The sequence below is a fragment of the Pseudomonas sp. Irchel s3f19 genome (genome assembly GCF_900187555.1).
Lineage (GTDB): Bacteria > Pseudomonadota > Gammaproteobacteria > Pseudomonadales > Pseudomonadaceae > Aquipseudomonas > Aquipseudomonas capeferrum.
The window spans coordinates 114,493-172,163 of the sequence record NZ_FYDW01000011.1 but is presented as its reverse complement, the minus strand read 5'-3'; the positions used below and the strand labels follow the sequence as shown (position 1 = coordinate 172,163).

The window sequence follows — 57,671 nt, the reverse complement described above, 5'->3', positions numbered from 1 at the left end:
GAAACGCGCATGCAACTGCTCGATCCGTGGCCTGCCATCCTCATCAGCCAGGTCATCGATTTCACTGACCACCAGTTCGGCCTTGCGCCAGACCACCTGCAGCGGCTGCGCCAGCCCTTGCCAGAGCACTGCAGTGCGCAGGATGTCATGGCGGTCGATAACCTGTTGCAGGGCACCGGCCCAGGCCAGCAGGCGTTCGACACTGTCGAAGGCCAGGCGGGTCTGCAGCAGGTAGGGGTCGCCCTGCTCGGCGCTCAGGTGATGGTAGAGAATGCCCTCCTGCAGGGGTGCCAGCGGGTAGATTTCCTGCACGTTGGCAGCGCCACCCGGCACGCTGGCGACGATGTCGTCGAGGGTCGCCTGCTCCAGGGTGACCAGGCTCAGCATCTGCGGGGTAATCCGTTCAGCGTGCAGCGGCACCCGGTTGGCGGGCACCGTCACTTCGCGGCCGATAGCCGCTGCGCTGGCCAGCGCAGCCAGGGTCGGCTGGGCGAACAGCACCCGCACATCGATGAGCAGGCCAGCCTTGCGCAGGCGCTCGACCAGCGTCACCGCCAGCAGCGAGTGGCCGCCCAGTTCGAAGAAGTTGTCGTGCCGCCCTACCCGTTCCACGCCCAGCACATCGGCCCAGATGGCCGCCATCGTGGTTTCGGTCTCACCTTCAGGCGCCTCGAATGCCTGGCCGAACAACTGCGAGGTAGCCGGGTCGGGCAGTGCGCGGCGGTCCAGCTTGCCGTGGCTGGTCAGCGGCAGCTCAGCCAGGCGCAGCAACGCCAGCGGTACCATGTGCGCCGGCAAGCGGGCCTGCAGGGCCTGGCGCAAAGTTTCGATATCCACCGGGGCGGTCTCGGTGAACCAGGCCAGCAGACGCTCGCCCCGCACCAGCACCACGGCCGTGTCGATGCCGGGCTGCGCTGCGAGGGTGGCTTCGATTTCGCCCAGCTCTACCCGCACGCCGCGAATCTTCACCTGGTCGTCGTTGCGGCCGAGGTAATCGAGGGTGCCATCGGCATTCCAGCGCACCCGGTCACCGCTGCGGTACATCCGTGCGTTGGGCTGCGCGCTGAACGGATCGACGAGAAACGCCTGCTCGGTCAACGCTGGGCGGTTGAAGTAGCCACGCGCCACTTGCGCCCCGCCGATGAACAGCTCACCGGTGACGCCGACCGGTACCGGCTGCAGGCCTTCGTCCAGCACATAGACGCGGGTATTGGCGATCGGCCGGCCGATGTGCAGAGGCCCGCCAGGCACCACCTGCCCGGAGGTAGCGACCACGGTGGTTTCGGTCGGCCCGTAGTTGTTGACCAAGGCAAACCCTGGGTCACGCTCGAACTGGCGCAGGCGGTCGCCGCCTACCAGCAAGGTGCGCAGGGTCGGGTGCTGACGTTCGCGGCGCAGGGCCTGCTCGGCCACCGGTGTAGGCAGGAAACTGACCGTCAACGGCTGCGCCAGCCACCAGTCGAGCAGTTCATCGACATGCTCGTTGGCGATGTGCGCAGGCGGCAGGTGCAACGTGGCCCCGGCGCACAGAGCGGGCCAGACTTCCCAGGCCATGGCGTCGAAGCCGAAACCGGCCACGCTGGACGCCTGTGCAGTGGCGTCCAGCGCGAAGGCCTGGCAGTGCCAGTGCACCAGGTTGGCGAGGGTGTGATGCTCGATCATCACACCCTTCGGCTGGCCGGTGGAGCCGGAGGTGTAGACCAGATACGCCAGGTGCTGCGCGTGCAACTCAGGCAACTGAGGGTTGCTGTCGTGCACAGCGATGCTTTGTGCAAGATCCAGGTCGAGGCGCGGCACCCCGGCCGGCAACCCGGTAATAGCAGCCTCGCTCACCACCAGTGCCGGTTCGCTGTCGGCCAGCAGATAGGCAATGCGCTCTGCCGGGTAGGCGGGGTCTACCGGTACATAGGCCGCGCCCGCCTTGAGCACACCCAGCAACGCGACCACGCGCCCGCTGTTGCGCGGCAGGCATAGGGCAACACGGTCGCCCACCTTGACGCCACGCGCGATCAGCTGATGCGCAAGCTGGTTGGCGTGGCGGTTGAGTGCGTCGTAACTCAAAGCCTGGTCACCCTGCAGCAGCGCCACCGCAGCAGGTGCGCGGGCCGCGCGGGCCTCGACCAGGGCGTGGACGGTCTGCCCCTGTGGGTACGCCCCAGCCGTGTGGTTGAACTGTTGCAGCAACTGTTCGCGCTCTGCCAGGGGCAGTGCCTGCAGCCCTTGCATGGGTGCAGTGGGCGCATGTTCCAACGCCTCGACCAGGCTGGCCAGGACCTGCTCGAATTGCGCGCACAAGCGCGCCGCGCCCCATTCGGGCAGGCTTTGTACGGTCAGGCGCAGATCGTCGCCCAAATCATCGACGCTGACGGTCAACGGGTAATCGGTACGTTCCTCGGCGCCGACGATATCGATGCCGTCGGCCACCGGGATGACCTCGGCAGCATCGCCCGCATCGCTGTGGCGGTAATTGAGCAGGGTGTTGAACAGCGGCGCCGGTGCAGCCACGCCGCTGCAGCGCTGGGCCAGGGCCAGGGACGCCTGTTCGTGGCCAAGCAAGGCGCTGAGCCGTCGGTGGGTGGCCAGCAACGCATCACGCACGCCGGTTGCGCCAAGGTCAATACGCAGCGGCAGGCTGTTGATGAACATGCCCAGCGCCTGCTCGCTGCCGTCGCCGGTGGTCATGCGGCCCAGCAGCACACTGCCGAACACCACCTGCTGACGCGCCGAAAGCTGCCCCACCAGCCGGCCGAAGCCCAGGTGCAGCACGCTCGCCGGGCTTACCCCGAGTTGCCGGGCCTGGCTGCGCAGGCGCTGGCTGAGCGCCGGGGCCAGAGTCAGGCGTGCCTGCTCCAGCAGCGCATCGCCTTTGGCTTGCAGGCCGAAGGCCAGTGTCGGCTCATCGATGTGACCCAGCATCTCGCGGAAGAACCCTTCATGGGCCTGCTCATCCAGTGCCTGGCGGGCGGCGGCCAGCACGTTGCGAAACGGCATGGGCGCGGCCAAGTGTTCGGCCTGGCCGGCAAGGTGCGCCTGGATTTCCCGGCGCACGATATCCAGCGCGGTATGGTCCATGACCACATGGTGGAACATCAGCAGTGCCACCCACGTCTCACCTTCGCCCTGCGCGTGCATCAACTGCATCAGCGGCGCCTGGCGCAGGTCGAGGCAGTATTGGCGCGGGTCGAAGCGCGCGCACAACTCGGCCAGCGCCGCGCTACCGGCAACCGGGACGGCTTCGCGAACCAGCGTCGCCTGCTGCCAGACCACTTGCACCGGTTGGTCAAGGTACTCCCAGTGCAGCGCGGTGCGCAGGATGTCATGGCGCTGGATCACCCACTGCAGTGCCTCGGCGAAGGCTTCGAGGTGGGCTTTGCTGGCAAAGCGCAGTTGCACCTGCGACAGGTACGGGTCGCCGTCGCTGGCGGACAGGTGGTGGTACAGCATGCCCTGCTGCAGCGGCGCCAGCGGGTAGATGTCCTGAACGTTGGCGGCGCCGCCGGGCACGCTGGCGACGATGCGGTCGATGGCCTGTTGCTCCAGGGCTACCAGCGGCAACATATCGGGGGTGATGCAAAAGGCCGGGCTCAGCCAGTCGTCATCGCGTTCGGCGAGCATCTCCAGCAACGCCGGCTTGTGCCGCGACAGCGCCTCCCACAAGCTATCGTCCAAGGTGTCGTCATCGCCGAGGACGATCAGGTCCTGGTCTTCACGCTGGAGTCGGATTGCACGGGTGGAAAGAGCAGCCATCAGTTCGCTGAAGTGCATCGGTAAGCATCCTGCTTTGCCTGGAAATAGGGATCGTGGACACGCTAAAGGATCGTGACCGGTCGGTCTGACATGGGAAGCGGGGACAATTGCGGATAGCTCCGGGGCCGCTATGCGGCCCCGGTGCTTTCAGATGCGCCTGCGTTTGCCCAGGCTGGGAATGGTGGTCTGCGGTATCACCACCTCGACCTGTTCGAGGCGGGTGCTGGCCGCAAGCCCCGCCAGCGTCGGCTGGCTGAACAAGGTGCGGGCATCCACATGTAGGCCGGCCTGGCGCATGCGTGCCACCAGGCCGACGGCCAGCAGTGAATGGCCACCCAGCTCGAAGAAGTTGTCATCCCGCCCGACTTGCCCGATTTTCAGCACATCGGTCCAGATCTCGGCCAGCGCGGTTTCCAGCTCGCCGCGCGGGGCCTGGTAGGCGCGGCTGATCACCGACTCTGCACCCGGCGCCGGCAGGGCCTGGCGGTCGATCTTGCCGTTGTTGCTCAAAGGCAACTGGGCCAAAGCAACGAACGCCTGCGGCACCATGTACTCGGGCATGCGCGCCAACAGGTGACTGCGCAGTACTTCAAGCGCCGGCGCGCTGCTGCCCTCGCGGCAGGTGAAGTAGGCCACCAGGCGCTCTTCGCGCATCAGCACCACGGCCTGGCCGATTGCCGGGTGTGCGGTCAGCGACGCTTCGATCTCGCCAAGCTCCACCCGCAAACCGCGCAGCTTGACCTGGAAGTCGTTGCGGCCGACGAAGTCCAATTCGCCGTCCAGGCGGTAGCGCACCAGGTCGCCGGTGCGATACAGCCGGTCGCCCTCGACAAATGGGCTGGCGATGAAACGCTCGGCCTGCAACGCCGGCAGCCCAAGGTAGCCACGGGCCACGCCGACACCGCCAATGTGCAACTGGCCCACCGCACCCAGCGGCACCGGCCGGTCGTGCGCATCGAGCACATACAGGCGGGTATTGGCGATCGGCCGGCCAATCGGCGGCGCCAGCAGCGGCAGGGGCTCATGGGGCTGCAAGGTCCAGGCGGTGCTGTCTACCGTGGCTTCCGTGGGGCCATAGACGTTGTGTAGGCGCACCTTGGGCAGGCGCTCGCGCACACGCTGCAGCAACGCCAGTGTCAGTTCGCCGCCGCCGCAGAAGATGTCCGTCAGGCTGGTGCAACCCTGGACACCAGGTTCTTCGAGAAACTGATGCAGCAACGCCGGCACGAACTTGATCGTGGTCACCTGGCTGGCCTGGACCCGTTGCACCAGGTACGCAGGGTCACGATGCCCGTCAGGGCGTGCCAGGACCAGGCGCAGGCCGGCGGTCAGCGGCCAGAACAGCTCCCAGACCGAACCGTCGAAACTGAACGGCGCCCGCTGCAGCAAGGCATCGCCCGGGCGTGGCGGGCAGATTCGCGAACCCCAGTGCATCAGGTTGCACAGGCCACGGTGCTCGATCATCACCCCCTTCGGGGTGCCGGTTGAGCCCGAGGTGTACATCACATAGGCCAGTTGCGACGGGCCCAGGCCAGCTACCTGCGGGTCAGTTGTCGGGCAGGCGTGCCAGTCGCCACGGTCGAGGTCGAGCACAGGGCCTGGCAGTTGGTCGAACAGGCCCTGGGTAGCGCCGTGTACCAGCACCACCGTCGGGGTACTGTCATCAAGCATGAAGCGCAGGCGCTCGGCCGGGTAGCCAGGGTCCAGTGGTACGTAGGCACCGCCCGCCTTGAGCACGCCGAGCAACGCCACCATGAGTGCAGCGCCGCGCTCGACGCACACCGCCACCCGCGCATCCGGGCGTACGCCCAGGCCGATCAGGTGGTGGGCCAGGCGGTTGGCCTGGGCGTTGAGGGCCTGGTAATCGAGGAAACTGTCGTCGGTCTGCAGCGCGATGGCCTGGGGCGTACGCCGCACCTGGGCCTGGAACAGCGCAGGCAAGGTCTGCGTGACCGGGCTTTGCAGGTCTTGCGTGGCGTTGAAACCATGCAGCAAGCGGTGTAGCTCACCTTCAGGCACCGCGCACAACGCCGTCAGGCTCACGCTGCGGCGTTCGGCAAGGGCGCTGCCCAGCTGGCGCAAGGTCGCCAGCAAGTAGTTCAGTACCCGCTGCGCGCCAATCGCTCGCGGCGCACGCACGGCAAGCTGCAGCCCGTCGGCGTGGTCGTCGACCGTCAACACCAGGCCATGGCTCAGGACTTCACTGGCCTCGACCAGTTCCACACCCGGCAGCACCTGCCCGTGCAACACGGCCCCTTGGCGGTAGTTGATCAGGCTGTCGAACAGCGCGGTGCCCGCCGGCAGGCCGCTGCACCGCTGAGCGAGCATCAGCGGTGCGTCCTCGTGGCCGAGCAATGCGGCCAGGCCCGCGTGGGTCTCGCCCAGCGCCTGTTCGACCGAACGATGCTCCAGCTGCACCCGCAACGGCAAACTGTTGATGAACATGCCCAAGGCACGATCAGCGCCTTTGCCCGCCATGCTGCGGCCCAGCAGCACTGTGCCAAGGGTGACTTCATCACGCCCGCCGAGGGTCCCTAGCACCTGGGCCCAGGCCAGGTGCAGCAAGCTGGCGAGGCTCGCCCCCTGATGCCGGGCCTGGGTACGCAACAACCCCGCCAGCGGCGCTTCGACGGCCTGGCTATGGCTGTGCAGATCAAACGCATCCACCGGCTCGCCGCCGAGCCCGGCAATAGGCGCAGGCGGCTCAATGCCGGCCAGTTGCTCGCGAAAGAACGCCTCGTGCCGTGCCTGGCGCTCGGCAGCCGCACTCAGCGCCACATACTCGCGATAGGGCACAGGCGCCGGCAGCTGTTCGCCACGCCCGGCCATGAAGGCTTCGAGCTCGCCCAACAGCACCTGCAGCGAGACGGCATCGTTGACCAGGTGGTGGAAGCGCAGCAAACCCAGCCAGCGCCCGTGCAGGGCATCCTCGGTGCAGGCCAGCGCCATCATCGGTGCCTGGCGCAGGTCCAAGGGCCGATGCTGGGGGTCGTAGTGGCTGCGCAGTTGCCCGGCGATGTTGCCGTCGGGCGCTGTCGTCAGCCAGTTATCGACCGGCAGGCGCGCCTGGCGCCAGACCACCTGTTGGGGCTGTTCGAGCCCCTCCCAGGCCAGGCTGGTACGCAGGATGTCGTGCCGGTCGATCACCTGCTGCAACGCCTCGCCGAAGGCATGCAACTGCTGGGCGCTGGCAAAGGCGAACAACGCCTGCTGCTGGTAAGGGTCGCGTACATCGGTGACATGGTGGTACAGCAGGCCCTGTTGCAGGGGGGCCAGCGGATAGATTTCCTGCACGTTGCCAGCACCGCCCGGTACCGAGGCGACGATACGGTCGATGGCGGTTTGCGTCAGCACGCTGAGCGTGAGCATGTCAGGCGTGATGCGCTGGCACTGCGGCGCTACCCGGTTGGCCGGTATGCGAACGGCTTCCCCGACCATCACGGATGCGGCGAGGCTGGCCAGGGTCGATTGGCCGAACAGCACCTGCACATCGGCTTGCAGGCCTTGCTGACGCATTCGCTCGATCAGTTGCACGGCCAGCAGCGAATGGCCGCCCAGCTCGAAAAAGTGATCCTGGCGCCCTACCCGCTCGACCTGCAGCAATTCAGCCCAAAGCACGGCCAGGCGTTGCTCGACTTCACCAATGGGCACCTCATGTTCGCGGCGCACCTTGGCGGCTTCGTCCGCAGTCGGCAAGGCGCGGCGGTCGAGCTTGCCATTGGCGGTCAGCGGCCAGGCCGCCAGGTTGACATAGGCCACCGGCAGCAAAGCCGCTGGCAGGCGTTCGCGCAGGTGTTCATGCAGTGCCCGCGGTGTTACCGCCAACTGGCCGATGTACCACGCTTGCAGTTGGCCTTCGCGCAGCATCACCACGCACTCGCGTACCGCCGCATGGCTGGCCAGGGCGGCCTCGATTTCAGCCAGCTCAACCCGGACACCGCGGATTTTCACCTGGTCGTCGTTACGCCCGAGGTATTCCAGGGTGCCGTCGGGCAGCCAGCGCACGAGGTCGCCGGTGCGGTACATCCGCGCCCGTGGCAGCGTGCTGAACGGGTCGTCGAGAAAGCGCTCGGCGCTCATCTGCGGCCGCTTGAGGTAACCCCGGGCAACCCCCTTGCCGCCCACATACAGCTCGCCCGGGGCCCCGATGGGCAACAGGCGGCGCTGCTCGTCGAGCACGTACAACTGCGTGTTGGCCACCGGCCCGCCGATATGCAGCGGGCCACCTGCCGTCACCTCGCCCGAGGTCGCCACCACCGTGGCTTCGGTGGGGCCGTAGTTGTTGATGACCCGGTAGCGCCGCTCGCGGGCCATGCGCCGCAGGCGGTCGCCGCCAATCAGCAGGGTCTGCAAGGTGGGGTGTAGCTCACCTTGGGCGAAGGCATGCTCGGCCACCGGCGTGGGCAGGAAGCTGACATCCAGCGGCTGGGCGCGCCACCAGCGGAGCAAGGCATCGATGTCTTCGGCACCGTCACGCACGGGTGCCAGGTGCAGGGTCGCGCCGCTGCACAGGGCCGGCCACACCTCCCAGGCCATGGCGTCGAAGCCGAAGCCGGCCAGGCTCGACTGATGGCGGCCTGGGCCCAGCTCGAACGCACTGCAGTGCCAGTCGATCAGGTTGGCCAGCATGTGGTGCTCGACCATCACGCCTTTAGGCTGCCCTGTGGAGCCGGAGGTATAGATGACGTAAGCCAGATCGCTGGGCAGCGGCTGCGCAGGCCGGGCCAGGGCGGCGGGCGGCGCGTTCCAGTCCCAGCGATCCAGTTCGATCTGCGCCAGACCATGCGCGGGAAGGCGATCACACAGCCATGACTGGGTCAACACGATGTCTGGCTCGCTGTCGCCCAGCAGGTAGGCCAGGCGTTCCTGCGGGTGGGCCGGGTCGATCGGCACGTAGGCGGCACCGGCCTTGAGCACGGCCAACAGGCCGACCAGGGTGTCCAGGCCGCGTTGGGCGACCACCGCCACGCGCCGGTCAGGCTTGGCACCCAGGCTCGCCAAGTGCTGGGCCAGCGCGTCGGCGCGGCGGTCGAGCTCGCCGTAGCTCAGGCTCTGGCCATCCTGAAGCGCTGCCAAGGCCTGCGGCGTGGCCTTGGCCTGGGCCTCGATACGACGATGAATCAACGCCTCGCCATTGTCGGGCCCTCGTTGCGCCGTGGCATTCCACTGCCGCAGGCGGGCGTGCTCGCTGGCGGTCAGCAGGTCAAAGGACGCGATACTTTGCTCCGGTTGTTCCAGGCCTTGCTCGAGGACGTGCAGCAGGCGCTCGGCCAGCGCCGTAGCGTCCTGTTCACTGAACCAGGCGCGGTTGTGCACCAGGTGCAGGCGAGCGCTGTCACGTTGGCTGTTGCAGCGCAGGTGAATGCTCAACGGGGTGGGTTCATGGCCATTGCAAACCATCACGGTGTGGCCAGGCACGTCACCGAAACGCAGGTCGTTGCCATCCTCTTCGAACGACACCATCAGTTCGAACAGCTGTGGCCGTTCTTCACGCAATGCGCCGAGGCTGCGGTTGAGTTCGCTGAGGGCGAAACGCTGGTGGCGGAAGTCCTGCTTGAGCGCATCGCGTATCCCCTGCACCAGCGCCGCGAAGGTGCGCTCGCGGCCAAAGTCCATGCGCAACGCGCTGACTTGGGTAAACAGCCCCAGGGTCGACTTGAACTGCGCGTTGCCGCGGTTGCGCACCGGCAAACCGACCACCCACTCGTCACGCTGCCAGGTGCGTGCGCTGCACACATGCAGGGCGGCCAGCAGTACATGAAATGGCGAGGCCTGCAGCGTGCTTCCCAGCGCTCGCATACGTGCCAGCAAACGGGTATCGAATGGCTGTTCGAGCACTGCGCTGGGCGGCGAAAGGTGTACCGCGTTACGCTCGCGCGGCGCCAGCAAGGCGTCCGGCAATTGCTGGTATTTAGCCAGCCAATAATCGCGGTCGCGGTCGTGCCGTGGCGAACCCTGGTACTGGGCATCGTCCTCGATGAACGCCCGATAGGACGGTGCGCCGCTCGGCAGGGGCAGCCCCTGTTCGAGCAGGTTGTAGTATTCGGCGATCTGCTTGAACCACTGGTCCACCCCCCAACCGTCGAGGACCAGGTGGTGGGCCTGTACGGCAAACAGGTAGCGCTGCTCGCCCAGGCGAATCAGTGTGGTGCCCCAAAGCGGGCTGGCATCCAGGCGATAGGGCGTCTGCATCCGGGCTTGCAGCAGGGCCTGGGCTGCCGCCCACGGCGCCTCTGCATCGCGCACATCGTGCCGCACCAGTTCCACTTCCAGGGTGGGGGCAAAGTACTGCCGCGCCATCCCCCCCTGTGTCACCAGCACAGTACGCAGGCCGTCATGCTGGGCAACCAGGTGCGCCAGTGCCTGGCGCAGCCGCGCGGCATCCACCCCGCCGTTCATTTCGACATAGGCGCCGATGTTGTACAGCGGCGAGTCGCCGTGGCTGATCTGGTCCAACCAGATGTCGCGCTGGGCAACGCTCAGGGCAAAGGTTTCGGCGGCAGGCATGAGTCGGCAGGTCCTTCTGATTGATCATCCGCGGATTCAAGCACCCCGCCCCCAGGCTGTATGGCCCCCGAAACCCGGACACACGCTGGACCTGTAGAAGCCTGCTGAAAAACATGTAGGAGATTTGCTACAGAATCTACCCGGTATTGCCTACACCCGAAACTATCGGCATGGAACAGGCCTGGATCGCCACGCTTCTGGCGTCAATTGGCTGGCCAAGCCCTCATTCGCCAGTACCGACACCGTCCGTGCCCCTGCCCACCTGATCCGCAATCGGTGGCACTTTCTGTCCCTGTTTTCCACTACAGACGCAGCACCCCGGCCGGGCTTGAATACCGCCACTCCCACCTACCCCCCAGAGGACTCGACCGCGAGACCACCCGCCGCAAAGCTTAGAATCAAGGAAGACAATGATATGAAGCTGACCGACAGCCTCGAACACCGCCCCGACCCGCAGTTGTATCTGCAACTGGGCGAACTGATCGCCAGTACCGGCGCCGAGCGCTTCGCCGACCAGATGTTGCATCTGGTAAATGCCCAGGTGCCGGTCCACAGGCTCGACCTCAGTGAATGGACCCTTGACCCACGCCAGGCCAGCGTCAGCCGCATCAGGGTACTGGGCAGTGCCGGCCCTGCCCCTGAACTGCCCAACGTCAACAACCTGCGCCACCCGCTGCTGCAAAGCATCATGCAGATGAAGGACCCGCTGCTGATCGAATTCAAAGCCCCACAAGACGCTGGGCAGCCTCGCCAGAGTGCCCACCAGTGCAACCTGGTGTCCTGCAGCGGTGTGCAGCGCTGGGTCATCTGCTTTCATCGCTTGCCCAGCCAGCGTGGCTTTTCGCTGGCTGAACTGTCGCAACTGAAAAGCCTGTCTGACACCTTGCTGCCGCTGGTCGAGCACCACGGCCAGTTGCTGCGCCAAGGGGGGGCACGGCATGCCGGCTCGCCGCTGGCCGATTTGCCAGCGGGCTCGTTGCGCCATTCGTTTGGCGAGCGCCTGGTGCAGGAAGCCGTGAGGCTGTCGACCCGGGAACAGGAGGTCTGCCTGGGCCTGCTGACCGGCGGCACGGTGCCGGAAATGGCGCAGCGGCTGAACGTGAAAAACAGCTCGATCGAAACCTACCTCAAGCGCGCCACCGCCAAGCTGGGGGTCAGTGGCCGCCATGGCCTGACCAAATGGATGGCCGGCGCCTGACTCTGCGAGACACACCGATGCCCCGATCTAGCCTTATCCTGTGCGCTGCGCTGTTGTGTGGCTGTTCGCTGGCCCCTGACTACCAGCGCCCAGGCGCAGCGGTGGCCGCGCACTACCCACAAGGGCCTGCCTATCAAGGCGATGTGCAGGCGCACCCGGCCGTCGATGACTGGCGCCAAGTGTTCCAGGACCCGGTATTGCGCCAATTGATCGACAACGCCTTGGCCAATAACCGCGACCTGCGCAGTGCAGCGCTTAATGTCGAGGCCTACCGTGCCCAGTACCGCATTCAGCGCGCCGAGCTGTTGCCCAAGGTCTCCGCCAATGGGCAGGGGCAGCGTCAGTACCTGCCGCGGCGCATGACCGGCACCGATCAGGGCATGATCAGCTCCACCTATGCGGCGACCTTGGGCGTGAGCGCCTACGAGCTCGACCTGTTCGGCCGCCTGCGCAGCCTCAGTGACCAAGCGCTGCTGACCTACCTGGCCAGCGACCAGGCCCGGCGCAGCACCCAGTTGAGCCTGGTGGCCAGCGTCGCCAGCGTGTACCTGACCTGGCGTGCCGACCAGGAGCTGCTGGCCCTGGCCAACGACACCCTGGTAGCGGACGAGCGCAGCCTGCGCCTGACCGTCAACCAGCGCCGCGCGGGTACTGTTTCGGCTCTGGACCAGATCCAGGCACGTACCAGCGTCGACAGCACGCGCGCGGCCGTGGCCCGTTACAAACGCCAGGTGGCCCAGGACCTCAACCAACTGACGCTACTGGTGGGTGCCCCTGTGGCCGACGACCTCCGCGCCCTGCCCCTGGCCAATGAACAGATCGCCGGCTTGCAAGCCGGCCTGCCCTCCGACCTGCTGCAACGCCGCCCGGACATTGTCCAGGCCGAGTACCAGCTGCGCGCGGCCAATGCCGACATTGGCGCAGCACGTGCGGCGTTTTTCCCCAGTATCAGCCTGACCGCCAATGCCGGCAGCACCAGCCCCGCGCTCAGCGGGCTGTTCGATGCAGGCTCGGGTACCTGGCTGTTCCAGCCGCAGATCAACCTGCCGATCTTCACCGCCGGCAGCCTGCGAGCCAGCCTGGACTACGCCCGGCTGCAGAAGGAGATTCAGGTGGCGCAGTACCAGAAGGCGATCCAGGGCGCCTTCCAGGAAGTGGCGGACGGTTTGGCGGCGCGCGCGACCTACCAGCGGCAGTTGCAGGCCCAGCGCGACTTGGTGGCGTCGAACCAGCGCTACTACGACCTGGCCGAGCACCGTTACCGCATTGGCGTGGACAGCAGCCTGACGTTTCTCGATGCGCAGCGGTCGTTGTTCAGTGCCCAGCAGGGGCTGATCAATGACCGCTTGGCGCAGCTGGTGGCGGAGGTGAATCTGTATGCGGCGTTGGGTGGCGGCTGGCAGGAGGCTGCCGACGCTCACGCTCGCGATGGGGCGCCCGGCAGCGCGTTCGTGGGTCTAAACTGAACAGGGCCAGATCACCAGGCATGAACCGGGGGGCTTCCACACGCGGAGGTGTGAGATGAGCCAGTTCAAACGTTTGTTCGTCATGCTCGGCCCGCAGATGCGCCACACGCCCGCGCTGCAACGTGCGGCGGCTTTGGCCGAGTCTAGCGGTGCATTACTCGATATCAACGTATTCGTCGACGATGTCGACACGTTCGGCTTGATGAGCGACGGCCGGGAACGTGAACGGCTGCTCAGCGACAACCGCCAATGGCTGGCCGATGAAGCCGAGCAACTGGCCGATGCCGGCCTGGATGTGTCCACCGAATTGCTGCTGACCCGCGACCCGTTGGCCAGTGTGATCGAGCGCATCGAACGCCTGGGCTGCGACTTGCTGGTCAAAGACGTGCAGCACGAACCGGTGCTCAAGCGTTTGCTGGTAACCCCCCTGGACTGGCAGTTGCTCAAAGACAGCCCAGTCGCCGTGCACCTGGTCAGCGACATCCGCCTGCCCCTGCCCCGGCAGATCGCCGCCGCAGTAGACCTCAACAGCCATGGCGCAGGCGAGCACCTGGACGAGCAGGTGATTCACAGCGCCCATGCCCTGGCCTTGCAGTGCAACGCCGAGTTGCACCTGTTGCATGTGTGCGACGCAGCCAAAACCCATATCGCCGACTTCGGCGCCGGCACGGTCACCATGCCTGGGTTCGATGGCAGTGTGCGCACCGCGCAACGGGCGTCGTTCAACCGCCTGGGTGACCATCACCAGGTGCCATTGGAGCGCAGGCATTTCGTGGAGGGGCCGGCGATTCGTGCGATTGCCCAGTTCATCAGCCATAGCCGGGTCGATGTAATCGTCATGGGCAGCCATCGGCATGACGCCATGCAGACCTTCCTGGGCGGCACCACGGCGCATGTGCTGGAGCATCCGTTGTGCAATGTGCTGGCGATCAAGGCGGGGGCCTGAGGGTTTTCGTTACCTGCAGGTTGCGCGCCGTGTGTAGGAGCGGCCTTGCCGGGGCGGCGAGAGGTAAACTGGCACGGGCGCTCCACTTAAAAAGAATGCATTTGATAATGATTCGTAGTAATTTCGCGACGCTTTGTACCCCTTCCCCTAGCGCCCTACTCCAGGATCGTACCGTCGATGCGTCGCACGTTCGTTTCGCTTTGTGTGCTTCATGCTGTCTCCCCGCTGGCCTGGGCTGAACCCGACTCGCTCAGCGATTCCGCCCAGATTGAACTCCAGGCCTTGAACATCACCGGTACCGCCGACAGTGAACGTGCCGATGGCCCGGTCGTTGGTTACAAGGCGAGCCGTTCGGCTAGCGCCACGCGCACCGACACCGCCCTGCACGAGACCCCGCAGTCGGTCAGCGTGGTACCCAAGGACGTGCTCGAAGACACCGGCGCCACGCGGCTACAGGATGGCCTGGACTACGCCGGCGGTGTAGGCCGCGCCAACAACTTCGGTGGCCAGGGCCTGACCACCTTCACGGTACGTGGCTTTACCACGGGCGAGTTCTACCGCAATGGCTTCCCGATCAACCGCGGCTACCCCAATGCCCCCGACGCCAACACCGTCGAGCGCCTGGAAGTGATCCGCGGCCCGGCCACCAGCCTGTACGGCCGCGGCGACCCCGGTGGGACCTTCAACGTGGTCAGCAAGCAACCGCAGGCTGAACGCAAGGTCACCCTGGGCAGCCAGATCGACGACCAGGGCATGCACCGCGCCACCCTCGACGCCACCGGCGCGCTAAATGAGGAAGGCACCCTCGCCTACCGGCTGAACGTGCTCGGTGAAGGCGGCGAAAGCTTTCGCGATGATGTGCAGAGCGAGCGCTACGACGTGGCGCCCGTGCTCAGCTGGCAGGTCAACGACAGCACCCGGATCGTCTTCGAAGGCGACTTCATGCGCAACAACCACCCGCTCGACCGTGGCCTGACCCGCTATGCCACCCAGACCGGGAGCGCCTCGCGCGACACCTACATCTGGGAGAAAGGCAGCGACAATTTGCTGCACAACGACAACAACATGGCCCAGGTGCGCTTCGAGCACCTGCTCAATGACAACTGGACGCTGGCTGGCGGTTTCCAGTTTCTCGATGGCTCGCTCAAGGGCAACGCGGTTGAAGCCAATGGCGCGCCCACTGACGGGCGCACCCTGCAGCGCAACTTCAACTACCGCAAGCTGGAATGGACCGACCGTGACTGGCAACTGAACCTCACCGGCCACTTCGATACCGGTGGTTTCAGCCACACGCTGCTGACTGGCATCGAGTACGAGAACTACGACTACAACTCGATCATCCAGCGCTCCTCGGCGGCCTATCCGATCGATATCTACAACCCGGAGCTCGGCCAGCCAAGGCCCGCGCTGACGCCTACCACAACGTGGGACAAGGAAAACCTGCAGACCTGGGCGTTCTTCATCCAGGACCAGGTGGCCCTGACCGAGCGCCTCAAGGCCTTGGCCGGCGTGCGCTTCGAACGCTTCGAGCATGACTACGACGACAAGCTGGTCAACACCCGCGACTTCAGCAAGGGCGAGAATGGCGTGACCCCGCGCTTTGGCCTGATCTACGACCTGACCGACACCGTGGCGGTTTATGCCAACACGGCGCGCTCATTCAAGCCTAACAGTGGCACGCCCGCTGGCAGCGGTGGCTTCGATCCCGAGAAGGGCAAATCCTACGAGCTGGGCGTGAAGTGGGAAGCGCTCGATCGCCAACTGAGCATTGATGCGGCGGTGTACCACATCGTCAAGGAAAACGTGCTGGCACGCGACCCCAACGACCCCTTGGGTATTTACAGCATCGCAACGGGCGAGGTGCGCAGCCGCGGCCTGGACATCAACATCGCTGGCAATATCACCCCTGCGTGGCGTGTGATGGGTGGCTACGCCTATGTCGATGCCGAAGTGACCAAGGACACCACCGTGCCGACCGGCACCCGCCTGGCCAACATCCCGCGTAACAGCTTCAGCCTGCTGAACACCTACGAGTTCCAGGATGGCCTGGCCAAAGGCCTGGGGCTTGGGGTGGGGGTCAAGTACGTGGATGATCGCGCCGGCCAGACAGCCGCAACGACCTACACCATGGAACGCTACAGCGTGGTCGACCTGCTCAGCTTCTACAAGGTCAATGAACACGTGCGGCTGAACCTGGATATGAAGAACGTCTTCAACAAGGGGTATGACGAAGGGGCGTTCAATAGCTACGCCTACCCAGGCGCACCGCGCACGGTGCAGGCCGGGGTTTCCTACACGTTCTGACCGCAGCGCAAATGTAGGAGCGGCCTTGCGTCGCGAAAGGGGTGCGGAGCGGCCCCGGGTTTTCGGGTGCCAGCAAGAACGTAGGGGGCCGCTGCGCAGCCCTTTCGCGACGCAAGGCCGCTCCTACAAAGGTACCGGCACCGCGGTTAGAACGCCTTGCTGTAGAACAGCGAGTACGACTCGATCCCGTCGTTCGGCTGCTTGATGCCCGCATTCGAGTAGTGCATGGCACGGATGCCTACCTTCTGCGCCCCAGGCAGCTTCAGGCCAAAGCCGATGCGGTCCTCGAAGTTGACCGCAGAACCCAGCCGCTGGTTGCCCACATCCGTCTTGGAAAACGCTGCCAGGCCAATACCGGCCTCGATGTAGGGGGTGTAGGTGAAGCCGCTGAACTCGTAGGTGAACACCGGGCTGAACGACAGCGAGTGCGCGCCGCTGGCGTCGCCGCCCTCCCAATAGGTGTAAGCCGCATCCCAGTAACCGGTCACATAGCCAGTACTGCTTTCCAGCCATTTCTTGTCCCAATCGAACGACAGGCCGATTCGGTAGGTCATGTCGCCTTGGCCGGTGGCACCAACGGCACCGGAAATCTGCGCAGCCTGAGCCAGATTGGCCCCGGCGAAGGCCAGCACTGCAGCGGCCAGCGAAGCAGCGAGACGGGTTTTCATCAATGACATCTCCTGATGGTCTACACGGCAAGTGGGGGCTTGAGCCCCTCGATCTTGTGCGGTGGCCGGCGCATCCAGACCGGTCACACGAGGTAATACTTTTTCGATTATTGTCCAGATAATCAGAAAGTTGAAAGAGCTTTGCCACTATCGGCTAATGCTGATGGCCAACGCCCTGCCCCGTGGCCCGAGCGGGTTCAGTCGTATTCCCCCTCTTCATGCTCCCCTAACAGCCGCCGCTGCCTGGGCGTGGCTTCCTCCAGCACACGAGGGTTGAACTGCCAATGCAGGTACGGTGAAAACTTCTGCGCCACCATGCGCCGGCCGTAATGCACTTGCAGCATGTCGCGCTCGCGCGCCTGCGTGCAGTTGGCGCCGCCGCTGTGCCAGACATCACTGCGAAACAGCAAAGCATCCCCCGCCTTGCACAATACCGGAAGCGCTTCACGCCCTTGCCATTGCACTTCGCCGGCCTGCGGCGGGCGAGCGGCACGATGGCTGCCCGGTACGATCCAGGTCGGCCCGATGCTGTGATCGATATCGCTGAGGTACACCTGCGCAGTCAGAATCTGCATCGGCTGGGTAAAGGCCCCGCGCTCGCTGATCCAGGCCGGCAGTTGCAGGGGCAGATGGTCAAGGTGCAGCGCCATGCGGGGGTAACCGGGGTGGCTACGCCAGGCGGTCTGGCCGATCACGTGGCAGTCCTCGCCAAGCGCGGCCTCTGCCAGGTTGATCAGCGGTGGCAGATCAAGAAACGGCAACCACAGCGGGTTGCGGTTGAACACGCATTTGTAGTGTTCGAGCAGCCCCTGGTAGTCCCAGTGAATCGGCTGCAAGTCATCGATAGCGCAGCGCAGCAGCGCGATGCGCAGGGGTTCGAGCACACCGGGGATCAGCACGAAACCCTGCTCGTCCAACATCTCCAGCTGAAGCGCCAAGCTCATGGCGGTGTGCTCCATTACAGCAGGAGTACAAATGTACCCCTGCCCGCATTTTATCTGTCAACGCCAGTGCAAGTTCACCGTGGCAGGTCCTTTGCCATCCACTACCACCTGTTGCTGGACAGTCTCACCCTCGGCATTGCCGGTGACCTTGTAATGACCCGGTGGTAGCTGCACAAAGAGCAGCGGGCCGACATCGGTAACGCTGAGCACGGGCTGCCCTTGCGCACTTTGAATATCAACAGAGGCACCGCTTTGGAACTTGCCTTGCGCGCCAGTCGAGAGCTCGACGTGCAAGTCATAGCCTTTGGTCTTGCGCAGGGCATTGGCTTCATCCTGGCCGATACCGCCTTGCAGGTAACGCACGCCGTTCTGCTCTTGCGGTTGCAACTGCACGGCCTGCATGTCGATGGGCGCATTGAGGTCGGCGGCTGCCGCCAACGTCCAGGGCATCGCCAGGGTGAGCAGCAGCGCCGCGCCAAGGGCATAGTGATGATTACGCATGGTATGACCCTCCTTCTGAGGATGGTTTACCTATTATCCGATCCTTTGAAGGCACTGGCGTTTGCACTGATGCGTGGTCGTTGAGCCACGTCTACAGCCTCGCGGAGTGCTGCAGCGCGATTGTTCACGGGCTTGTTACTTGCGGTGTTTACGACAGCTATTTTCATAAACAGCCTGGATCAGAAATAACTTGCAAATCACACATTCGCTTACATCCAAACGCTCGACATGACACCAACTATCGGTACATGGTTATTTACCCTGCTTGCACAAACCAATATACGTTCAGTTTACAGCTGAGTGAGACAGTAGGGAATTTCCTACAAACATCTGGCTCAGCATCGCACCACCCAGAGAAACTACTTAGCACGTTGACCTCTATAAACAATGAACGCACGAACGCCACGGTAGGCATTTGATTAATTTTTGGAGCGCGCAGCACGCAATGGACAGGCCCGATGAAGACATACGTCGAAAACAAGCCGATATCGCGCTAAGCAGCGCACACCCGTACGCCTACTTCCAGCTACTGGGACTGATGCACCCGTTGTACGAGGATGTCTCGAACAGCGCCCCCCTGTCCCCAGAGGCCCGGCGCCGATTAAGCAGGCGAGTAGTAGCAGTTAGAAGTTATTCAACACATTATGAAAGAGTTCCTTTATGAAACGACGTCAATTTTTTATGGGTAGCGCGCTTGCATTGGCTTCAACAGCATCTCCTCTGTTCTTAAGAAAACTGGCAGATGCCTCACCACAGCAGAAGGCAGCGAGGCTACCAATAATGCCCACTTGCCCAACGGACGGCGAAGCGATCAAGCTGATCAATGCACAGATGAGTCGTATCGCCGGTGTCCATGCGTGTACCCGTCCATTCCGCCACGCGGGGCCGCGCATAGAAGCAGAGCTGCTGGGAAGCAAGCTTGTGGTACACAATTATGGGCATGGTGGTTCTGGTTGGTCACTCTCCTGGGGTTCAAGTATGCAAGCATTACGCATGGCACAGGCAGCGACGCCTGGGCTGCGTACCCTTGGTGTTATCGGGTGCGGCCCGCTTGGCCTTACTTCTGCGTTATTGGCACAACACGCGGGTCTGTCTGTACGTATATACGCAAAGGCCCTACCACCGAACGTGTCATCCATGGGAGCCACCGGATTATGGTCCCCGGATTCGCGCTTCTGCGACCTGCAACATGAGGCTGACTGGGCGGCACGCTGGAATGAGATGGCTAGAACTTCATTCGATAAGTATCAGCAAACGGCGGGTTTGCCAGGCAGACTAGTCGAATGGTTCAATGGTTATAAACTCTCCGATACACCATTCCCGGTTAAAGACCTCTACGGCTCGCCTCCACAAACAAAAGATGAAGACGAGCCTGAGTATGCTAGGTTTGCAAACGACTTCCTGCCGCCGCAGATAGATCTGCTTCCTGGCGGTCACCCGTTCCCAACCCGATACGCGCGGTGCTGGACCAGCTTGATGTTCAACATCACGCCCTATGCGAGTAAGCTGGTGGCTGATTTCTTGGCCGCTGGTGGAAAGGTTGATATCAGGGCATTCAACCATCCAAACGAGCTGCTGACATTGCCAGAATGCACCTTTATCAACGCTACCGGTTACGGTGCCAAGGCGTTGTTCAATGACGAGACCGTTATTCCTGTGCGCGGGCAAACAGTGCGTTTGATGCCGCAGCCGGAGGTCATCCACGGATTAAGAGCTGAACAGTTTCTCGTCATGCCGCGTCGTGACGGATTGATCGTGCAGAATATGGACGAAACAGGGAACTTCAACAATAGCAACGATGCGCCAGACCTTGTTGAGGCCAAGGCCATTCTTGAGCAAGCTGCAACGTTTATCGCACGCATTGGATAGTTGCATCGCATTGGGTACTGGTCAACTTGCCGCACGCTGCGTCACGTTGAACCGTGGAAGCCGAACCCGCTCGCGTTCTGCATCCCCTGAGCCAGGAGATCTATCAACGTCATGGTGATCCAGCCTGATCGCCAGCGCTTCCCCGGCAGCGTCCATCGTTGAGTCGATCAAACCCAAGGAGAGCGCCTTCGGGTCGTGACAGGCTTCGTATTTCTCGAAGCCCCACCCCCGAGGCCTCCCAAGCTTCCTGAACCCGGCGTGTGCTATACCCCCCCTTCGTTATGGCACCCGAAACATCAACTCAGGCGCCGCTCTTCAAGCAACTTCACAAACATGCTCAAACTCCGCGAAACCGCGCCCCGCCGCCACACCAGCCACGTCTTCAAATAGCGAAAATCCTCCGACATCGGCCAGGCGCTCACCGTGCTGCAACCCGGCATGTTGTCGAGCATGCTGCGCGGCATCATGGCCAGCCCCGCCCCGGCGCTCACGCAGGCCAGCATCCCGTGATAAGACTCCATCTCATGGATCTTGCCCGGCACAGCCTGGTCCTGCACAAACCAGTTCTCGAAATGATGGCGGTACGAGCAGTTGGCGCGAAACGCGTAGATGCTCTCGCCGTTGACGTCCTGGGCACGGGTTACCGGTGCATGGTTGAGGGGCGCGATGACCATCATCTCTTCCTCGAACACCGGCATGCCCTCCAGGGTTGGATGCAGCAGCGGCCCGTCGACGAACGCCGCGACCAGGCGCCCAGACAACACCCCTTCGAGCATGGTCCCGGAAGGCCCGGTCGAGAGGTCGAGGTCGACCTTGGGGTAGCGCTGGTTGTACGCCGCCAGCAGGGCCGGAATACGCACTGCCGCGGTGCTTTCCAGCGAGCCCAGGGCAAAGGTGCCCTGCGGGTCCTCGCCCGCCACGGTCAACCGCGCCTCGTGCACCAGGTCGAGAATGCGCCGGGTGTACTCGAGAAAGTTCCAACCCGCCGGCGACAGGCGCAGGCGGCTTTTCTCGCGGATGAACAGCTCTACGCCCAGGTCTTCTTCCAACTGCTTGATGCGCGTGGTCAGGTTCGAGGGCACCCGATGGATATGCTGCGCGGCAGCGCTGATGCTGCCCTGCTCGGCCACTGCCTTGAAGATTTCCAGTTGCACCAGGTCCACAGTCATTCTCCAAACGTGAATGTTTCGCTCATTATTATTCAGTTTTCATTAAAACCCTACACCACTAGTCTGGCGTCACTGATTAACAACAACGAGAGTGTCCGCCATGAGCGCGATCAGCAGCCTGACCCATGCCATCTCCCTCGACCCGCACAGCGGCGAGCAGATTGGCGCCTACCCCTTCGATACCGACGCCGCACTGGAAGCGGCGCTGCAACGTGCCAAGGTGGGCTATGGGCAATGGCGGCTGGTGTCGCTGGGTCAGCGCAGCGAGTACCTGCTTGCCCTGGCCAGCACCCTCGAAGCCAAGGCCGAAGCCTTTGCGCAGATGATCAGCCGTGAAATCGGCAAGCCGATCACGCAGGCCCGTGGCGAAGTGAGCAAGTGCGTGGGGCTGTGCCGCTGGTATGCCGAGCACGGCCCGGCCATGCTGGCAGCAGAGCCGACGCAAATCGAGAAAGCCCGCATCGAGTACCGCCCGCTGGGGCCGATCCTGGCCGTGATGCCGTGGAACTTCCCGGTCTGGCAGGTGCTGCGCGGCGCTGTGCCGGCGATCCTCGCCGGTAACACCTACGTGCTCAAGCATGCCCCGAACGTCATGGGCAGCGCTTACCTGTTGGGTGAACTGTTCAAGGATGCCGGCCTGCCGGAGGGCGTCTTCGAAGTGCTTAACGTGACGCCGGACGGTGTCACCCGCGCCATCAACGACCCACGCATTGCCGCCGTGACCCTGACCGGCAGCGTGCGCGCTGGCATGGCGATTGGTGCACAAGCCGGGGCCGCGCTGAAGAAGTGCGTGCTGGAGCTGGGCGGGTCCGACCCGTTCATCGTGCTGGCCGACGCCGACCTGGATGCCGCAGTCAAGGCGGCTGTCATTGGTCGCTACCAGAACACCGGCCAGGTCTGCGCCGCGGCCAAGCGCCTGATTGTCGAAGAGAGCATCGTTGAAGCCTTCACCCGCAAGTTCGTTGAAGCGACGCGCGCGCTGAAAGTCGGCAACCCGCTGGAAGAAGACACCTACATCGGCCCGATGGCCCGCTATGACCTGCGCGACGAACTCGATGGCCAGGTCCAGGCGACCCTTGCCGAAGGCGCTACCCTGCTGCTGGGTGGCAACAAGGTCGAAGGCGTGGGCAACTTCTACGCACCGACCGTGTTTGCCAACGTCACCCCTGAGATGACCGCGTTCAAGCAGGAGCTGTTCGGGCCCGTGGCCGCGATCATCACGGCGCAGGATGCCGACCATGCGGTGGCATTGGCCAACGACAGCGAGTTCGGCCTGGCCGCGACTATCTACACGGCTGACTATGCTCTGGCTGAACGCATGACCGCGGCACTGGATACCGGTGGCGTGTTCATCAACGGCTACTGCGCATCCGACCCGCGCGTCGCCTTTGGTGGCGTGAAGAAGAGTGGTTTTGGCCGTGAGCTGTCGCACTTTGGTGTACGCGAGTTCACCAACGCACAGACGGTGTGGCTGGACCGTAACTGACCGGTGCATTGGGGCCGCCTTGCGGCCCCAATCACTTCAATCCCTGACCTGGTCTTTCACCCAGTCCAGCATCCCACCTGGCACGATCAGCTCATGCCGTGCCCGCGAACAGGCGGTATACAGGCCCGCCAGCATCCGTGCACGTTCGTTGCGATTGCCCGCCACCACCGGCGTGACCATCAGCTCCGGTGACACCATCACCCGGGCGAACTCCATGTTCTTCACGTCGCTCACCCGCCCCAGGAACAGCTTGGGCGCCTTGTCCCAGCGATAACGGCTCTTGGCCTTGGCAAAATGCTCTGGCGTATAGCCCTTGCGCAGCATGTTGGCCACCGCCACGAAGGCCTTGTCATCGCCCTTGTCCTGCTCCAGCGCCTGCCAGCTGGCGTAGCGGAACAACATGGGGTGGCGCGGCCGGGTGCCAAACCGGTACAGCTCGATGCAGTCCTCGACGAACAGCTCGAAATCCTTGCGTGCGCTCTTCAGCAGCACGAAGGGCACGCCTTGGTGAGTGAGGCGCTGGAACCAGCCAAACAGCCCCCATTCATCATCGACGATCAACGCCGTGGGCTGTTCCGGCACCGTGACGGTGTCGAAGAAGCTGACCCGGGTGTAGTGTTCGGCACTGCCACTGAACGCGGCCTGTATCTTGGCCGGGTGCGCCTGGATCAACGGGTTGAGCACGTTGTCCATCGCCGGCCCGGCGCGCAGCGAATGGTCGATGTAGCGCTGACGGATAAAGCCGCCATGGTGCGGGCTCAGGCCGTTGAGGTTCTGCAGTTCGTCGCCCAGGGTGATGACCGATTGCGGGCTGCGGTCCAGCACCGCGAGCATCGGCGCCGAAAGCTCGTGGGCCTCGTCGACGATGATGTGGGTGTACCGGCTGTCGATCACGTCCTGCGTCAACGACAGCAGTTTGACCCGGTGGTAATCACGCACCGGCAGCTGAATTTCTCGGGTTGATGGGCGGATCAGCTCCTGCCAGTACAAGCGCGCCTTCTCCAGCAGCACTTCCTGGTCCAGCGGCGAGGTGCCGGGCCCAGCCCAGGGCAAATGGTGCAACTGCAACTGGGCATCACCGGTTCGGCAAAAACTGCGCACGGCCTTGATACACAAGGCCACGACATCGCGGGCGTCAAGCGGGCCGATATCGGGGATATTCAGCCACTTCACCACCTGCGCTTCCTGCGGGCGCCAGGACAGCTTGGTGCGATACGGGTCGCGCAGGCGCCAACCATTACTGGTGAGGTCACGGTTGAGGAGTTCGTCTGCCAACTGCCCGAAGGTCAGCGCGGTGTAGGCCTGGGCATCCTTGACGCGTGCCTGCAATGCGCGCAGTTGGCCCTCGGTCAAGGCCAGCAGCAGCGTGCGCTGGGGGTCGAGCAAGCGGGCGAACTGGTGGATCAGGAAGGTCTTGCCGGTGCCGGCGAAACCTTGCACCGCAACAGACTCGTCGACGCCGGAGAGAAACTCTCGCAGCAGGCGGTTTTGTTGATCACTCAACAAAAGGTCACTGGCCAATGAGGGCAGGTAGACCGGGTGCAGCGGCGTGACCTGCTGCCGGTAGCTGTCGGCAAAGCGGAAATTCCACTGGCCTTCGGCATCGAGCAACGTGTCGCTGTCGTACTCGACCTCGCTGGCCAGCAGGCCGATGCCATTCTCTCCCAACATGCCCAACCCCATGGCGAACGCCTCGCGGTCGAAGTGCTGCGCCACCTGGCCCTGAAAGCGGCCCGGTGCGGCGGTTTCGACTTCGCTGGCGATGCGCACGATTTCGGCAAAGCGCCGTTCCTGCGCGTCTGCCGTCGCGGTGGCCGGCTGGCGCGGCAGGTTCTGCACGAACAGCACTGCAGCCGCCTGCACAACACTGGCGGTTGAGAAAAAGTCGCTGGCAGCAGGCTCGCTGGCGAGACGGTCGGCTAGGTCACTGGGCAAAGGCAGGTAGAACATCGGGACCTCGGGTGGGAACAGCCCGGCACGATAGCAACTTTCCGAGGGGTGTGCTGGGTTCAGTGTTGCCCTCAGCCCCTGCCCCGCTTCAGCGTTTCACTCGGCAACTCGCGGAACAACTGCCGGTAGCTTTCGGAAAACCGCCCCAGGTGCCAGAACGACCAGCGCATCGCCACCTCGGCCACCGTGACATCGGCCTGGCGCAGCAGGTCTCGGCGCGCGCCGTTGAGCCGGCGCAAGCGCAGCCAGTGCGCCGGCGGCATACCGGTGAACGCCTTGAACGCCTGTTGCAACTGGCGCAGGGAAACACCGGCCACGTCGGCCAGCGCCATCAAATTGAGCGTTTCTTCGGGGCAGTCCGCCGCCCATTCACTGACCCGGCGCATGATCTCGCGCGCTTCACTTCGCCTGCCCAGCGCACCACCGTCCAGGCGCTGGCAGGCACTGTCGAGAATGAACAGGCAGTCTTCCAGCAGTTGCTCGGCCAGCGCCTGCCCCTGCAGCGGGCAATCGGCATGGCCCAGGCGGGTCAGGGTGGCGCTCAGCCAACTGCCGAACAACGCGTTCTGGCCACTGCCCAACGGCACCATGAACAGCCCGTCCAGGCGCTGGGTATCGAGACCATGACGGGCCAGGAACGCCTGGTCGAACACCACCGCCACCTCTTCGTAGTTTTCCGGGGTGATCCAGATATTGCGGCTCTGCTCGTTGAGCAGGTAAAGGCTGTTCTCCGTGCGGTCGAAGCAGAACGCCAGCGAACCGCTCGGGGGGCGGAAGAATTGCTCGACACGGGTGTTGAGACGCTCTTCATACACCTCCACGCCGTCCAGACCCAGGCAGCGCAGTTCGCCGCTGAAGTGCCCCGGCGACATTTGCCGGTACTGCTGTTGCCAGCCTGGGGTGGCACGCACCTGCTCGGTGACATCGGTGGTGTGGAAAGCCTGGACCTGCAAGGCATTGGGCGTTGTCACGCATCGTCCTGTTGCACTCTTTTGGTGCATTGATTGCCGGAGAAAGTGGATAGATTGCCCTGGGGGCTGCGACCAAGATAGCCCCCAGCGCGTCACCTGGGAAGCCACCGGCTCCCGCCGCGCACACAAAAACCCAACCAAGAGGTCTGTATGAACGCCCCCTTCGATCAGCTGTCCACCTGGCTGAAAGAACACCGGATCACCGAAGTCGAATGCGTGATCAGCGACCTGACCGGCATCGCCCGCGGCAAGATCGCGCCGACCGCCAAGTTTCTGCATGAGCGCGGCATGCGCCTGCCCGAAAGCGTGCTGCTGCAGACGGTCACCGGCGACTACGTTGACGACGACATCTACTACAGCCTGCTCGATGCCGCCGACATCGACATGATCTGCCGCCCTGACCCGGCTGCGGTGTACCAGATCCCCTGGGCGATCGAGCCGACCGCGATCGTCATTCACGACACCTTCGACAAGCAAGGCAACCCCATCGAGCTGTCACCGCGCAACGTGTTGAAGAAGGTGCTCAAGCTTTACGCCGACCAAGGCTGGCAGCCGATCGTCGCGCCGGAGATGGAGTTCTACCTGACCAAGCGCTGCGAAGACCCGGACCTGCCACTGCAGGTACCGTTGGGCCGCTCCGGGCGCGCTGAAAGCGGTCGCCAGTCGTTCTCGATCGACGCCGCCAACGAATTCGACCCGCTGTTCGAAGACGTTTATGACTGGTGCGAACTGCAGGGCCTGGACCTGGACACGCTGATCCACGAAGACGGCCCGGCGCAGATGGAGATCAACTTCCGCCACGGTGATGCCCTGGACCTGGCCGACCAGATCACCGTGTTCAAGCGCACCATGCGCGAGGCGGCGCTCAAGCACAACGTTGCGGCTACCTTCATGGCCAAGCCGATTACCGATGAACCTGGCAGCGCCATGCACCTGCACCAGAGCGTGGTCGACATCGCCACCGGCAAGCCGGTGTTCGCCAATGAAGACGGCAGCATGAGCGAGCTGTTCCTGCACCATATCGGCGGTTTGCAGAAGTACATCCCCAAGCTGCTGCCGATGTTCGCGCCAAACGTCAACTCGTTCCGCCGCTTCCTGCCGGACACCTCGGCACCGGTCAACGTCGAGTGGGGCGAAGAGAACCGCACGGCCGGGCTGCGGGTGCCAACCTCAAGCCCCGAGGCGATGCGCGTCGAGAACCGCCTGCCGGGCGCCGATGCCAACCCGTACCTGGCCATCGCCGCGAGCCTGCTGTGCGGCTACCTGGGCATGATCGAGAAGATCAACCCGAGCGCGCCGGTGCAGGGCCGGGCTTATGAGCGACGCAACCTGCGCCTGCCAATCACCATCGAAGATGCCCTGCAGCACATGGAAGACTGCGAGACCGTGCAGCAATACCTGGGCAAGCAATTCGTCCAGGGCTATGTCGCGGTCAAGCGTGCCGAGCACGAGAACTACAAACGGGTGATCAGCTCCTGGGAGCGTGAATTCCTGATGCTCAGCGTTTGATTTGCCCGGGGCGCGCGGCGCCCCACCTCCATCGAAACCAAGAACAAGACCAACGAGGTGTCGACATGCGTCATCTGCAATCCCTGGTTCCTGCTGCATTCACTTTGCTGTTCGGCGCTGCCGCCCAAGCTGCACCGACCGTCAGCGTGTACAACTGGACCGACTACATCGGTGACACCACACTGGCCGACTTCCAGGCCAGCAGTGGGGTCAAGGTGGTCTATGACGTGTTCGACTCCAATGAAACCCTGGAGGGCAAACTGTTGGCCGGTCGCACCGGCTACGACGTGGTCGTGCCTTCCAACCACTTCCTCGCTCGCCAGGCCCAGGCCGGGGCCTTTTTACCGCTGGACCGCAGCAAGCTGCCCAACTGGAAGCACCTTGACCCAAAGCTGCTCAAGCAGCTTGAGCAGAACGACCCCGGCAACCAGTACGCAGTGCCCTACCTGTGGGGCACCAACGGCATCGGCTACAACGTCGACAAGGTCAAGGCCGCACTGGGCATCGACCACATCGACTCCTGGGCGGTGCTGTTCGAGCCCGAGAACCTTAAAAAACTCAAGCAGTGTGGCGTGGCCTTCATGGACTCGCCCGACGAGTTGTTCCCGGCGATCCTCAACTACCTGGGCATGGACCCACGTAGCGAAAACCCTGCGGACTACACCAAGGCAGAAGCCCGCCTGCTCCAATTGCGCCCTTTCATCACCTACTTCCACTCCTCAAAATATGTCTCGGACCTGGCCAACGGCGATGTCTGCGTAGCCTTCGGTTACTCCGGCGACGTGTTCCAGGCCGCCAACCGCGCGGTGGAGGCGAACAACGGCGTCAAGGTTGCCTACAGCATTCCCAAGGAAGGCAGCAACCTGTGGTTCGACCTGCTGGCCATCCCCAAGGACGCCGCCAACCCGGACCAGGCCCTGGCGTTCATCAACTACCTGCTCGAGCCGCAGGTGATCGCCAAGGTCAGCACCACGGTCGGCTATGCCAATGCCAACCCCGACGCCCAGGCCTACATGGACAAAGCCCTGGTGCAAAACCCCGAGGTCTATCCGCCCCAGCACGTGCTGGACAAGCTGTACATCTCCAGCACGCCCAGCCCCAAGATCATGCGCGTGATGACCCGCTCCTGGAGCAAGATCAAGTCCAACCGCTGAGCCGAGAACACCCATGCCTTTCGATACCCTGCACACCGCTTCGTATTATGCCGCCACGGCACGCCACACGGCGCCCTACCCCAGCCTGGACGGCGAACTGACGGCCGATGTCTGCGTGGTCGGCGGCGGCCTCACTGGGGTCAATACCGCGCTCGAACTTGCCGAACGGGGGCTGTCGGTGATCTTGCTCGAAGCCCGGCGCATCGGTTGGGGCGCCAGCGGGCGTAACGGTGGCCAACTGATCCGCGGCATCGGCCATGACGTCAGTGGTTTTGCCCGTTATGTCGGCCAGGATGGCGTGCGTTACCTGCAACAGGCTGGCATCGATTCGGTGGCCTTGGTGGCCGGGCGCATCGCGCAATACGGTATTGCCTGTGACCTGCGCTGGGGCTTCTGCGAACTGGCCAACACTCCCGCCCAGTTTGCCGCCTTCAAGGCCGAACAGGACGACCTCGCCGCGCTGGGTTATCGGCACGAAACACGCCTGGTCAGCCCCGAGCACATGCACCAGGTCGTCGCCAGCGACCAGTACGCCGGTGGCCTGGTGGACATGGGTTCGGGCCATCTGCACCCACTGGACCTGGTGCAGGGCGAGGCGAGCGCGGCTGCAGGCCTTGGCGTGCGCATCTTCGAGCAGAGCCCGGTACTGCGCATCGAGCATGGCCCCACCGTGACCCTGCACACCGCCCACGGCAAGGTCAGGGCACACAGCCTGGTGCTGGGCTGCAACGCGCACCTCGATGAACTGGAGCCGCGCCTGAGTGGCAAGGTGCTGCCAGCCGGCAGCTATGTGGTGGCCACCCAGCCGTTGCCAGAGGCGCTCGCCAGTAGCCTGATCCCGCAGAACATGGCGCTGTGCGACCAGAAGGTCGGCCTGGACTACTACCGCCTCACCGCTGACCGCCGTCTGTTGTTCGGGGGTGCCTGCCATTATTCCGGGCGCGACCCCAAGGACATTGCCGCCTACATGCGGCCGAAGGTAATCAAGGTGTTCCCGCAGCTGGCCGAGGTACGCATCGATTACCAATGGGGCGGCATGATCGGCATTACGGCCAACCGCTTCCCCCAGGTCGGGCGGCTGAGCCAGCACCCGAACGTCTACTACGCCCAGGGCTATTCGGGGCATGGGTTGAACGTGACCCACTGGACGGCCAAACTGCTCGCCGAAGGCATTGCCGTGGGCCAAAGCCAAGGGCTGGATGTATTCAGTGCGGTACCGCACCTGACCTTCCCGGGCGGCAAGGCGCTGCGTTCACCGCTGCTGGCGTTGGGGATGTTGTGGTATCGGTTGCGCGAGGTGCTGGGGTAGGCGCTGCCTCTGCGCCCTCATCATGCAAGCCTGTGTGATGAGGGCACACCAATGTAGAACCTGAAGAATATTCGCTAACTTACTGATTTATAGGGCAAGCAAGGCAAGACCATTTAGTACAAAGCACTTAAAGAATCGCTTGTAAGCCTTTGCATTATATGATGTTTAGCAATTTAAGCGCCGGCCCTGCAGGGCGCGTCTCCCCCTGCTCCCATTTTCGAACTGTCGAAGCACTCGTGTGTAGATGCATGGCGAACACCGGCTGGCTGAAGTTGAGTGCCTCACGCAAATGGCGGATGTCCAGCGCACTGAATTCCCGCACGGGCGCGGGGCAGATCGCTTCGAAATCTCGTAGGGTCACCTTGCCGATAGCACCCGCCTCATGCAGTACGGCAAGGTCATCACGCAACGACTCAATCAGTTTGCTGCTCACAACAGACCTCCTACCGTAGCGTAGGAAGTTTCTGTGTTATGCGCCGAGTTGCCGGGATTCATGCCAGTTGAACGGCGGCCAAGCCCTGGCACAGCATACCGCCACCGCCTTTCGAGATTGCCCCTGACCACTGGCCAACTCGCCCGCACCTGCTAGCGTTGTTCTGGCCGACCCCTCATGGATGCATCACGATCATGAAATCACTGCCTCGCATCACCCTGTTATGCGCAGCTTTGCTTGCCGTCGCGGCCTGCTCCAGCAACCGCGTGGACCCCAGCGACTACTCCGGCTTCCTGAAGGACTACAGCCGCCTGCAACCCGCTGAAAGCCCTTCTGGCGCACCGGTGATGCGCTGGATGGACCCCAAGGTCAACGTCAATCAGTACAGCCAGGTGTTCATCGAGCCCAGTCAGTTCTACCCCAAACCGCAACCGACAGCGGTCATCTCGGCGCAGACGCTGCAGGAGATCACCCGTTACTTCAACGAAGCGATGCGCCGTGAACTGGGCAGTGTACTGACCCTGGCCAAGGCCCCCGGCCCGGGCACCATCGTCGTACGCCCGGCGATTACTGCGGTCTCCACCAGCAACGAGGGCTTAAAGGCCTACGAAGTGATCCCGATTGCGCTGATCTCGGCAGGCGTGAATACCGCCATGGGCGGCCGTGACCAAGACGTAGATGTCGGTGTCGAGGCAGCCTTCCTCGACGGCGCCAGCCAGAAGGTGCTCGCTCAGGTGGTGCGCAAGGGCGCAGGCAAGGAGCTAGAGAACGACACCCAGAAGCTGACCCTGGATGACGTCAAGCCCGTGCTGGATGGCTGGGCCAAGGACATGCGCGCAAGCTTTGTAGCGCTGAAACAGAAAAGCCGCTAACCAGACCCGGGGCCGCAAAGCGGCCCCGGGCAGGGTGAATCAGCACTCGACATAGGCGACAGCCAGGCCGCCGCGCGAGGTTTCCTTGTAGTTGGCATGCATGTCCGCACCGGTGTCGCGCAAGGTGCGGATAACCTGATCGAGCGAGATGAAGTGCTCGCCATCGCCGCGCAGGGCCATCTGCACCGCGTTGATTGCCTTGACCGCAGCAATCGCGTTGCGCTCGATGCATGGCACCTGCACCAGCCCGCCGACCGGGTCGCAGGTCAGGCCCAAGTTGTGCTCCAGGGCAATCTCGGCGGCATTTTCCAGTTGCGGTGGCGTGGCACCGAGCACTTCGGCAAGGCCAGCCGCCGCCATCGAGCACGCCGACCCCACTTCGCCCTGGCAACCGACTTCGGCACCGGAAATCGAAGCGTTGGTCTTGCACAGGATGCCGACTGCGGCCGCTGCAAGCAGGAACCTCACCACATCGTCATCGCAGGCATCCGGGTTGAACTTCATGTAGTAGTGCAGCACGGCCGGGATGATGCCTGCCGCACCGTTGGTGGGCGCCGTCACCATGCGCCCGCCGGCGGCGTTTTCTTCGTTTACCGCCAGGGCAAACAGGTTGACCCACTCCATGGCGCTGAGGGTCGAACCGATCACGTTCGGTTTGCCAAGCTCCTGCAGGCTGCGGTGCAGTCGTGCGGCGCGGCGCTTGACCTTCAGGCCACCCGGCAGGATGCCCTCATTGCGCAGGCCATTTTCGACGCACTCACCCATTGCTGCCCAAATGCGCAGCAGCCCTTCGCGCACCTCGGCTTCCGTGCGCCAGGCACATTCGTTGGCCATCATCAGTTGCGCGACACTCAATCGGTGCGCCTTGCACAGCGCCAGTAACTCAGCCGCGCTGGCAAACGGATACGGCTGATCGACCGAATTCGCTTCACTCTGCGGGGCATCGACCTCAGCCTGCTCGACGATGAAACCGCCACCCACCGAATAGTACGTCTGGCTGAACAGGCTGCTCTGCCCGCCCAGCGCTTCAAGGGTCATGGCGTTCGGGTGATATGGCAGGCTTTCGTCCAGCAGCCGCATGTCGCGGGTGTAGTTGAACGCCAGCGGGTGGCTACCATCGAGCATCAGGCAGTGCTCCTGCATCAGCTGGTCGATCCGCGGCTCGATGGTGGCGGGGTCGATCCGGTCCGGCCACTGGCCCATCAGCCCGAGCAGGCACGCACGGTCGGTGGCGTGGCCAACCCCGGTGGCCGACAGCGAGCCATACAGCCGCACCTCGACGCGCGTCACCTGGGCCAGCAAACCGCGCTCGCGCAGGGCCTGGGCAAAGGTCGCCGCTGCCCGCATCGGGCCCACGGTATGGGAGCTCGAAGGGCCGATGCCGATTTTGAAGAGGTCGAAAACACTGATAGCCATACTAATGCCTGACCGGGCTGGACAGAAACGCCCATGCACGGTTCACTGGGAAAATTGAACGCTACTGCGAAGTTGAGCGATACTGACCTGCTGCGGCAAGGATGACCAACGAAACCTCCTAAGCAAGGCTTTAGTGGTACTAAACGATGAGACGACAACTCAATGGCCAGATGTTCGTCTGGCTGTATGTGTTCTCCTGTGCGGCCCGGCATTTGTCATTTACCCGCTGCGCCGAAGAACTGCACATCACACCGGGCGCAGTCAGCCAGCAGATGCGCCAGCTGGAGGAACGGCTGGGCTATCGCCTGTTCCTGCGGCGCGCCCGCGGGGTCGAGCTGAGCGCCGAAGGGCAACGCCTGGCCCAGACAGTGGCCGAGGCCTATGGCAGCATCGAGGCCGAGCTGCTGCGCCTGGACGCCGGTGAGATCCGCGGCACCTTGCGCCTGCGTTCTATTCCGTCATTTCTGGCCAAATGGCTGACGCCGCGTTTGCCGCGCTTTCAGCAGCGCTACCCGGACATCGAGTTGCGGCTGGTGGCCGAAGACAGCGCACAGGCACTGCACCCGGGGGACTTCGACCTGGCCATCGACCTGAACGATGGCAGTTACCCGGGCATGCTGTCGACGCCGCTGCTGGACGAGCAGATCTTCCCGGTCTGCTCGCCCACGCTGCTGCGTGGCCGACCACCGCTGCACGGGCCGGCTGACCTTGCGCATTACCCCTTGCTGCATGACATCACCGCCTGGCGAGGGGCCTCGGAGTACGCTGAATGGGAGTTCTACCTGGAAGGTATCGGCGCGGGCGGCCTCGATGTACGGCGGGGGCATACCTTCAACCGCAACCACCTGACCATCGAGGCGGCGATTGCCGGGGTTGGCGTGGCAATCGCCCGGCGCACCCTGCTCAACGATGAACTGGAACGGGGGGCGCTGATCGTGCCGTTCGGGGTAGCGATCGCCAACCACAAACGCTATGTGGTGCATTACCCGCCCGGCGGGCTGACCCAGCCCGGCGCCCGCGCGGTGCATGATTGGCTGGTGGAAGAGGCTCGCGGGTTCAGGGAACTGCACCCGCTGGCGTGAGGGTCGACAGCGTCGGGCTAGTAGGCCTGCTTGCCGGTAAAGGCATTGAGCGTGCGGACCAAAATGACAAAGTCGAGCCACAACGACCAATTGTTGATGTACTCGATGTCCGAGTCGACCCGCTGGATCATCTGCTCAATGTCTTTGGTTTCACCCCGGAAGCCCCTGACCTGCGCCAGGCCGGTCATGCCGGGTTTGATATTGTGCCGCGCAAAGTAGTCGACAATGTCTTGCGAATACAGCGTATCGTGCTGAAGTGCATGGGGGCGCGGCCCCACCAACGACATTTCGCCGGTCAATACATTGAACAACTGCGGCAACTCGTCCAGGCTGGTCTTGCGAATAAAGGCGCCCACCCGGGTGAGCCTTGGGTCATTCTTCTGAGCCTGTTTGACAACGCCATTTTCCGGTTGATGAACATGCATGCTACGGAACTTCCAGATGCGGAAGGATTCCCCCGTCCAGCCCATCCGTTCTTGCCTGAAGAAGACCGGGCCGCGACTGTCGATCTTGATCGCGATAGCCACCGCCAGCAGCACCGGTGAGGCACACAGTAAAATCAATGCGGCCAGCACCCGGTCTTCGAGGTTCTTCAGAAACAAACTCATGCCGGTCAAGGGTGTTTCCGACAAGGTCAATACCGGAATACCGGCAATTTCCCGCACACTGTGGTTAATCAAGCGCAACGAGAAGATATCCGGCACCCAGTTGACCGCAATGCACTTGTCGAGCAACTTCAAATAGACATCGTTAATCACTTCGGAGCCACCCAGCGGGGTGACCAGGTACACCGTGCGAATGGCGTGCTTGGCGACAATCTCGTCAAGGTCGGTGACATGCCCGAGTACCGGCAGGCGCTGCTTTGCGTCGGCACTGCCCTGCTCAGCCGAATCATTGATCAGCACGCAACCCAGCACCCGTTCACCGAACCAGGGGTTGTTGCTGATCTTCTGGTGCAGGAAGTTGGCAAGGTCACCCGCTCCGATAATAAGCGCGTTGTCCAGGCGGGCGTGGGCGGTAAAGCGTTTTTGCAATTCACGCACCACCACATGTAAAAACAGCTGGGCAAAATAACCAAAGACAAACAACTGCACCACCAACAACCGCGAGTACGTCTCGCTTTGTTTGGTAAGAAATGCCATGACCACCAGAAAACAAAAGGTTGCCGACCACGCCTTGAACAACCTGAACGCCTTGATCGACAAGCCGACGTTGGTTCGATAAATTGCATAATGGTCGTAAATAACAGCCAGCGCACCAATTAACAACAGCAGCATGATCACATAGTCAGAGGTAATGTGACCGAATTGATCATAGATCAAGTACCAGGCAACACCGGTTACTGCAATTCCATCTAGACCCGCTTGAATGGCGTTACTTACGCTGCTTCTTCGCTGAAGTAAGGAACGACTGCTTCTGGGTTCGAGAACCATTTCAGACCTCATTAATTTGAGCGTAGCAAGTGCCTGGCAGCTTACTCAATCAATCCATAACAGCCTTTGAAGTAGAATCCTGTATTCTGAATAGTCTTCGCCGCCCCCCAAGGCCGCTTGTTATCACTGTAGCAGTCGCTCGCCCACCCGGCGGGCGGAATCCGCCCTGCCATGGATTTTGGCCATTTCAGACGGCTCGCCTGGCCGAATCGTCAGATACGCCTGGGCGTGTTACGGGCATCGAGCGTCTTCGCCTTGGTGCAGAACAGGGTTCGGATAAGGAACGCCGGGTTACCCACCACGTAACGCATGAACAGGCGTTTAGGCTCCTTCACCAAACGGAAGATCCACTCCCCGCCCAACCGGCGAAGCCAGGCCGGGGCCCGGCTGACCTTGCCGCCAAGAAAGTCCAGAATCGCCCCACCGCAGACGATCAGGCACGGCCCGCCACTGGCAACCAGCCATTGGGCAAGCGCTTCCTGCTTGGGCATCCCCATGCCCAGCACGATCAGTTCCGGCTGCGTTGCCCGGGCAAGTTCAAGGTAAGTGGCCACATCGGCAAAACCATCGTGGACCGACACCGGCACCAGACCGAAGCGGGCCTCGCAGCACTGCACCGCTTGGCCCAGAAACGGCTCTCGGGTACCCCAGAACGCAACTCGGCGCCCCTTGAACGCCGCCATCAGCTTGGGAATGAGGTCTGTACCATTCATGTTCAGCCCAGGGTCCAGCCCCAGGCGGCGATACAGGATGGCCATGCCGGCCCCATCACGCAGCAGCACATCGGCAGAACACAGCGCCTTGCAGTAATCCGCATTACCCGCCACCAGGTTCATGCCATGGGCATTGACGAAACCCAGTACCGTCGGCGCCTCGGGCCGGCACAGTGCCTCAAGCAGGTGTTGCGCTTGCGCAGGGTCACTGACTACCTGCAGTTTGCCGATAATCGTTTTCCAGCGGCTTTGCCATTCGCTCATCAGCTGTCATCCCGTTTCGAGCGCACCCATTCAACCTGGCGTTTGATCAAGAAACCCAGATACAAAGGGATCTTTCTCGCGGCGTAGAAAGGGGCGTAAAGCAACACCGAAAACGGGATCAGTTCCCGAGAGAAACGCCACCACGCCAGCAGCACCGCCACACCCAGCATTGCCAAGGCCGCCGTGGCGATCCACGCCGGTGCGGTGATACCGAACAGCAGCGCGGCCAGCCAGCACACGCCTACCACCACTATCAAGGCCAGTACCAGCAACGCCAACGGCGGGACCATCAGGTCCAGGGCCATGGCCAGCAGCGGCCAATTGCGCCGCGCGAGCGCGCCCACCAGCAAGCTAGGCACTTCGGCCACGATCACCCCCAGGTGGCCATGCTCCCAGCGGGTGCGCTGGCTGCTCAAGCCTTCCTGGCTGAGCGGGAACTGGCTGGTGACCTGCGCGAGAGGGCAAAACAGCGGTGGCTTGCCGCCCCGGCACAAATCCAGGCCCAGCTTCAAGTCTTCGACGAGGTGCCCATTGGCCAAATCGACCGCTGCCAGGTCCTGCCAGGAGAATGCCATGCCCGCCCCCATCAGCTGACAAGGCCAGCCCAGGCGTGCCCACCCTCGCGGGCGCACCAGGTTCTTCACCCGCCAGGCAAATTCGGCAATCTGCACTTTCAGGCCCGCGCCGGCGGGCGCATGCATCAGGTAGAGCGCCTGCACAGGCCGCGCAGCTTCAAGGCAGCGGCGTGCCAGCAGGTCAATGGCGCCCTCACCCACCTGGCAGTCGGCGTCGACGATGATCACCACCTCTGGCGGGTCCTGCGCCAGATGCCGCACACCGAAGTCCAGTGCATAGCCCTTGCCACGCAGTTGATCGTTGTGCCGCTCCATCACTTCAGCGCCCGCCCTGCGCGCCAATTGCGCGGTGTCGTCACTGCAATTGTCCGCCACCACCAGCAAACGGTCATGCGCCAGCATTTGCGGGCCGACGCTTGCCAGCGTCGACGCGATGATCGACGCCTCGTTGTGCGCAGGCACCAGCACCGCCACGCGCGGGCGCCTGGCACCGGCCGCGGGCGGTGATCGTGCAGGCAGGCAAGCCAGCAGCACCTGCGCGAACAACACCATCGATGGCAGCAGGATGGCAACCGCCACCAGGCCTATTAGCCACGCCAATAGGCTGATCATGCGCAGGCCTTGAAGTAGCTGGCCAACTTGGCGGCCTCGGTATCGATATCGTGGCGTTGCAGCACCCGCTCATACGCCGCCTCGCCCATGCGCTGCAACACATCGGCGGGTTGCGCCAGGCAATCGGCCATTGCCGCAACCAGCTCCTCCACCGTGCCCGCTGGGAACAACCAGCCATTCTCGCCCTGGCGAACCAGCTCGGGGATGCCCGCCACATAAGTCGTCAACACCGGCCGGCGCAACGCCATGGCCTCCATGATGACCACCGGCAAGCCCTCGGCGAAGCTGGGCAACACCAAGGCACGGGCCGCCAGAATTTCGTCCCGCACCTGGGCGCCGCTGATCCAGCCGGTTATCCGCACCTGTGCCTGCAAGCCATGGCGGGCGACCAGGGCTTCGATCTGCCCGCGCATCTCGCCATCCCCTGCCAATACCAGCTCGAATGCAACGCCTTGGGCGGCCAACAGGCGGGCCGCCTCGATCAGCAACAGCTGGCCCTTCTGTTCGCACAGGCGCCCCACGCACACCAGGCGTGGCGCCGAAGGTGCTGCAACAGCGGCGACGGCATGAAACTCGCGCTCCAGGCCACAATGCACCACCTTCACTTTCCCCCAGTGCTCATGGGCCACCCAGCGGAACAACTGGCTGCGCCCGTAAGAACTGACCGCCGCGACAAACGCTGCGCGGCGCACCTTTTCGCCCACGTGCAGAAATTGCGGTTTATCGAATTCTTCCGGGCCGTGCACGGTAAAGCTGTAGCCAGGCCCGCCGAGTGCATGGGCCAGCATCACCACCTCGGTGGAGTTGGTGCCAAAGTGCGCGTGCACGTGCTTGGCGCCAAAGGCCTGCAACCAGAGCAAGACCTTGCACGCCTCTGCCAGGTACACCAGGTGATAAGGCCAGGCCCGGTCTGCGCGCTGGCCCATGCGCAAGGCCAGCCACAGGGTGGCGAAGAAGCGCCGGGGCTCGGCGCGCAGTACCTGCAGCGTCGGTGCCAACAACCCCTTGACGCCGTCCTGCAGCACGTAGCGGGTCTTGTCCCGCTCGGCAATGTCCTCGGCGTCCTGCAGTTCGGCGTCCCAGCCCCGCAGGGCAATGCGCTGGATCTCCATGCCCTGGCGCTCCAGCGCCAGCATTTCGCGTCGAATGAAGCTATGGCTGACCTTCGGGTACTGGTTGATGAAGTAAGCAATGCGCATAGGAATCCAATTCAATGCCTGCGTAATGAACCCTGCCAACGGCAACCCGTTACTTCAGGCTGTCGATCGCCGGCGGCGGCCCCCCTGCCGATGCACGTTCAAGCACATCCCCCTTCATCCCTTGTAGCCCATGGTTGCGCTCGCTGCCTGACAATGCAGCTTCAACGCGGGCGAAAACGTCATCCAGCAAGGCATGACGCCGGCGGTACATCGCCCGCTTCTTGGGCGCGATGTCGTCTGCAGCCCGCTTGGCCGCGGCCAAAGGCAGACTGAAAAAGTCCTCGCGCTCCGACGCTGTGGCGCCGTTTTCCTGCCAGATGACGTCGTAATGGGCGGCCAGGTCTTGCGTCTTGTCGGCGCCAAAATAGGGATGACGATGGTGGCGGTACGCATCGCCGACGGCGTAGATGCGCACTACCCCCAGCGCCCTGGCCATGCACTTGAAGGCTTCCAGCAGAAAACTTCTGGGGCGCAGGCCTTCGAAGTCCTTGGTCAGGTCCCTGTAGATGTTCAACGACGTTTCGCTGTCGATGCCTTTGTGAATGCCCTGGACGGCGCCAATGAACAGGCACAACGCACCGTGCTGACGGCACAGGGTGAACGCCAGTGACGCCACGCGCAGATCGCCCTGGAACAGGTTGAGCACCAGTTCACCTTCACGCTTGAACCAGATGGGCCGGTCCAGCAGCAGCGCGCCCCCCTTCGAATAGGCTGACAGGTCACACAAGGTCAGGCTGTCGTCCCGGCCCAGCAGCAACAATTTCGGAAACTGCCTGGCCACCTCTTCGAAGTGCGACGCCACCACCCCCAGGCGCTCCTGCGCCTGCCAATTCTTGCTGATGTAGGGCCACTGCACGACGCCGATGCAATCCACCCCAAGCCTTGCGAAGCGGTCATCACCCAGCGCAGCCGACATGCGCTGCATGAACGCCTTCAGTGCGGGCCACTGCCTGGCGATCTCTACCGTCAGCTTGGCTTTGTTGTTCAAGGCCCGCAGCGAGTAGCCGGGTTGCAGGGTGAGCACACTTTTCACTATCGATCTGGCAATCATAGGGCTCTCATTTGTACTCGATCAACGCGGCCTTGCCGGCAGCGAACCGGTTCAACAGGAACTTTACCTGCCCAAGCATTTCAGGGAATTTGCCAAGCACTAGGAACACCGCCTGCAACCAGTTCTCGCGCCTCGACTTGCCACCGCGACGCGCCAGGCGCGCGGCCTGCAGCGGGTAGATCAGCAACAGCAGCAGCGCCCAGCCACCCAGCAGGCCACTGGCAAGCACTGTCGCCAGCGGGATACCCAAGCCCCACAGCCAGGCGCGGCGAGACTCGCGCAACCAATGATGCTCTGGCGCGCCCCCATGCAAGAAAGCACCTTCGGCATAGGCATGGCCGGCCCGCAAACTGCGTCGCCACCACTGTCTGAAATGGGTCATGGCCGCATCGTGCAAGGTCATTTCAGCGGCCAGCCGCCAGATCTTCCAACCCTTGGCGCGCAAGCGCACGCACAACTCTGGCTCTTCGCCGGCAATCAGGTCCGGGCGGAACCCGCCCACTTGGGTGAACGCGTCGACACGCATCAATGCATCGCCACCACAGGCCTTGGCTTCACCGATGGGCGTGTCCCATTCCAGGTCGCACAGCCAGTTGTAAATCGAGCGCTGGGGGAACCGTTCGCGCCGACGCCCGCACACCACCGCCACCTCAGGGTGCGCCTGCAGAAATGCCTGGGCGCTGGCCAACCAGCCTGGATCCACCTCGCAATCACCGTCGACAAACTGCACGTAGCGCATCGATGGCAACAGCCGTTGCAGGCAAGCGAAGCCCTCGTTACGCGCCCGGGCTGCGGTGAACGGGCGGGCCATGTCGAGCGCCAGCACGTGCACGCCCAAAGCCTGCGCCATGGCCACGGAGCCGTCGCTAGAACCTGAGTCGACGTACACCACCTGGTCCGCACCGTGCGCCAACGAGCGCAGGCAGCGCTCCAGGCGCAGCCCCTCATTGCGGCCGATCACCACCACGCCGATACCTGTCTCCATGGGCCTCACTCGACCGGGCACGCCACAGCTTCAGTTGGTTTTCGACGCTTGACGGTCGCGGGTACACCGACCGCCAGTGAGTCGTCGGGCACATCGATCAGCACCACGGCATTGGAGCCAATGGTCACGTTGTTGCCGATGCGGATATTGCCCAGCACCTTGGCCCCTGCGCCGATATCGACGTTGTTGCCAAACACCGGCGCAATCGGCTCGTTGACGTTCTTCAGGCCCACCACCACACCGTTGCGAATACGGCAGTCATCGCCGAACCGGGCGTAGCCACTGATGACGATGCCGCCAAAATGGTCGATGACGAAGTTGCGGCCGATCACCACCTCGCAGGGCAATTCCACCCCGGTGATGATCTGCACGAACTTGAACAGGATCTTGTAGAGGATGGAGAACAGTTTGCGCAGCAGGGCCGGGCGCACACCATAGCGCCAGCGCCCAAAGCGATACACCAGCAGCACCCAGAACCCCTGGGCGCCCCAATCACCACCGTGTGCACGCAAGTCCGCGCGGATATTCTCGAACATGGCTTCACCTACCGTGTGGGTTGGGTTGCGAACCGGGTCTTGAACAACAGCGACCAGGTGGTCTGGCAATGCCGCCAGCAGGCCCGTATCGCAGCGCGGCCCCTTCCCTTCAACAGCGCCTTGAGCGCCAGCACCAGGTCCCCTATGCACACCAGCAGCATGTGCAGTGCCAGCCCGGCAACACCGTGGTGTTTGCGAAAGTACAGCAGCTCGCTCTCGATCTGGTAACTGGAGATCTGCCGGCTGGCCGCCTCCAGTTCGCTGACTGACTTGGAGCTTTCGCCGCCGATGTGCACCACCGTGGTATGGGGATAGAACACCACCTTCCAGCCCGCCTCCTTGACCCGCTTGCAGTGGTCAACTTCCTCGTAGTACAGAAAGTAGCGCGGGTCGAACAGGCCGACCTGGTCCAGCACTTCTCGACGGACCAGGTAGAAGCAACCGGGCAGCCAGTCGCACTCCCGTACCGAGCCATGGTCCCAGCTCATCTCGTCGACCATTTTCAAGCCGGGGAAAAAGCGCCCCAGCCCGGTGCGGCCGACAAACACGTTCAGGGGGGTTGGGAAGTAGCGGCAACTGGGTTGCAGGTCACCCTCGCGACCTTCCAGGCGCACGCCTAGCACACCGCACTCAGGGTGGTTGTCCATGTACTCGATGGTTTTGGCCAGGGAGTCGGCCGCCACGAAGGCATCGGTGTTGAGCAGCAGCGCGTACTTGCCCTGCAGGTGCGCAAGCAACTGGTTGTTGGCACGGCCAAAACCGACGTTCTTCTTGTTGCTCAGCAACAGCGCCTCGGGGCACACCTTGGCCATGCGCTCTACAGAGTCATCGACCGAGGCATTGTCGACAACCAGGTAACTGGCGAGTTTTTCGCTATCGGCCTGGCGCAGCGCATCGAACATGGGCTGTAGCAAGGACGCGGTATTGAAGTTGACCACCATGACATCGACGGGTTTTCTATCCATTGCTACCGTCCCCGAAGAAGTACTGCCGCCGTTGCGCAGCAAGGGCTGGCTCGACCGCCGGGTCGAATGCACCTTTGCGCTGTTTGACCATTTCGATCCAGGGGTAGCTTTCGCAGCGATCCTCGACCCTTTTGATCAGGGCCTCGGTGGTGCAGATGAACTTGGCCGGGTTGCCGCCGACCACGGTGCCGGGCAGCACGTCCTTGGTGACCACCGCACCGGCAGCCACGATCGAGTCGGGCCCGATGGTCACGCGGGGCATGACGATTGCGCCATGGCCGATGAAGCAATTGTCCTTGATGTCGATGTAGCCGACGGAATCGAGGTGTTTGCCGTAGCAGAGTTCGATCAGCGCGACCACGCCATCGTGCCCGATCAGGGTGCAATCCGAGAGCCCGACGTTATTGCCAATGCGCACCAGCGCAGGGTCAGTGACGTTGCACCCAGGGTTGATGTGGAAGTTGTTGCCTACCGAATGAAACTTGCCCCAACGGGCCAGGTAGTTGCCCCACTCCCGTCCTGTAGGGTTACAGAACTTTTTGTATGTCGAGCCTCCACGCCCTGTGGAATTGACATAATACGTCAGTGCACTCCGTAGCCATCCATTCATTCTGCAAGCCTCGCAATCAAAGCGAATCTGGACTGTCCCTGAGGCGAATTCGGTCTCGTTCTTCTTGGTGCTGACCGCATCGCACTCAACCCGTTTACAACGTGCGTTACACCGTGGCACCCGTAGCCGATTTCAATTTTTCATTGAGGTGGTCCGCCAGCCGCACGGCAAATTGCAACAACGGCATGGTCGGGTTGGAAGCGCCGCCCTTGGCGAAGATACTGCTTCCCGCAATGTAGAGGTTCTGGGTGCCGAAGACTTTGCAGTCGGCATCGACCACACCGAACTCGGGGGACGCGGCCATGCGCGTGGTGCCCATATGGTGGGCATGCGGCGCCATCTTCAGCGGCACCGACGTGTCATACACGAAGTCATTGAGCTTGACGTAGCCAAGGTCCATGTCGGCGAACTGCTTGGCCAGTTCAGTACCAATGCACTTAATGGTGTGCCGGTCGGTGTCGCTCAACGCCCAATTGACGTTGACCTTGGCCACCCCCAGTTCATCCTTTTCATCCAGCAGCGATATGCGGCTTTGCCGGTTGGGGAACTGCTCGATCATCGTGCCGATCACGCCGTCGCCGGGGCAGCTGAACTTGGCGAAAAATTCGATTTTGCTGGCAACGCCCATGTCACAGGCGAGGTTCTCCAGAAAGTGTTTGACCTCGGCCGTGCGGCCATAGGTCTGTACATCCGAGAGCAATGCGGCAGTCACATTGCCTTTACCTGCCTGGTACTCCGCGACAAAGGCATCGGTGGTGTAGTACTGGCGCATCTCCTTGTCCTGGTCCGACTTCAGGATGAAGGTCCCCATGTCGATATTCAGGTGTTCCATGAAGCAACACCCGGTCAGCCCTTGCTTGTCGACGATACCGGCGGCCAGCAGGGTTTCACTGTTGAGCAATTGCCGGGCATTTTCGATGGCGCCGGTCGCCAGGATGAAGTGCCTGGCCTGCACGCGCTGCCGATGGCGGTCGTAGTCAGACACCACGGCGGCCATCACCTGGCCTGAGGCTTTGTCGAACTCAAGATCGACGCAGTTGCAATTGATGAACACATCCAGCCCCGCAGTCTCATTCAGCGCTGTTGCGTACTTCTGTGCAAAGCGCGTCGGCGGGCTGAGCAGGAAGCGGTCAGGCTCGAACTCGCCGCCACTAAGGCCGGTGTTCATCGCATGAAATGCCGCGCCTGACGGCAGGTCGACGATCTCCATGGCCGCCGCCAGATAACCCTCGATTTCCGAATACGGGATGGGCCAGCCGGGCAAGTCACCGGGCGGTGCAATGGCGAAATCCGAAGGGGTAAAAGGCCGGCAGCGCCCCGCCCAGTGATTGGACGTGCCGCCCAGATAACGCAGGCGTGTTTCCTCGGCGTACAACTCAAGGCCAGTCGACGTGCACTGGTACAGCCCTTGCGAATGCGGCGAATACTCGTGCCCGCCCCCTTCGGCCAGCATCACGTTCCACCCGGCAGCCGCCAACCGCAGCGCCAGGGTAATGCCTGCGGGGCCAGCCCCGATGATGCAAAAATCGTAGCCGTCACGCAGCGTTTTCTGCTGCTGATAGTCCTTGATCATGCTTGCTCGTTCCGGAAGTACTGCGAGGGCAACACCCAGCCATTGATTACCACGTAGCCGGTTTTTTCGACGGGTTTGCGTGCAACGTCTGCGCCCCCGCCAAACACGGCGCCGCCAACGCCCAGCAAGACACAGCTCTGAAGAAAGCCCCTACGACCCAAAAGCGCAGTACACAACGTAAGCTTCCCCATGATCCCGACCTATCTCGATGAAGTGTTCAAAAGTCAGTCACTCAACCGCCCCGACGTTGAAACATCGCTCGCCAGACGGCGGCGTTACAGCCAGTTGAACAAACGGGTCGCCAGCAGGCCGCAGAGCGCGCCCACCGCCAGCATCGGCAAGACCACCAGCTCGCGCTTGATGCTGAAGATATCAAGCTTGCAGTTGACGTAGACAATCAGCAGCAGCGTCGGGAAGGTATGCAGGGCAACCCCCCAGATTGCATAGTTCACCCCACCAATGGCCAGCAGCAGTGGCAACAACGCCCATAACGAGACTAGCCGGATGATGTTGTCCATGGCCTGGTACTTGGTCAGGCCCAGGGCAATCCATGTCTGGTGTGCCAAGGTATAGCGCAATGTGAAGAAGGACAGCGACAGAATGGCAAGGATCGTACCTGCCTCGGTGTAACGCGCGTCATACATCCAGCCGATCAGCAACGGGCTGGCGGTCAGGAACACCCCGCAGGCAAACAGCATGGCCAGGTCGACCAGCAACCTGAAACGGTAGTACAGGGCCTTCAGGCGCTCTTTGTCACCTTCCCGGGCGGCTTCGCTGAAGGCCGGCAGCGCCACCGAACCCACCAGTTTCAGCAACCCGGTCTGCACAGACCCGAGGATCAGCACGGCAATGGAATACACACCCAGTTGCCCCGCCGTCATGCTGGCGCCAAACCAGATGCGGTCGCCGTACATGGCCAACACCCCCACCATCGACGACAGCAGGATCCAGCGGCCAAACACGATCAGCTCGGTCAGTGCACTACGGTCCCAGCGCAAGTGGTTGTTCGGCCCTTGCAGGGCCGTGTGGCCCAGTACAGTACCCGCCAGGGCACTGACCAGGCCCGCGACCACCAGTGACCAGATCGACCGCGTGAAGTAGCCGATCACCAGCATGGCGATCAAACCGACCACTTGCGAGGCAAGGTCTACCAGCACCACGCGCTTTTGTTGGAAAGTTCGTACAGCGACATCTATCTTGGTGGATTGGAAGCCCCAGATGATTGCCGAAAGGCCAGTCACCGCCAATACCATCGGCAGCTCCGGCGCCGCATAGGTGGAGTCCGCCGGCCACAGGTTGGCAAGCTGCGCGAACCAGGACGCGGCCGCCAGCAGCAAGGTCAGGGCAAACAGCACGAAACCGCGGATGATCTGTACGGTCCAGGCGGTATTGAGAAATTCTGGGTCGTCACCCCGGTGGCTCTGGATGATGTTCTGGCGCAAGCCGACATCGGAGAGCAAGTGCAAAAGCACCGAAACCGTGGTGGCAATGACCATCACACCGAACATTTCCGGCAATAGCAAACGGGCCATGATCAGGTTGCCGCCCAGGCGCATGACCTGTGACGCCACCAGCGATACCAGGTTCCATGACCCGGCCTTCAGTGCGCGGTTGCGCAGGCTCGCTGAGGCTGACACATCAATCGACGGCATGACTTCAATCTCTGACTGATTCGCTAAAAGTCACTATAGTTTCAATTAGCCATGATGCTAGCCGTTGCTTACCGAGGGATAGGTGCCTTAGCCAATGCCTGAACATTTTCGTGCACTTGTCGTCATTCTGTTTCTGGCAGGCGTCGTTTTCGTCATGGCGCGCCGCCCGGCGACAGATCTCATCCCCTACAGCGACTTCAAGCGCCGACGCAACCTATGGTTCGTCCTGACGCTGGTGGCCTTTGCCTCCCATAGTTTCTGGGTGTACGTGGCTGCGGCCGCGATCATCATGTATATCGCAGGGCGGCGCGAACGCAATGCCATGGCGCTGTTTTTCATGTTGCTGTTCCTGATTCCACCTGCGTCGGTGCAGATACCCGGGTTCGGCGTGGTCAACTACCTGGTCGACCTCAACCATGTTCGCCTGCTGACGCTGTGCGTGTTGCTCCCTGCGGCGCTGGCCTTGAGCAGGCAAAGCGACACCCTGCGCTTCGGCCGCACCTGGCCGGACAAGCTGCTGGCGGCAAGCCTGGTGTTGATGAGTGTGCTGTACCTGCGTGAAACCACCCTCACCGACACCTTGCGCCAGGCACTGTACCTGTACATCGATGTGTTCCTGCCGTACTACGTCGCCAGCCGTGGGCTCAAGGAAATCAGTGACTTCAAGGATGCCATGCTGGCGTTCGTACTGGCCTCCTTCGTCCTGGCATTGATCGGCGTCGCCGAGTTCGTCCGCCACTGGCTGCTGTACAACGCCCTGATCGATGCCATGGGCGTGCAATGGAGCATGTCCGGCTACCTGAGCCGCGGTGGCTCGCTGCGCGCCAGCGCCACCACCGGCCAGGCGATTGCGCTGGGTTACGTAATGAGCGTGGCCATCGGCCTGTACCTGTTCGTCCAGGGTTACGTCCGCAGCCAGCTGCAGCGGGTACTCGGCGCGCTGCTGCTGGCCGCCGGGCTTTTCGCACCCTTGTCCCGCGGCCCCTGGATCGGCGCCGTGGTCATCGTGGTGGTGTTCATTGCCCTGGGCAAAGGCGCGGTCAAGCGCCTGACCGTGCTCGCCCTCGCCGGCGTGCTGGCGATGCCGCTGCTGACGGTGCTGCCCGGGGGCGACAAGGTGCTGGACCTGTTGCCCTTCATCGGCAATATCGAGAAAGAGAACATTACCTACCGGGAACGGTTGATCGACAACGCCTGGATCGTCATCCAGCGCAACCCGCTGTTCGGCTCGTTCGACTTCCGTAACACCCCGGAAATGCAATCGATGATTCAGGGTGAAGGCATCATCGACATCGTCAACACCTACGTCAGCCTGGCGCTGCGGGTCGGGCTGGTCGGGCTCGCGCTGTTCGTGGCGTTCTTCGTCACCGTGCTGCTGGGCATCCGCAAGGCCATGCGCGCATTCCCCGACAAGGATGACGAGCAACGGCAACTGGGCCGGGCCTTGCTGGCGACCCTGGTGGGCATTCTGGTGATCATTTTCACCGTCAGCAGCATCACCATCATCCCCACGGTGTACTGGTCGATCGCCGGGCTTGGGGTGGCCTACATACAAAGGGTGCGCAGGCTCCGTGCCAGCCAGGCCAGCGCCCTTGCCGATGCACGACTTCAACCCAGGTGATGCCAATGACCGCTTTTTCCATGCACCGCTTCGTGCGGGCTTCGCTGCTCGCTGGCCTGGCCGTGGTGTCGCAGGCTGGCTGGGCATCAGGCTGGCTCGTCAGCGTCGAAGAACAGAACGGCCTGCCCACCGTGACCCGCGGTGGCGGCCCCGTGATGAAAGCAAAGTTCGACTTCTGGGCGGCTGACTGGAGTTGGACCGGCTTTTATACCGCCTTCAAGGTCAATGCGCCCTACCGCTACACCCTGCAAGGCAAGAATAAGGAGCTGGACTTCGACCTGGCAGCGGATATCCGCAAGGAGCAGGCGCAAACCCTGACCTGGGCGTTCGACCTGACCGCACACAGCAGGCAGAGCGACGTGATGGGCGGCGGCATCGTGTTCCAGTTCGACCCTGCCGTGGTCGCCGGGGAAATGGGCGAGCCGGTGCTGCTACCCGGCAACCGCGGCTGGTCCTGGGGCAAGGATGCGCAAGGCAGGCGCATCGAGATGCGCTTCGAGCCTGCTCTGGCGAAGGTGTACTTCGAACAGGGCAACACCTCCGAAATTCGCGCGTTTTTCTACAAAGACCCCATCAGCGCTGGCCAGCAGCAGATCAAGGCCACATTGAACGTGACCGGCGATATCGAGCTTGGTCCCACCCCAACCGAACGCTTTGGCCTGGCCGACCCCACACAATGGCCCGACGACCAGCTCGACTGGCAAACCTCGCCGGTCGACCTGTCCTTTCTCAATGCGCCAGAGAAACCGGCAGGCAAGCGCGGTTTTGTCAAAGCCTCTGGCGAGCAACTGGTGTTCGAGGACAACACGCCCGTACGCTTCTGGGGCACCAACCTGTCCGCATACTCGCTGTTCAAGACGCCGGACGAGGAAATCACCAAACAGGCCAAGCGCCTGTCGGCACTGGGCTTCAACCTCGTGCGGCTGCACCACCATGACTCGCCGTGGGTCAGCCCGAACGTGTTTGGCGACGGCACCCTGATTCGCGATACCCAGCAACTCAATGCCGAATCACTGCGCAAGATTGACCTGTGGGTCAAAAGCCTCAAGGACGAAGGCATCTACGTATGGCTCGACATGCACGTGCAGCGCGCCCTCACTGCCAATGACAATATCTATGCCTTCGACGAACTGGCCAAGGGCGAGAGCCGGGTCGACCTCAAGGGCTATGCCTATGTGAACCTAAGCATTCAACAGGCGATGAAGCGCTTTGCCGAGCAGTACATGACCCATGTGAACCCTTACACCGGGCTTGCCTACAAGGACGACCCGGCAATTGCCGCGGTATTGATCACCAACGAGAACGACATCACCCAGCACTACGGCAACGCCCTGATGCCGGACAAGCGCGTGCCCAAGCACAGCCAGCTCTACATGGAGGAAGCCAAAGCCTTCGCCAAGCGCCATGACCTGTCGGCAGACCGCACCTGGCGTGCCTGGGAGCATGGCCCGTCGAAACTGTTCCTGAACGACCTGGAACGGCGCTTCGATGTCGACATGATCGCGCACCTGCACAGCCTGGGGGTCAAGGTACCCATTGCCACCACCAGCACCTGGGGTGGCAACGGCCTGAGCGCGCTGCCGGCGCTTACCGCTGGCGATGTGATCGACGCACACAGCTACGGCGCCATCGGCCAGCTCGAAAAGAACCCGCTGACCAGCGACGGGATGATCAACTGGATAGCCGCAGCCCAGGTGGTCGGTTTGCCCCTGACGGTCACCGAGTGGAACGCCGAACCCTTCCCGCTGCCCGACCGCCATTCACTGCCCCTGTATGTGGCAGGCACCGCCAGCCACCAGGGCTGGGACGCCATGATGCAATACGCCTACAGCCAACAGGCCTTCAACAGCGGCTGGCGCACGGCAGACAATTGGCACGCCTACAACGACCCAGCGATGCTGGCCACCCTGCCCGCCGCCGCCCTGCTCTATCGCCGCGCCGATGTACGCCAAGCCACCACCCGCTACGTTTTCGCGCCAACACCGGCCACCTTGTTCGACCAGGACATCACCCCGCGCAACGCGCTGGCCCTGCGTACCGCCATGGAAAAAGGCAGGCTGCAGATTGCCATGCCTCAGACGCCGGAGTTGCCGTGGCTGAAACCCAGCGCCATCCCTGCCGACGCACAGGTGCTACACGACCCTGGGCAGTCGCTGCTGGACGCCGATGCCAGCGAGTCGGTGACTGATACCGGGGAGCTCAAGCGCAACTGGCAACAAGGCCTCTACACCATCGACACGCCCCTCACCCAGGCCGCGACGGGCTGGCTTGGCGGGCGAACGGTCAACCTGGGGCAAATCGCGGTACAGGCAAAAACACCGTATGCCAGCGTCGTCGTGCAAAGCCTTGATGCGAAACCGCTCGGTCAATCGCGCAGCCTGCTGATCTCTCTGGGCACCCGGGCCGTGCCCAAGGCCGATGACAAGACGCCGTTCAATGTCGAGCCCTTCGAAGGCACGTTGTCGATCAAGGCTGCAGCTGGCTTGAAACTCTTCGCGCGCGACGCCCAGGCACAGCTGAAGGAACTGCCAGCGGCCTACCAGGACGGGCGATACAGCATCACCTTCGATGGCCAGTACATGTCCAACTGGCTGTTCTTGAAATAGGGCATTTGGCCATCTACAGTCTCTGAAGACCTGTAGCTGATACTCCCGCCGGTTCGATTCAGGGACGACTCACTGCGTCGGTACAACAGCAGCGTCCAGGAGGCACGGATGAAGTTACTGGTTGTCGGTGGCGCGGGGTATATCGGCTCGCACATGGTCAAGCACTTGCTGGCCGCAGGCCATGAAGTGGTGGTGGCGGACCTGGTGTCGCCTGGCCCTGGGGTGCAATGGGCCGAACTGGACATTGCCAATGAGCCCGCGCTGGATGCCCTGTTCGCCGAGTGCCCGTTCGATGCGGTGTTCCACTTCGCTTCGTTCATTCAGGTGGGTGAGTCTGTCAGCGCCCCTGGCAAGTACTATCAGAACAACGTAGCGGCTACCCTGACATTGCTGCAGGCCATGGTGAATGCGGGTATCAAGCGCTTGGTGTTCTCCTCCAGCGCTGCCGTGTACGGCAACCCCCACTACGTGCCCATCGACGAAGCGCATGGCAAGGCACCGATCAACCCTTACGGCCTCAGCAAATGGATGGTCGAGCAGATCCTTGAGGATTTCGACCGCGCCTACGGGCTGAAGTCGGTTTGCCTGCGTTACTTCAACGCTGCGGGGGCTGACCCTGACGGCCAGTTGGGCGAACGCCATGAGCCGGAAACCCACCTGATACCGCTGATTCTCCAGGCAGCCTCCGGCCGACGTGATGCGGTGACGGTGTTTGGTCGTGACTACGACACTGCAGATGGCACCTGCATCCGTGACTATGTCCATGTCGCCGACCTGGCATCGGCGCACGCGCTGGCGGTGGACTACCTGATGGCAGGCGGCGCCAGCACGGCATTCAACCTAGGTAATGGGTTGGGCTTTTCAGTGCAACAGGTGATCGATACCGCCCGTGCAGTCACAGGCCGGCAGATCCCTACGCTCGATGCGCCACGCCGCGCCGGCGACCCGCCCAGGTTGGTGGCGGATGCCAGCAAGGCAATGCAGGTGCTGGGATGGCAGCCTGCGTATGCGTCGCTTGAACGGATTGTGGCGCATGCCTGGCAGTGGGAGTTGCAGTACCCCTGGCATTGAGAGCTGCCTGCTCAATTCCCTGGGGCTGCTTCGCGGCCCGTTCGCGACGCAAGGCCGCTCCTACAGACCGCAGGGTCTCAGTAGTACGTGCGGGGTTTTTCATCCGCCTTGTTCAACACGGTGCCAATCAGATTGACCCCCGCCAGATGGTGCAGACATTCCTCGATCTCCTGCTTGCTGTTCATGCCGTTGGCCACCACCAGCAGCACGCAGTCGAACTTGGGCATCACCGTGATCGCATCGTCAGAGCTCAACAGCGGCGGCAGGTCGAAGATGCAGATCCGCGACTCATAGCGGTTGCGCAAATCACCGATCAGGTTGCTCACCCGGGGTGAGGACAGCACTTCGGTAGACAGCGGAATAGGCACCCGTGTCGGCAGTACCACAAAGCGGGGCAACGTCGGGTTGACCAACACTTCTTCCAGCCCGGCTTCGTCAGCCAACAATTCGTTGAGCGCCTTGTCCATCGGCAAGCCCAGGCTGCTGCCGACCTTGGGCCGACGCAAATCGAAGTCCACCAGCAGCGCCGTCTTGGTCGTGTGGTGGGCAATGCTCATGGCCAGGTTGATGGCCAGGACTGTCTTGCCTGCTTCAGGCGTTGGCGAGGTGATGGCCAAGGTACGCCAGCCGTTTTCCTCCATGGCCTTCAACACCTGCGTGCGCAACAGGTCAATGGGCCCACTCATGTTCGAGTTCTTGTTGTAAGCGACGATGCGATGACGCTCAAGGTGCTCCGCACGCAACGGCACCACCTTGGTCTGCACATAATCGAACTGCCCAGGCACCTCGGGTTGCTCCGCCCCGTGGGCGGTTTGCGGTGTCTGAGTGGCCCCTGGAGAAACTTGATGAATATTATTGCCAACTACCGGCTTGATCCTGTCCATCACTGCTTTCCCTATTCAAACCGCGCCATAGCCTTGAACAGCAACACATCCAACGGCATGTAGAACACGTGCACCAGCACTACCAGCATAGCAATCAGCACAAGCCCCGCGATGATCAGCAGGTTGCGCCAGCGCCGGCGCTTGGCCAGTTCCGCCTGGGTGGTGATGAACGGCACCGTGACCAGCACGCGCTTGCCCAGCACGCTTTCCAGCGCACCGACGCCACGCACCCGTTGATTGAGGATTTCCAGCAGCATCACCAGCGCACCGCCACCTGCCGGTGCCAACACCAGGCCCAAGGCAGCGATTTTCTTGCGGTTGGGCTTGATTGGCTTCTCGGGCAGCAGTGGTGGTTCGAGCAGCACGAAGCGCTCTGCCTTGTTTTCCTGCTCCAAGCTTTCGGTAATTTTCGCGCCCATCTCCTTGGCGCGGATTTCCTCGTACTTCTTGCGGGCGTTGTCGTGGTCACGCATCAAGGTGACCAGGCCACGCTCGACTTGCGGGGCTTCGAGAATCTCTGCCTCGTAGCCTTCCATCTTCTTCACCAGCTCTCGCTTTTGCTCGGCCAACGAAGCGATGCGCTCCTGGGCGGCGCCGATCCTTGCACGAACGCGGGCCACGTCAAGGCTCACCGAAGACGCAGCCTTGCTGTTGCCGCCACTGGCTTCGAGCGCCTGGATCTTGCGTTTTACCGCCACCACATCCGGGTGCGCTTCTTTATACCGGCTCAGCAGCCGGGTGTACTCGGCCTTGAGGCTGGGCAGGTCCTGCGGCAGGTCTGCACTGGCCGGCCGCGTACCGTCGGCCTTGGTGGTCAGCCCGGCATTGGCTGCGGACAACTCAAGCTCGAGGTAACGCAGCTCTTCCTGCGCCGTCTTGTAGTCGCGGTCGACCTCCCTGAACTCAAGCTCCGAGCGCGACAACATGCTCATGCGCAGCGATTGGTGCTCGGGCAAGGCATTGGCATGGGCTTGCTTGAAGTCTGCCAACTGGTTCTCCAGGCTGGCGAGTTCGGCACCCAGTTTGTTCGCTTCCTGGGTCAGGAACTCAGTGGTCTCGTTCGCCCGCTCGGTGCGCTGCTTCAGGTTTTCATTGAGAAACAGCGTGACCAGTTCGCTGGCCACTTCCTTGGCGACTTCCGGCTTCTTGTGTTCGAACGACACGGTGAAGGCGACCGTGGCCTCACCGCGCCCTCTGACGAAGGTACTGAGCGAGGCGACCACGATGGCATTGCGCATCTGCTCGATCTTGTCGCTCTCGCTGAGCTGCTTGCCCTTGTCGGCGAACAGGTTGTACTTGTCGATGATCCGCAGCAGGTTCTCGCGGGTCATGACCCGCTGGCGGATGACCTCGATGCGCTCATCGGCAAAGCTGTTGTTATTCGCCGAGACCAGCTCCGGCGAAATCTGCTGCGACTCCACCAGAATGGTGCCGGTGGACTGATAGATAGGCGGCACACTCAGCGCCACCACCACGGTGGCGGCAAGAATGACTACGATACTGATCCCCAATAACAGGGCCCGATCCTTGATTATGGCGATGTAATCTTTGAGGGAGAGCTCGTAGTCAGACTTCATAAAGGCCACCAGGCTGAAGTTCAGAGGTCGGGGTACCTATACGTCAACGTCAAACCAACAATCGTAGCGGTCGCATCGGGTGCATCATCCTGGCGCCGTTCCTTGTACATCAACGATAGGCGCAGATCCCAAAAAGGCGAAAATTCCCGGCTGGCCCAAATGCTGTAGGTTTGCAGGGTATTGGGCGTTTGCCCCTTGCTGTCTTGCCATGACGCATCGGCCCCGACACGGGTCAGTTCGTTGACCGCATAACTGTAGATACCGCGCACCATGTCGAGCTGGGCAAAACCACCCTCGGCACTGGCGACCGTGCTGCGTTCGGCGCTGAAACTGGCATCGGAGCGCACCCCGGTATACAGCAGCGAAGCACCGCCCTCACCGCGCCGGCCGCCCTCGGACCCGGACACCTTGTTGACCCCCAGGTGCGCATCCGCACTCAGGCGTTCGGAAAACTGATACTTGACCCCGACCGCAGGCGTGTAACTGTTGGAGGCCGTGGCAGTAAGGTCTTCCTCGGGCTCATAACGCCTTGCGCCAAAGCGCGTATAGAGGTCGGCCCGCTCACTCCAGGCGTAGGTCCAAGTGAATACGTTGCCCAGTTCGTTGTAGCCGGTCAGGGTGTCGATGTCATAACGGGCACGGGTGTACTTGGTTTCGTTGGACAACGTGCTGCGCTCGGTGATGGCGCTGCTCCAGTTGCCTGCCAGCGAATACAGCTTTTGCGTGCCATCGGTCGTCACCACACCGGTGTCCTGGACGGTGCCGGATAACGTGGAGCTTTCGTTGTAGAGGGCTACCAGGCCAAAACGCCCTTTCTCGGTGTCTCGCTGCCAGCCAAGGCTCACGTTCGGGTCTTCGCGGTCGTCGACGATGTCGGTGTCGGACGAGCGCAACACCTGCATGCCAAGACCCAAGCGCAACTCGTCGCGGTCGAAGGTACCGACCAGGGTGTAGTCGGGCGCGATGATCGTGCGCGTAACACCCTTTTCTTCAGACGACAGCAACAAGGGGTTGCTGTCGTATTCGACCGAGGACGGCACCACCACCGAGGACTGCCAATTTGCTGCCTGGACCGCGTCCGTAAACGGCAAGACCAAGATTGCCGTTGCAATGCTAGTTGTTCTTAGAAGAGGCATTAAGTGTTCTTATTAAGGCAAGATCAAGGAACGACCAGCGTATCGCCAGCCTGAAGTTGGATGTTGGTGGACATGTCACGCCCGGAAACCAGGTCCTTATATCGCACGGGCAGAATCTGTTGTCTGCCCTTGTCGACACGGACCACCTTGATGGCGCTTTCGTCAGCGAATTTGTCCAAACCACCCGACATGCTCAAGGCCTGCAATACGGCCGTGGGGCCCGCCATCTGCACGGGCCCGGGCTTGATCACCTTGCCCTGCACATAGACCAGGTTGCCGGCGATGCTCTTCACGACAACGCTGACGTTCGGGTCGGGGAGGAATTTTTCGAGTTTGGCAGCGACCTGTTTTTCGACTGCCGTGACATCGAGGCCGGCGACATCGATTCGCCCGGCCAAGGGGAAGGTGATACTGCCATCGGGAAGTACGGTGGCCTCCTGACGCAGGCTCTCCTCTTGCCAGACAGACACCATGACCACGTCGCCAGGGCTGAGCAGGTAACTTGCGTTATTTTCGAGGGCGTTGCCGGTACCGGACCACAGCATCAGCACGCAAAAAGCGGAACACAATGAACGTACCATGAGGGTCCCTCCGGCCTATTGGCCCGACAAAGAGCACTGAATGAGAACGGCACACAAACTCTCGCTCCACTTCGCAACCGTACCACCTGCTGCGACGGCCTCAACCATCCTGGAGGCCCTGTAACTGACGCTGCGAAGCCCTGACCCACCAGCACGCTGCGCTACCCTACGGCTATTGGCAATTACTGGCTACTGGAATATAGCAACAGTTGGAAAATTGACAAGCCGCCCGCGGCAGCGAAAAGTCGTGCATCAAAGCACAGTCGTCAAATTACCGACGGCACTGAATGCGTGTGCTATTGAACAACCGTTAAAGACGTACTTTACCCTGCCGACGCGTTGCGTGTTTAAATCTTTCTTCTATTGGCAACCGCCACAAAACCAATCACCGCGAAGGCGAAGAACCAACCTGCCGTTGCGACAGGAATGACACTGTTTTGATTGACATAAGAATCAGCAGCGCGTGCTGCGCCACTTAAAAGCACCAACAAGAATATTGATTTTATGAACAGTGTCGAGCGCATAACCCCCTCCTATATAGAGGATAATAAAAGTATTTATATTTGGGTTTAGCGGGAGACTTCCTCGCTGTTGATTTGAGCTTATGGGCACAATGACACTACGTCAATGATCCGACACCATAATAAATCTCAATGAACGAGGGGTGACTTCGTCAAAATGCCGTCACACAAAAAATGCAAGCGCCCAAGGCAGTTGCCTGACACTTTCCACTTCGCTGTAAGAGACTGAAATGCCTAAATTTTCTAAAACCTCGGCCGCCCGGAAGACCCCAGCGGTGTGCGATATCGGCAAGGGAAGGCGTTAAGCGTGGAACCGAGTGCGTTTCATCGGTGAGAAGGCAAATGCCAATCGTTGAGCTTGCGAACCGAAATCTGGCGCTTTTCAACCAGGCACTGACACGGACTATAAGGGCATCAGATCGAGGGTGCGTTCCACTTCCTCGATGTCGATCCTGAAGCCATCGCCCTCCGGCATGCCCACCACAAAGCCGAAGTGCTGCTGGTCGCGATCCGTCAGGTACTTGTAATAGCTGACAAAACGGTTCGGAGGCTGCAACGTCAACACGCTGCCGCCGGTTTGCAGCACGTTGACGCCGTGAACCAACTGGCTGCCTTCAACCCCGACCACCACTCTGGCGCCGGCACAGGCTGCAATAATGCTCGGCACGTCGGTCTTCAGTGGATCGACAACGCGAAAGCCCCGGGTCTGGCGCAGGTGCTCTGCAATCGCCTTTTCATTACGCAGGAAACGCAAGTCGCCGTCGCCCCCACGCAAAATGAACACGCCGGGGTGCGGCTCATGGTTGACGTGCGAAAGCAGTTTTTCACCCATGGCCCGGTAGCGTAAATGCCGGCTGCGGTTATTGCTCTGATCGTCAAACAGCACCAGTTCACGGAAAAACGCACTGCGCAGACGTAGGGGCTTCATGTCTAACCAATCTTCATAGGCAGGCGCCTGGGAAAACAACGGGTAGCGGGCTGATGGCGCCGTGGTCACCGGTACGCCCTCGTTACGGGCCAGTGCGTAAGTGACACAGTCTTCCATCAACCAGGTGCCAAACCACGAATTGCCATTTTGCGTGCAATAGATGGCCGCTCGTTCGATTTCGTTCTCGACGACAACCCGCGGAAAGGTACTGGGTTTCAACGATAACCAATGGCTGGCCTTGCCCTTGTAGAGCGCCCCGTCTATGAGCCAGACGTCCTTGATCAAGTAGCCGCGTGTAGGCCCCTGCACAACGCTGAGGCCGCCTTCCATGGTGCGCGCAGGATGCACATAGGGGTAAAACCGCTTGGCCTCCCACCCCGTCACCCGCTCGAGCTGATTGGGCAAAAAGAATGCTGGCGGGGAGAGCGTTGTTTCACCCGGCGCAATCTCCCAGCTTTTTGACGCGATGCTTTTCAGGTCGACCGCCGAATTGCGGGCGAGTCGCTTACGTGCCATGTACTTGTAGGCAGCGAGGGTCCACTTATGCCGTTTGCCGGCGGACGGTGCGCTGAATTTCGACATATCGCTTCCCATGAAGCTGCTCCCCCGGGTGGCGTGGCCACTGGCGCTCTGAATCAGTTGGATGTGACCCTTTCCATCGTCGGCGGCGACTGTAAGTTGGCGTAACGCGTGCGCAAGGTTTCAATAAAGGACTCCCCCGAACCGGCGGTGCCATAGAGGTAGATCTTGTGCAGCCCGCCAAATACCATTTCATGGTATCGGCTGGCGACCTCTTCCTCACTCGGCCCATCTGGCAAGCCCAGGTGCAGGGTCAGTTTGTCGCCTTCGACAGCGAACATCGGGGTTTCCCAAAGAAACTTCGCCGTGCCGGTCTTGGGTAGCCTGACGAACAGGTAGGCATGGTTGCCCAACGAATCGATATCGCCGCCGCGCCTTCTCTTCCATTTCAGCAAGCCGTCATCCGGCCGCGCCAGGCACAGGCCGATATCGTAATAATCAAAGCCGTGTTGCAACGCCCACTCCAACGCCATGAACGTGGTGATAGAGTTCACTTCC

41 protein-coding genes and 1 pseudogene (2 of these 42 only partly in view) are annotated in these 57,671 nt (G+C 62.3%); 14 read left to right on the top strand and 28 right to left on the bottom strand.

From position 1 onward, the window contains the following. Together CKW22_RS21805 and CKW22_RS21800 are read right to left on the bottom strand one after the other, a co-directional pair. Positions 1-3,570: pseudogene (locus CKW22_RS21805) on the bottom strand (amino acid adenylation domain-containing protein); its annotated part reaches 7,489 nt to the left of the window's first position; the annotation flags it as partial. Positions 3,571-3,894: 324 nt separating this feature from the next. After that, a complete protein-coding gene (locus CKW22_RS21800) occupies positions 3,895-10,254 on the bottom strand; it encodes a non-ribosomal peptide synthetase (protein ID WP_095065085.1) in 6,360 nt (2,119 codons plus the stop codon). Positions 10,255-10,669: 415 nt separating this feature from the next. On the opposite strand from CKW22_RS21800, the gene CKW22_RS21795 reads away from it, so the two are divergent. The 4 genes from CKW22_RS21795 to CKW22_RS21780 all read left to right on the top strand — a co-directional run bounded on the left by CKW22_RS21795 (position 10,670) and on the right by CKW22_RS21780 (position 16,168). Beyond that, positions 10,670-11,452: a helix-turn-helix transcriptional regulator gene (locus CKW22_RS21795; RefSeq protein WP_033697697.1), complete on the top strand. Its 783-nt coding sequence runs from the start codon at positions 10,670-10,672 to the stop codon at positions 11,450-11,452. Positions 11,453-11,469: 17 nt separating this feature from the next. Beyond that, entirely contained in the window at positions 11,470-12,918 is a 1,449-nt protein-coding gene (locus CKW22_RS21790) for an efflux transporter outer membrane subunit (protein WP_095065083.1), read from the top strand. 55 nt (positions 12,919-12,973) lie between these two features. Continuing rightward, on the top strand, positions 12,974-13,864 hold the full coding sequence (locus CKW22_RS21785) for a universal stress protein (RefSeq protein WP_033697693.1): 891 nt from the start codon (positions 12,974-12,976) through the stop codon (positions 13,862-13,864). Positions 13,865-14,041: 177 nt separating this feature from the next. Beyond that, a complete protein-coding gene (locus CKW22_RS21780; RefSeq protein WP_095065081.1) occupies positions 14,042-16,168 on the top strand; it encodes a TonB-dependent siderophore receptor in 2,127 nt (708 codons plus the stop codon). Between the two features lie 146 nt (positions 16,169-16,314). Here the strand turns inward: CKW22_RS21780 and CKW22_RS21775 are convergent, their stop codons facing one another. The 3 genes from CKW22_RS21775 to CKW22_RS21765 all read right to left on the bottom strand — a co-directional run bounded on the left by CKW22_RS21775 (position 16,315) and on the right by CKW22_RS21765 (position 18,281). After that, a complete protein-coding gene (locus tag CKW22_RS21775) occupies positions 16,315-16,836 on the bottom strand; it encodes an acyloxyacyl hydrolase (RefSeq protein WP_033697688.1) in 522 nt (173 codons plus the stop codon). Positions 16,837-17,033: 197 nt separating this feature from the next. Beyond that, positions 17,034-17,780, bottom strand: a complete 747-nt coding sequence (locus CKW22_RS21770) for a phytanoyl-CoA dioxygenase family protein (protein ID WP_095065079.1) — start codon at positions 17,778-17,780, stop codon at positions 17,034-17,036. A gap of 57 nt (positions 17,781-17,837) precedes the next feature. Then, complete coding sequence (locus CKW22_RS21765; protein WP_033697685.1) at positions 17,838-18,281, bottom strand: hypothetical protein; 444 nt, start codon at positions 18,279-18,281, stop codon at positions 17,838-17,840. Positions 18,282-18,941: 660 nt separating this feature from the next. Here CKW22_RS21765 and CKW22_RS21760 point away from each other — a divergent pair. Next, positions 18,942-20,150, top strand: coding sequence for an FAD-dependent oxidoreductase (locus tag CKW22_RS21760; RefSeq protein WP_033697683.1), 1,209 nt, complete (start codon positions 18,942-18,944; stop codon positions 20,148-20,150). Positions 20,151-20,446: 296 nt separating this feature from the next. On the opposite strand, the gene CKW22_RS21755 is transcribed toward CKW22_RS21760, so the two are convergent. Beyond that, positions 20,447-21,313: a LysR family transcriptional regulator gene (locus CKW22_RS21755; RefSeq protein WP_033700022.1), complete on the bottom strand. Its 867-nt coding sequence runs from the start codon at positions 21,311-21,313 to the stop codon at positions 20,447-20,449. A 106-nt stretch (positions 21,314-21,419) separates the two neighbouring features. On the opposite strand from CKW22_RS21755, the gene CKW22_RS21750 reads away from it, so the two are divergent. Then, positions 21,420-22,805 carry an aldehyde dehydrogenase family protein gene (locus tag CKW22_RS21750; protein ID WP_047583320.1) on the top strand — a complete coding sequence of 462 codons (1,386 nt, stop codon included), beginning with the start codon at positions 21,420-21,422 and terminating at the stop codon, positions 22,803-22,805. Positions 22,806-22,841: 36 nt separating this feature from the next. On the opposite strand, the gene CKW22_RS21745 is transcribed toward CKW22_RS21750, so the two are convergent. Beyond that, positions 22,842-24,755, bottom strand: a complete 1,914-nt coding sequence (locus CKW22_RS21745) for an AAA family ATPase (RefSeq protein ID WP_095065077.1) — start codon at positions 24,753-24,755, stop codon at positions 22,842-22,844. Positions 24,756-24,826: 71 nt separating this feature from the next. Then, positions 24,827-25,726, bottom strand: a complete 900-nt coding sequence (locus CKW22_RS21740) for a helix-turn-helix domain-containing protein (RefSeq protein WP_033697677.1) — start codon at positions 25,724-25,726, stop codon at positions 24,827-24,829. Positions 25,727-25,876: 150 nt separating this feature from the next. On the opposite strand from CKW22_RS21740, the gene CKW22_RS21735 reads away from it, so the two are divergent. The 3 genes from CKW22_RS21735 (at position 25,877) to CKW22_RS21725 (ending at position 29,698) form a co-directional block, all read left to right on the top strand. Continuing rightward, the gene (locus tag CKW22_RS21735) at positions 25,877-27,235 is read left to right on the top strand and encodes a glutamine synthetase family protein (protein WP_033697674.1); all 1,359 of its coding nucleotides are present in this window, start codon (positions 25,877-25,879) and stop codon (positions 27,233-27,235) included. A 65-nt stretch (positions 27,236-27,300) separates the two neighbouring features. Continuing rightward, the gene (locus CKW22_RS21730; RefSeq protein ID WP_095065075.1) at positions 27,301-28,389 is read left to right on the top strand and encodes a polyamine ABC transporter substrate-binding protein; all 1,089 of its coding nucleotides are present in this window, start codon (positions 27,301-27,303) and stop codon (positions 28,387-28,389) included. A gap of 13 nt (positions 28,390-28,402) precedes the next feature. Beyond that, positions 28,403-29,698 carry an FAD-binding oxidoreductase gene (locus CKW22_RS21725; protein ID WP_095065073.1) on the top strand — a complete coding sequence of 432 codons (1,296 nt, stop codon included), beginning with the start codon at positions 28,403-28,405 and terminating at the stop codon, positions 29,696-29,698. Positions 29,699-29,852: 154 nt separating this feature from the next. On the opposite strand, the gene CKW22_RS21720 is transcribed toward CKW22_RS21725, so the two are convergent. Then, complete coding sequence (locus CKW22_RS21720) at positions 29,853-30,131, bottom strand: DNA-binding transcriptional regulator (RefSeq protein ID WP_095065071.1); 279 nt, start codon at positions 30,129-30,131, stop codon at positions 29,853-29,855. Positions 30,132-30,325: 194 nt separating this feature from the next. On the opposite strand from CKW22_RS21720, the gene CKW22_RS21715 reads away from it, so the two are divergent. After that, on the top strand, positions 30,326-31,003 hold the full coding sequence (locus CKW22_RS21715) for a DUF3313 domain-containing protein (RefSeq protein ID WP_033697669.1): 678 nt from the start codon (positions 30,326-30,328) through the stop codon (positions 31,001-31,003). A gap of 39 nt (positions 31,004-31,042) precedes the next feature. Here CKW22_RS21715 and CKW22_RS21710 read toward each other — a convergent pair whose 3' ends face one another. Beyond that, positions 31,043-32,419 (bottom strand): L-serine ammonia-lyase, encoded by a 1,377-nt coding sequence (locus CKW22_RS21710; protein WP_033697668.1) that lies wholly within the window; start codon positions 32,417-32,419, stop codon positions 31,043-31,045. A gap of 146 nt (positions 32,420-32,565) precedes the next feature. On the opposite strand from CKW22_RS21710, the gene CKW22_RS21705 reads away from it, so the two are divergent. After that, positions 32,566-33,501: a LysR substrate-binding domain-containing protein gene (locus CKW22_RS21705; protein WP_033697667.1), complete on the top strand. Its 936-nt coding sequence runs from the start codon at positions 32,566-32,568 to the stop codon at positions 33,499-33,501. Between the two features lie 17 nt (positions 33,502-33,518). Here CKW22_RS21705 and CKW22_RS21700 read toward each other — a convergent pair whose 3' ends face one another. The 11 genes from CKW22_RS21700 to CKW22_RS21645 all read right to left on the bottom strand — a co-directional run bounded on the left by CKW22_RS21700 (position 33,519) and on the right by CKW22_RS21645 (position 45,669). Continuing rightward, positions 33,519-34,934 (bottom strand): undecaprenyl-phosphate glucose phosphotransferase, encoded by a 1,416-nt coding sequence (locus CKW22_RS21700; RefSeq protein ID WP_033697665.1) that lies wholly within the window; start codon positions 34,932-34,934, stop codon positions 33,519-33,521. A 212-nt stretch (positions 34,935-35,146) separates the two neighbouring features. Then, positions 35,147-35,911 carry a WecB/TagA/CpsF family glycosyltransferase gene (locus tag CKW22_RS21695; protein WP_033697664.1) on the bottom strand — a complete coding sequence of 255 codons (765 nt, stop codon included), beginning with the start codon at positions 35,909-35,911 and terminating at the stop codon, positions 35,147-35,149. Beyond that, complete coding sequence (locus CKW22_RS21690) at positions 35,911-37,098, bottom strand: glycosyltransferase family 2 protein (RefSeq protein WP_033697663.1); 1,188 nt, start codon at positions 37,096-37,098, stop codon at positions 35,911-35,913. Before CKW22_RS21690 ends, CKW22_RS21695 begins: the two co-directional genes overlap by 1 nt. After that, positions 37,095-38,297: a glycosyltransferase family 4 protein gene (locus CKW22_RS21685; RefSeq protein WP_095065069.1), complete on the bottom strand. Its 1,203-nt coding sequence runs from the start codon at positions 38,295-38,297 to the stop codon at positions 37,095-37,097. Before CKW22_RS21685 ends, CKW22_RS21690 begins: the two co-directional genes overlap by 4 nt. Positions 38,298-38,346: 49 nt before the next feature. Further along, positions 38,347-39,348 (bottom strand): DUF535 family protein, encoded by a 1,002-nt coding sequence (locus tag CKW22_RS21680; protein WP_095065068.1) that lies wholly within the window; start codon positions 39,346-39,348, stop codon positions 38,347-38,349. A gap of 7 nt (positions 39,349-39,355) precedes the next feature. Next, positions 39,356-40,333, bottom strand: coding sequence for a glycosyltransferase family 2 protein (locus tag CKW22_RS21675; RefSeq protein ID WP_033697660.1), 978 nt, complete (start codon positions 40,331-40,333; stop codon positions 39,356-39,358). Positions 40,334-40,338: 5 nt separating this feature from the next. Beyond that, a complete protein-coding gene (locus CKW22_RS21670) occupies positions 40,339-40,869 on the bottom strand; it encodes a serine O-acetyltransferase (protein WP_033697659.1) in 531 nt (176 codons plus the stop codon). Positions 40,870-40,877: 8 nt separating this feature from the next. Then, a complete protein-coding gene (locus CKW22_RS21665) occupies positions 40,878-41,834 on the bottom strand; it encodes a glycosyltransferase family 2 protein (RefSeq protein ID WP_033697658.1) in 957 nt (318 codons plus the stop codon). Next, entirely contained in the window at positions 41,827-42,444 is a 618-nt protein-coding gene (locus CKW22_RS21660) for an acyltransferase (RefSeq protein ID WP_033697657.1), read from the bottom strand. Before CKW22_RS21660 ends, CKW22_RS21665 begins: the two co-directional genes overlap by 8 nt. A 106-nt stretch (positions 42,445-42,550) precedes the next feature. Continuing rightward, positions 42,551-44,017, bottom strand: coding sequence for an FAD-dependent oxidoreductase (locus CKW22_RS21655; protein ID WP_033697655.1), 1,467 nt, complete (start codon positions 44,015-44,017; stop codon positions 42,551-42,553). A 275-nt stretch (positions 44,018-44,292) separates the two neighbouring features. Beyond that, positions 44,293-45,669, bottom strand: a complete 1,377-nt coding sequence (locus tag CKW22_RS21645) for an oligosaccharide flippase family protein (protein ID WP_095065066.1) — start codon at positions 45,667-45,669, stop codon at positions 44,293-44,295. A gap of 94 nt (positions 45,670-45,763) precedes the next feature. On the opposite strand from CKW22_RS21645, the gene CKW22_RS21640 reads away from it, so the two are divergent. The 3 genes from CKW22_RS21640 (at position 45,764) to galE (ending at position 50,967) form a co-directional block, all read left to right on the top strand. Further along, positions 45,764-47,290 carry an O-antigen ligase gene (locus CKW22_RS21640; protein ID WP_095065064.1) on the top strand — a complete coding sequence of 509 codons (1,527 nt, stop codon included), beginning with the start codon at positions 45,764-45,766 and terminating at the stop codon, positions 47,288-47,290. A 5-nt stretch (positions 47,291-47,295) separates the two neighbouring features. After that, entirely contained in the window at positions 47,296-49,896 is a 2,601-nt protein-coding gene (locus CKW22_RS21635; protein WP_033697646.1) for a cellulase family glycosylhydrolase, read from the top strand. A 108-nt stretch (positions 49,897-50,004) separates the two neighbouring features. Next, positions 50,005-50,967, top strand: coding sequence for a UDP-glucose 4-epimerase GalE (galE, locus tag CKW22_RS21630; protein ID WP_033697644.1), 963 nt, complete (start codon positions 50,005-50,007; stop codon positions 50,965-50,967). Between the two features lie 77 nt (positions 50,968-51,044). Here the strand turns inward: galE and CKW22_RS21625 are convergent, their stop codons facing one another. The 7 genes from CKW22_RS21625 to CKW22_RS21600 form a co-directional block, all read right to left on the bottom strand. After that, entirely contained in the window at positions 51,045-51,851 is an 807-nt protein-coding gene (locus CKW22_RS21625) for a CpsD/CapB family tyrosine-protein kinase (protein ID WP_033697643.1), read from the bottom strand. An 11-nt stretch (positions 51,852-51,862) separates the two neighbouring features. Next, positions 51,863-53,428, bottom strand: coding sequence for a Wzz/FepE/Etk N-terminal domain-containing protein (locus CKW22_RS21620; RefSeq protein ID WP_033697640.1), 1,566 nt, complete (start codon positions 53,426-53,428; stop codon positions 51,863-51,865). 20 nt (positions 53,429-53,448) lie between these two features. Further along, positions 53,449-54,564, bottom strand: coding sequence for a surface lipoprotein assembly modifier (locus tag CKW22_RS21615; protein WP_033697639.1), 1,116 nt, complete (start codon positions 54,562-54,564; stop codon positions 53,449-53,451). 23 nt (positions 54,565-54,587) lie between these two features. After that, positions 54,588-55,145 carry a polysaccharide biosynthesis/export family protein gene (locus CKW22_RS21610; protein WP_033697637.1) on the bottom strand — a complete coding sequence of 186 codons (558 nt, stop codon included), beginning with the start codon at positions 55,143-55,145 and terminating at the stop codon, positions 54,588-54,590. A 347-nt stretch (positions 55,146-55,492) separates the two neighbouring features. Next, positions 55,493-55,669 carry an EPS-associated small membrane protein EppA gene (eppA, locus tag CKW22_RS27615; protein ID WP_077068395.1) on the bottom strand — a complete coding sequence of 59 codons (177 nt, stop codon included), beginning with the start codon at positions 55,667-55,669 and terminating at the stop codon, positions 55,493-55,495. A gap of 400 nt (positions 55,670-56,069) precedes the next feature. Beyond that, on the bottom strand, positions 56,070-57,188 hold the full coding sequence (locus CKW22_RS21605; RefSeq protein WP_033697636.1) for a glycosyltransferase 61 family protein: 1,119 nt from the start codon (positions 57,186-57,188) through the stop codon (positions 56,070-56,072). Between the two features lie 41 nt (positions 57,189-57,229). Then, positions 57,230-57,671, bottom strand: the 3' end of a protein-coding gene (locus CKW22_RS21600) for a hypothetical protein (protein ID WP_095065062.1). 713 nt of this gene lie beyond the right edge of the window; 442 of the gene's 1,155 nt are visible here — the last part of the coding sequence; its start codon lies off the right edge, out of view — the gene reads right to left on this strand; its stop codon occupies positions 57,230-57,232.

Coding starts and splice junctions, on each gene's coding strand:
- CKW22_RS21705 (WP_033697667.1), top strand. CDS start 32,566: ATGAGACGACAACTCAATGGCCAGATGTTCGTCTGGCTGTATGTGTTC.
- CKW22_RS21790 (WP_095065083.1), top strand. CDS start 11,470: ATGCCCCGATCTAGCCTTATCCTGTGCGCTGCGCTGTTGTGTGGCTGT.
- CKW22_RS21795 (WP_033697697.1), top strand. CDS start 10,670: ATGAAGCTGACCGACAGCCTCGAACACCGCCCCGACCCGCAGTTGTAT.
- CKW22_RS21675 (WP_033697660.1), bottom strand. CDS start 40,333: ATGGAGACAGGTATCGGCGTGGTGGTGATCGGCCGCAATGAGGGGCTG.
- CKW22_RS21640 (WP_095065064.1), top strand. CDS start 45,764: ATGCCTGAACATTTTCGTGCACTTGTCGTCATTCTGTTTCTGGCAGGC.
- CKW22_RS21605 (WP_033697636.1), bottom strand. CDS start 57,188: ATGGGAAGCGATATGTCGAAATTCAGCGCACCGTCCGCCGGCAAACGG.
- CKW22_RS21745 (WP_095065077.1), bottom strand. CDS start 24,755: ATGTTCTACCTGCCTTTGCCCAGTGACCTAGCCGACCGTCTCGCCAGC.
- CKW22_RS21750 (WP_047583320.1), top strand. CDS start 21,420: ATGAGCGCGATCAGCAGCCTGACCCATGCCATCTCCCTCGACCCGCAC.
- CKW22_RS21610 (WP_033697637.1), bottom strand. CDS start 55,145: ATGGTACGTTCATTGTGTTCCGCTTTTTGCGTGCTGATGCTGTGGTCC.
- CKW22_RS21770 (WP_095065079.1), bottom strand. CDS start 17,780: ATGAGCTTGGCGCTTCAGCTGGAGATGTTGGACGAGCAGGGTTTCGTG.
- CKW22_RS21665 (WP_033697658.1), bottom strand. CDS start 41,834: ATGGATAGAAAACCCGTCGATGTCATGGTGGTCAACTTCAATACCGCG.
- CKW22_RS21715 (WP_033697669.1), top strand. CDS start 30,326: ATGAAATCACTGCCTCGCATCACCCTGTTATGCGCAGCTTTGCTTGCC.
- CKW22_RS21620 (WP_033697640.1), bottom strand. CDS start 53,428: ATGAAGTCTGACTACGAGCTCTCCCTCAAAGATTACATCGCCATAATC.
- CKW22_RS21625 (WP_033697643.1), bottom strand. CDS start 51,851: ATGGACAGGATCAAGCCGGTAGTTGGCAATAATATTCATCAAGTTTCT.
- CKW22_RS21735 (WP_033697674.1), top strand. CDS start 25,877: ATGAACGCCCCCTTCGATCAGCTGTCCACCTGGCTGAAAGAACACCGG.
- CKW22_RS21710 (WP_033697668.1), bottom strand. CDS start 32,419: ATGGCTATCAGTGTTTTCGACCTCTTCAAAATCGGCATCGGCCCTTCG.
- eppA (WP_077068395.1), bottom strand. CDS start 55,669: ATGCGCTCGACACTGTTCATAAAATCAATATTCTTGTTGGTGCTTTTA.
- CKW22_RS21695 (WP_033697664.1), bottom strand. CDS start 35,911: ATGAGCGAATGGCAAAGCCGCTGGAAAACGATTATCGGCAAACTGCAG.
- CKW22_RS21725 (WP_095065073.1), top strand. CDS start 28,403: ATGCCTTTCGATACCCTGCACACCGCTTCGTATTATGCCGCCACGGCA.
- CKW22_RS21780 (WP_095065081.1), top strand. CDS start 14,042: ATGCGTCGCACGTTCGTTTCGCTTTGTGTGCTTCATGCTGTCTCCCCG.
- CKW22_RS21615 (WP_033697639.1), bottom strand. CDS start 54,564: ATGCCTCTTCTAAGAACAACTAGCATTGCAACGGCAATCTTGGTCTTG.
- CKW22_RS21645 (WP_095065066.1), bottom strand. CDS start 45,669: ATGCCGTCGATTGATGTGTCAGCCTCAGCGAGCCTGCGCAACCGCGCA.
- CKW22_RS21800 (WP_095065085.1), bottom strand. CDS start 10,254: ATGCCTGCCGCCGAAACCTTTGCCCTGAGCGTTGCCCAGCGCGACATC.
- CKW22_RS21785 (WP_033697693.1), top strand. CDS start 12,974: ATGAGCCAGTTCAAACGTTTGTTCGTCATGCTCGGCCCGCAGATGCGC.
- CKW22_RS21765 (WP_033697685.1), bottom strand. CDS start 18,281: ATGCGTAATCATCACTATGCCCTTGGCGCGGCGCTGCTGCTCACCCTG.
- CKW22_RS21635 (WP_033697646.1), top strand. CDS start 47,296: ATGACCGCTTTTTCCATGCACCGCTTCGTGCGGGCTTCGCTGCTCGCT.
- CKW22_RS21660 (WP_033697657.1), bottom strand. CDS start 42,444: ATGAATGGATGGCTACGGAGTGCACTGACGTATTATGTCAATTCCACA.
- CKW22_RS21685 (WP_095065069.1), bottom strand. CDS start 38,297: ATGCGCATTGCTTACTTCATCAACCAGTACCCGAAGGTCAGCCATAGC.
- CKW22_RS21670 (WP_033697659.1), bottom strand. CDS start 40,869: ATGTTCGAGAATATCCGCGCGGACTTGCGTGCACACGGTGGTGATTGG.
- CKW22_RS21760 (WP_033697683.1), top strand. CDS start 18,942: ATGAAACGACGTCAATTTTTTATGGGTAGCGCGCTTGCATTGGCTTCA.
- CKW22_RS21655 (WP_033697655.1), bottom strand. CDS start 44,017: ATGATCAAGGACTATCAGCAGCAGAAAACGCTGCGTGACGGCTACGAT.
- CKW22_RS21700 (WP_033697665.1), bottom strand. CDS start 34,934: ATGGTTCTCGAACCCAGAAGCAGTCGTTCCTTACTTCAGCGAAGAAGC.
- CKW22_RS21690 (WP_033697663.1), bottom strand. CDS start 37,098: ATGATCAGCCTATTGGCGTGGCTAATAGGCCTGGTGGCGGTTGCCATC.
- CKW22_RS21775 (WP_033697688.1), bottom strand. CDS start 16,836: ATGAAAACCCGTCTCGCTGCTTCGCTGGCCGCTGCAGTGCTGGCCTTC.
- CKW22_RS21680 (WP_095065068.1), bottom strand. CDS start 39,348: ATGATTGCCAGATCGATAGTGAAAAGTGTGCTCACCCTGCAACCCGGC.
- CKW22_RS21730 (WP_095065075.1), top strand. CDS start 27,301: ATGCGTCATCTGCAATCCCTGGTTCCTGCTGCATTCACTTTGCTGTTC.
- galE (WP_033697644.1), top strand. CDS start 50,005: ATGAAGTTACTGGTTGTCGGTGGCGCGGGGTATATCGGCTCGCACATG.